40 protein-coding genes, 1 other RNA gene and 1 pseudogene (1 of these 42 running past the window's edge) are annotated in these 46,363 nt (G+C 63.3%); 26 read left to right on the top strand and 16 right to left on the bottom strand.

Going from position 1 to position 46,363, the window contains the following annotated elements; translation table 11 throughout:
* Nucleotides 1–419 precede the first annotated feature (419 nt).
* From PI87_RS04405 to PI87_RS04395, 3 genes are all read right to left on the bottom strand, one after another.
* Nucleotides 420–1,169: a slipin family protein gene (locus tag PI87_RS04405; RefSeq protein WP_039596397.1), complete on the bottom strand. Its 750-nt coding sequence runs from the start codon at nucleotides 1,167–1,169 to the stop codon at nucleotides 420–422.
* 20 nt (nucleotides 1,170–1,189) lie between these two features.
* The gene (locus PI87_RS04400; protein WP_039596396.1) at nucleotides 1,190–2,611 is read right to left on the bottom strand and encodes an NfeD family protein; all 1,422 of its coding nucleotides are present in this window, start codon (nucleotides 2,609–2,611) and stop codon (nucleotides 1,190–1,192) included.
* A gap of 61 nt (nucleotides 2,612–2,672) precedes the next feature.
* Nucleotides 2,673–3,593 carry a LysR family transcriptional regulator gene (locus PI87_RS04395; protein ID WP_039596395.1) on the bottom strand — a complete coding sequence of 307 codons (921 nt, stop codon included), beginning with the start codon at nucleotides 3,591–3,593 and terminating at the stop codon, nucleotides 2,673–2,675.
* A 102-nt stretch (nucleotides 3,594–3,695) separates the two neighbouring features.
* On the opposite strand from PI87_RS04395, the gene PI87_RS04390 reads away from it, so the two are divergent.
* From PI87_RS04390 to PI87_RS04365, 6 genes are all read left to right on the top strand, one after another.
* Nucleotides 3,696–4,931, top strand: a complete 1,236-nt coding sequence (locus tag PI87_RS04390; protein ID WP_039596394.1) for a YbfB/YjiJ family MFS transporter — start codon at nucleotides 3,696–3,698, stop codon at nucleotides 4,929–4,931.
* 87 nt (nucleotides 4,932–5,018) lie between these two features.
* Nucleotides 5,019–5,804, top strand: coding sequence for a class II aldolase/adducin family protein (locus PI87_RS04385; RefSeq protein WP_039596393.1), 786 nt, complete (start codon nucleotides 5,019–5,021; stop codon nucleotides 5,802–5,804).
* Between the two features lie 16 nt (nucleotides 5,805–5,820).
* The gene (locus PI87_RS04380) at nucleotides 5,821–6,009 is read left to right on the top strand and encodes a 4-oxalocrotonate tautomerase (RefSeq protein ID WP_039596392.1); all 189 of its coding nucleotides are present in this window, start codon (nucleotides 5,821–5,823) and stop codon (nucleotides 6,007–6,009) included.
* 31 nt (nucleotides 6,010–6,040) lie between these two features.
* Nucleotides 6,041–7,078, top strand: a complete 1,038-nt coding sequence (locus PI87_RS04375) for a threonine aldolase family protein (RefSeq protein WP_039596489.1) — start codon at nucleotides 6,041–6,043, stop codon at nucleotides 7,076–7,078.
* A gap of 29 nt (nucleotides 7,079–7,107) precedes the next feature.
* Nucleotides 7,108–7,689 carry an NUDIX hydrolase gene (locus PI87_RS04370; protein WP_039596391.1) on the top strand — a complete coding sequence of 194 codons (582 nt, stop codon included), beginning with the start codon at nucleotides 7,108–7,110 and terminating at the stop codon, nucleotides 7,687–7,689.
* Nucleotides 7,690–7,746: 57 nt separating this feature from the next.
* Entirely contained in the window at nucleotides 7,747–7,974 is a 228-nt protein-coding gene (locus PI87_RS04365; protein WP_021195565.1) for a sulfurtransferase TusA family protein, read from the top strand.
* 57 nt (nucleotides 7,975–8,031) lie between these two features.
* Here PI87_RS04365 and sorB read toward each other — a convergent pair whose 3' ends face one another.
* The 5 genes and pseudogenes from sorB to PI87_RS04340 all read right to left on the bottom strand — a co-directional run bounded on the left by sorB (nucleotide 8,032) and on the right by PI87_RS04340 (nucleotide 11,686).
* Nucleotides 8,032–8,376 carry a SorB family sulfite dehydrogenase c-type cytochrome subunit gene (gene sorB / locus PI87_RS04360; protein ID WP_039596390.1) on the bottom strand — a complete coding sequence of 115 codons (345 nt, stop codon included), beginning with the start codon at nucleotides 8,374–8,376 and terminating at the stop codon, nucleotides 8,032–8,034.
* Between the two features lie 10 nt (nucleotides 8,377–8,386).
* Nucleotides 8,387–9,637: pseudogene (gene sorA / locus PI87_RS04355) on the bottom strand (SorA family sulfite dehydrogenase catalytic subunit).
* Between the two features lie 114 nt (nucleotides 9,638–9,751).
* Nucleotides 9,752–10,384, bottom strand: coding sequence for a LysE family translocator (locus tag PI87_RS04350; protein WP_039596389.1), 633 nt, complete (start codon nucleotides 10,382–10,384; stop codon nucleotides 9,752–9,754).
* A gap of 119 nt (nucleotides 10,385–10,503) precedes the next feature.
* Complete coding sequence (locus PI87_RS04345) at nucleotides 10,504–10,929, bottom strand: universal stress protein (protein ID WP_039596388.1); 426 nt, start codon at nucleotides 10,927–10,929, stop codon at nucleotides 10,504–10,506.
* A gap of 208 nt (nucleotides 10,930–11,137) precedes the next feature.
* The gene (locus PI87_RS04340) at nucleotides 11,138–11,686 is read right to left on the bottom strand and encodes a carboxymuconolactone decarboxylase family protein (RefSeq protein ID WP_039596387.1); all 549 of its coding nucleotides are present in this window, start codon (nucleotides 11,684–11,686) and stop codon (nucleotides 11,138–11,140) included.
* Between the two features lie 132 nt (nucleotides 11,687–11,818).
* Here PI87_RS04340 and PI87_RS04335 point away from each other — a divergent pair, with 132 nt between their 5' ends.
* Nucleotides 11,819–12,688: an AraC family transcriptional regulator gene (locus PI87_RS04335; RefSeq protein ID WP_039596386.1), complete on the top strand. Its 870-nt coding sequence runs from the start codon at nucleotides 11,819–11,821 to the stop codon at nucleotides 12,686–12,688.
* A 3-nt stretch (nucleotides 12,689–12,691) separates the two neighbouring features.
* On the opposite strand, the gene PI87_RS04330 is transcribed toward PI87_RS04335, so the two are convergent.
* Nucleotides 12,692–13,864 carry an MFS transporter gene (locus tag PI87_RS04330; protein ID WP_052321386.1) on the bottom strand — a complete coding sequence of 391 codons (1,173 nt, stop codon included), beginning with the start codon at nucleotides 13,862–13,864 and terminating at the stop codon, nucleotides 12,692–12,694.
* A gap of 278 nt (nucleotides 13,865–14,142) precedes the next feature.
* On the opposite strand from PI87_RS04330, the gene PI87_RS04325 reads away from it, so the two are divergent.
* From PI87_RS04325 to rrtA, 4 genes are all read left to right on the top strand, one after another.
* A complete protein-coding gene (locus PI87_RS04325; RefSeq protein WP_039596385.1) occupies nucleotides 14,143–14,484 on the top strand; it encodes an RcnB family protein in 342 nt (113 codons plus the stop codon).
* A gap of 222 nt (nucleotides 14,485–14,706) precedes the next feature.
* Nucleotides 14,707–16,608 (top strand): bifunctional metallophosphatase/5'-nucleotidase, encoded by a 1,902-nt coding sequence (locus PI87_RS04320; protein WP_039596384.1) that lies wholly within the window; start codon nucleotides 14,707–14,709, stop codon nucleotides 16,606–16,608.
* A gap of 150 nt (nucleotides 16,609–16,758) precedes the next feature.
* Nucleotides 16,759–19,230, top strand: a complete 2,472-nt coding sequence (locus PI87_RS04315; protein WP_039596383.1) for an ExeM/NucH family extracellular endonuclease — start codon at nucleotides 16,759–16,761, stop codon at nucleotides 19,228–19,230.
* Nucleotides 19,170–19,841, top strand: a complete 672-nt coding sequence (gene rrtA, locus PI87_RS04310; protein ID WP_232313933.1) for a rhombosortase — start codon at nucleotides 19,170–19,172, stop codon at nucleotides 19,839–19,841. Before PI87_RS04315 ends, rrtA begins: the two co-directional genes overlap by 61 nt.
* 214 nt (nucleotides 19,842–20,055) lie before the next feature.
* On the opposite strand, the gene PI87_RS04305 is transcribed toward rrtA, so the two are convergent.
* The 6 genes from PI87_RS04305 to ubiG all read right to left on the bottom strand — a co-directional run bounded on the left by PI87_RS04305 (nucleotide 20,056) and on the right by ubiG (nucleotide 28,412).
* Nucleotides 20,056–21,129 (bottom strand): porin, encoded by a 1,074-nt coding sequence (locus tag PI87_RS04305; protein ID WP_039596382.1) that lies wholly within the window; start codon nucleotides 21,127–21,129, stop codon nucleotides 20,056–20,058.
* A gap of 693 nt (nucleotides 21,130–21,822) precedes the next feature.
* Nucleotides 21,823–22,365, bottom strand: coding sequence for a DapH/DapD/GlmU-related protein (locus tag PI87_RS04300; RefSeq protein WP_232313932.1), 543 nt, complete (start codon nucleotides 22,363–22,365; stop codon nucleotides 21,823–21,825).
* Nucleotides 22,366–22,736: 371 nt separating this feature from the next.
* Nucleotides 22,737–23,094, bottom strand: a transfer-messenger RNA (tmRNA) gene (ssrA, locus tag PI87_RS28420).
* Nucleotides 23,095–23,125: 31 nt separating this feature from the next.
* A complete protein-coding gene (locus PI87_RS04295; RefSeq protein ID WP_039596381.1) occupies nucleotides 23,126–26,896 on the bottom strand; it encodes a DUF748 domain-containing protein in 3,771 nt (1,256 codons plus the stop codon).
* Between the two features lie 113 nt (nucleotides 26,897–27,009).
* Entirely contained in the window at nucleotides 27,010–27,699 is a 690-nt protein-coding gene (locus tag PI87_RS04290) for an HAD-IA family hydrolase (protein WP_039596380.1), read from the bottom strand.
* Entirely contained in the window at nucleotides 27,696–28,412 is a 717-nt protein-coding gene (gene ubiG, locus PI87_RS04285; RefSeq protein ID WP_039596379.1) for a bifunctional 2-polyprenyl-6-hydroxyphenol methylase/3-demethylubiquinol 3-O-methyltransferase UbiG, read from the bottom strand. The genes PI87_RS04290 and ubiG overlap by 4 nt, the downstream gene beginning before the upstream one ends.
* Nucleotides 28,413–28,573: 161 nt before the next feature.
* On the opposite strand from ubiG, the gene PI87_RS04280 reads away from it, so the two are divergent.
* Nucleotides 28,574–29,077: a glycine zipper 2TM domain-containing protein gene (locus PI87_RS04280; protein WP_039596378.1), complete on the top strand. Its 504-nt coding sequence runs from the start codon at nucleotides 28,574–28,576 to the stop codon at nucleotides 29,075–29,077.
* A 190-nt stretch (nucleotides 29,078–29,267) separates the two neighbouring features.
* Here the strand turns inward: PI87_RS04280 and ompA are convergent, their stop codons facing one another.
* Nucleotides 29,268–29,921: an outer membrane protein OmpA gene (gene ompA / locus PI87_RS04275; RefSeq protein WP_039596377.1), complete on the bottom strand. Its 654-nt coding sequence runs from the start codon at nucleotides 29,919–29,921 to the stop codon at nucleotides 29,268–29,270.
* Nucleotides 29,922–30,354: 433 nt separating this feature from the next.
* Between ompA and gyrA the strand changes: the two genes are divergently transcribed.
* The 14 genes from gyrA to rfaE1 form a co-directional block, all read left to right on the top strand.
* Entirely contained in the window at nucleotides 30,355–33,021 is a 2,667-nt protein-coding gene (gene gyrA / locus PI87_RS04270) for a DNA gyrase subunit A (RefSeq protein WP_039596376.1), read from the top strand.
* Between the two features lie 128 nt (nucleotides 33,022–33,149).
* Nucleotides 33,150–33,710 carry a DUF2059 domain-containing protein gene (locus tag PI87_RS04265; RefSeq protein WP_039596375.1) on the top strand — a complete coding sequence of 187 codons (561 nt, stop codon included), beginning with the start codon at nucleotides 33,150–33,152 and terminating at the stop codon, nucleotides 33,708–33,710.
* Between the two features lie 113 nt (nucleotides 33,711–33,823).
* Nucleotides 33,824–34,960: a 3-phosphoserine/phosphohydroxythreonine transaminase gene (gene serC, locus PI87_RS04260; RefSeq protein ID WP_039596374.1), complete on the top strand. Its 1,137-nt coding sequence runs from the start codon at nucleotides 33,824–33,826 to the stop codon at nucleotides 34,958–34,960.
* A gap of 87 nt (nucleotides 34,961–35,047) precedes the next feature.
* On the top strand, nucleotides 35,048–36,163 hold the full coding sequence (pheA, locus tag PI87_RS04255) for a prephenate dehydratase (protein ID WP_039596373.1): 1,116 nt from the start codon (nucleotides 35,048–35,050) through the stop codon (nucleotides 36,161–36,163).
* A gap of 96 nt (nucleotides 36,164–36,259) precedes the next feature.
* Complete coding sequence (gene hisC / locus PI87_RS04250; protein ID WP_039596372.1) at nucleotides 36,260–37,384, top strand: histidinol-phosphate transaminase; 1,125 nt, start codon at nucleotides 36,260–36,262, stop codon at nucleotides 37,382–37,384.
* A gap of 98 nt (nucleotides 37,385–37,482) precedes the next feature.
* Nucleotides 37,483–38,379, top strand: a complete 897-nt coding sequence (locus PI87_RS04245; RefSeq protein WP_039596485.1) for a prephenate dehydrogenase — start codon at nucleotides 37,483–37,485, stop codon at nucleotides 38,377–38,379.
* 25 nt (nucleotides 38,380–38,404) lie between these two features.
* Nucleotides 38,405–39,709 carry a 3-phosphoshikimate 1-carboxyvinyltransferase gene (gene aroA / locus PI87_RS04240; RefSeq protein ID WP_039596371.1) on the top strand — a complete coding sequence of 435 codons (1,305 nt, stop codon included), beginning with the start codon at nucleotides 38,405–38,407 and terminating at the stop codon, nucleotides 39,707–39,709.
* 27 nt (nucleotides 39,710–39,736) lie between these two features.
* Nucleotides 39,737–40,432 (top strand): (d)CMP kinase, encoded by a 696-nt coding sequence (gene cmk / locus PI87_RS04235; RefSeq protein ID WP_039596370.1) that lies wholly within the window; start codon nucleotides 39,737–39,739, stop codon nucleotides 40,430–40,432.
* A 135-nt stretch (nucleotides 40,433–40,567) separates the two neighbouring features.
* The gene (rpsA, locus tag PI87_RS04230) at nucleotides 40,568–42,256 is read left to right on the top strand and encodes a 30S ribosomal protein S1 (RefSeq protein WP_039596369.1); all 1,689 of its coding nucleotides are present in this window, start codon (nucleotides 40,568–40,570) and stop codon (nucleotides 42,254–42,256) included.
* 36 nt (nucleotides 42,257–42,292) lie between these two features.
* Nucleotides 42,293–42,721, top strand: a complete 429-nt coding sequence (locus PI87_RS04225) for an integration host factor subunit beta (protein ID WP_039596368.1) — start codon at nucleotides 42,293–42,295, stop codon at nucleotides 42,719–42,721.
* A gap of 190 nt (nucleotides 42,722–42,911) precedes the next feature.
* On the top strand, nucleotides 42,912–43,235 hold the full coding sequence (locus tag PI87_RS04220; protein WP_039596367.1) for a LapA family protein: 324 nt from the start codon (nucleotides 42,912–42,914) through the stop codon (nucleotides 43,233–43,235).
* A gap of 3 nt (nucleotides 43,236–43,238) precedes the next feature.
* Nucleotides 43,239–44,513, top strand: a complete 1,275-nt coding sequence (gene lapB / locus PI87_RS04215) for a lipopolysaccharide assembly protein LapB (protein ID WP_039596366.1) — start codon at nucleotides 43,239–43,241, stop codon at nucleotides 44,511–44,513.
* 62 nt (nucleotides 44,514–44,575) lie between these two features.
* Nucleotides 44,576–45,940 carry a UDP-glucose dehydrogenase family protein gene (locus tag PI87_RS04210; protein WP_039596365.1) on the top strand — a complete coding sequence of 455 codons (1,365 nt, stop codon included), beginning with the start codon at nucleotides 44,576–44,578 and terminating at the stop codon, nucleotides 45,938–45,940.
* A 36-nt stretch (nucleotides 45,941–45,976) separates the two neighbouring features.
* Nucleotides 45,977–46,363, top strand: partial view of a D-glycero-beta-D-manno-heptose-7-phosphate kinase gene (gene rfaE1, locus PI87_RS04205; protein ID WP_052321385.1) — the start only. The gene runs 552 nt beyond the window's last position; 387 of the gene's 939 nt are visible here — the first part of the coding sequence; the start codon lies at nucleotides 45,977–45,979; the stop codon falls past the right edge of the window.

Raw genomic sequence — 46,363 nt, 5'->3', positions numbered from 1 at the left:
GGAGACGGGGAAAACTCGCTGCGCTCAGACAGTTCCCCGTCTTTTTTCCGCCCGCTTACAAAAATTCAAGGCGCCATCAAGGGCAGAACGTCAAAAGACAAGGGCCAACCCATCGTGAGGTTGGCCTTGTCGTTTGGGCTAACACCCAGAGGGTTTGGCTTTGGCCTTTGATTTTCCCTGCCCTATGCGGCGCCTTGAATTTCTGTTGCAAGGCGGAAAAAGAGAGGAGGCTGTCTGAGCGCAGCGAGTTTGCCTCCTCTCCCTCCTTGCAACAGAAATTCAAGGAATCTTTCGCCGCATCGGGCGCGCCTTTCTTTGCTTACTTTCTTTGGCAAGACAAAGAAAGTGAGTCAGCCCCGGCAGGGGATGAAACAAGGGATGTACCACCAGCCTCAATCAATGGAGCTGCGACTCAAGCGCTAAGCCTTCTTCACCGCCCCCAACACATCCATCGGCAACGGAAACACAATCGTAGAACTCCGATCCCCTGCAATCTGCGTAAGCGTCTGCAGATAGCGAAGCTGGATCGCCTCAGGCTGCTGCGCCAGCATGCGCGCCGCTTCCAGCAGTTTTTCCGAAGCCTGCAATTCCCCTTCCGCATGGATGACCTTGGCGCGCCGTTCACGCTCGGCCTCAGCCTGACGCGCAATTGCGCGGATCATTGATTCATTCAGGTCGACATGCTTGATCTCCACGTTCGCGATCTTGATGCCCCACGGGTCGGTCTGGATATCGAGCACCTTCTGGATGTCGAGGTTGAGCTTCTCGCGCTCCGCCAGCATTTCATCCAGTTCGTGCTTGCCGAGGATGGCCCGCAGCGTGGTCTGCGCAAGCTGGCTCGTCGCCTCGTGAAAGTTGGCCACCTGGATGATGGCGCGCTCCGGGTCCACCACCCGGAAGTACACCACCGCGTTGACCTTGACCGACACGTTGTCGTGCGAGATCACGTCCTGCGGCGGTACGTCCATCACCACCGTGCGCAAGTCCACACGCACCATCTGCTGCACCGCCGGAATGATGAGCACCAGCCCCGGCCCCTTCACACGCCAGAAGCGTCCCAGCAGGAACACCACCCCGCGTTCATACTCACGCAGCACGCGAAACGACGAAATGATCAGCAGCACGGCCAGAAAGATCAGGCCGCCTGCGCTGAAGAATCCATAGAGCATTTTTCTTCTCCTTAGGATGGCTAACCCGCAGGCACGACGTCGAGCGTGAGCCCACGTCGCGCCGTCACGCGTACGCGATCACCCCGCGCCAGACGGCCTGTGCAATGCACACGCCAGCGCTCGCCATGAACCTGTGCCCAGCCTGCTGCGGGGTCATTGGGGTCGGTCGGATCGAGTTCCAGCAATTCGCCCGTCATGCCGATGATCGTGTCGCCGCCGGCCACTGCCGGCCGCCGCCGCGCACGCACCGCCATGCTGGAGAGCAGCAGGATCACCGTCAGGCTCATGAAGGCCATCGACACGATCAACGGCAGCGGCACACCAAAGCCCGGTGTCTGCGTATCGATCAACATCACCGCGCCCAGGATGAACGCGACGATCCCGCCCACACCCAGCGCGCCGAAGGTTGGCAGGAAAGCCTCGGCCACCATGCAGCCCAGGCCCAGCGAAATCAACGCCAGCCCCGCGTAATTGATCGGCAGCATCTGCAGCCCATACAGCGCCACCAGAATGCACATCGCACCCAGGATGCCCGGCACTACCATGCCCGGTGTCGAGAACTCGAAGATCAACGCGTACACGCCCACCGTCAACAGCAACAGCGCGAGGCTTGGGTCGGTGATCACGGCGAGGAAGTGGTTGCGCCAGCCGGGCTCCAGCGTCACGGTCTGGGCGCCTGCGGTGTGCAGCGTGACGGGGCCAGTGACGGTGCGCAGTACGCGGCCATCTACCTGTTTGAGCAGGTCGGGAACATCGTTGGCGATCAGGTCAATTACGCGCTGGTTGGCGGCTTCGGCCGCATCCAGGCTCACGGCTTCGCGGACGGCGCGTTCGCCCCATTCGGCGTTGCGGCCGCGCAGTTGCGCCAGGCCCCGGATGTAGGCCGCCGCATCGTGCATCTGCTTGCGGGCGAGGGTGTCTTCGTTGCTCGACGTGGCGGCTGGGGCGGTAGGGGCTGCGGGCGCGCTGGCCGGGTTGGCTGTTGGGTTAGCCGGATTTGCGGGGTTGGGTGCGGGGCCGGACGGCGCGTGCCCACCAATGCCGATCGCCACCGGCGACGCCGCCCCCAGGTTGGTGGCCGGCGCCATTGCGGCGATGTGGCAGGCGTAGAGGATGTAGGTACCAGCACTGGCCGCACGCGCGCCACCCGGTGCAACATAGCCGGCTACAGGCACTGGAGAGGCGAGGATGGCCTGGATGATCTGCCGCATCGACGCATCCAGCCCGCCGGGCGTATCCATCTGTAGCACCACGAGCTGCGCGCCTTGTTTGTGCGCGTCTTCCAGCCCGTGTACGACATAGGCCGCGCTGGCCGGCCCAATGGCATCCGTGAGCGGCAGCACCACGACCGGCGCCGATGCCAGCGCCAGGCAGCTCCACGCGGCGGTCAGCACGCCCGCCATCCATGCCATACACTGTGCTGCACGAGACGACCGTCGCATGACAGCCTCCGTTGGTGACCGCCTTTGCTGTTAGACCGGCGGCGGGGTCTCTGTATCCAGTTTAGGCGGCGATGGCTTCACTGGAGGCGGTCGTGGTCAATGCGTCTGCCGTGGTATGCGGCTCGCTCAGCACCTGCACCAGCGCTTGCAGCGCTGGCCCCGCCATGTCGCGGTGCCATGCCAGGATCGTGTCGACGCGGCCCGGCTTGTTGAGTGCGTGGATGCTGATGTCCGGCGCGTTCGTGTACAGCTCCAGCACCGAGCGCGGCACCAGCGCCACGCCAATCCCCGCTGCCGCGCACGCGATGATGGCGTGATACGAGCCCAGCTCCAGCACGCGAGACGGCACCACGCCATCGGCCTCAAACCAGTCTTCGATCAGTTGCCGATAGGCACAGCCGGACTCGAAGGCGAGCAGGGCAGGTGTCTGCACATCGACAGCGCGGCGGATGGGCGGATGCGCGCGGTGGGCGATCAGCACCAGCTCTTCAGTAAAGGCGGGCAGCGTCGTGAGTGCGGCGCGTGTGTTGGTCAGGCAGGCGGTTTCCGCAACGAAAGCGCAATCGACTTCAAAGCTCGATAGCGCCTGGATCGACTGGCGCGTGGGCATGGTCACCAGTTCCAGCTGCACGCGCGGCCAGCGCTGGTGCAGCGTGGCGAGCAGGCTGGGCAGGCGGCTGGCGGCCGTGCTTTCCATTGAGGCGATGCGCAGGCGCCCATGCGGCTCGCGCGGCTGCACGGCCTGCCGGGCTTCGGCGGCCAGGCGGAGGATGTCGTCCGCATAGGTCAGCAGCGTCTGGCCAGCAGGCGTGAGCACCATGCGCTTGCCCTCGCGCACAAACAATTGCACGCCCAGGGAGGTTTCCAACTGGCGGATGCGCGTGGTCACGTTCGACTGCACGCGGTGCAGTTGCTGGGCTGCCCGTGTGACGCCGCCTTCACGCACAACGGTCCGGAAGATTTCAAGCGAGGCCAGATCCATGATGCATCTCAAATGCTAATCGATTCGTTCAATATAATTCATTTTTCGGAATGTACCGCGTTGCGTACGATGAGGTACCGATTTCCCCATCCGGGCATCACCATGCAATCCGTGCTGTCGTCCTCGTCTACCTCTTCACCTTCGTTGTCTGTCGCGCATGACACGCGCGGCGCGGCCTGGCGCGTGGCGATTGCCGGCATGGTCGCGCTGTCGGTGGCGATGGGCATCGGCCGCTTCGCCTTCACGCCGATCCTGCCGATGATGTTGCACGACAGCAGCGTCACCCTCACGCAGGGGAGCTGGCTGGCAACGGGCAACTACCTGGGCTATTTCCTCGGTGCGCTGGCTTGCATGGCGGTGCGCGGCGATGCAGCGCGGCTCATCCGCATCGGCCTGATCGCCACGGTGCTGCTCACAGCGGGGATGGGCGTGCTGCAAGGCCAGCCGGCGTGGCTTGGGTTGCGCTTTGCAGCAGGCATGGCGAGCGCACTGGTGTTTGTGTTCACCGCGGGCTGGTGCCTGCACAAGCTGACGGAACTGGGGCACGCGGCGCTGGGCGGCATCATCTTCTGCGGCCCGGGCCTCGGCATTGCCATTCCCGGTCTGGCGGCCAGCGGCATGGTGGCGCTGGGGTGGCATGCAACGTCCGCGTGGATTGCGTTTGGTGTGCTGTCGGCGCTGCTCACCGCGGCAGTGTGGTCGACCATTCGACCTGAGGCGCGTCCGCATGCGGCGCCCACAGCGGCTGCCGCTGGCGCCACACCGGGCCTGGATGCGCCCACCACCGCCATCACGCTCGCCTACGGCCTGGCCGGTTTCGGTTACATCATCACCGCCACCTTTCTGCCGGTGATTGCGCGCAAGGTGCTGCCGACGGGCTCGATCTGGCCGGACCTGTTCTGGCCGATGTTCGGCGCGGGTGTGGCGCTGGGCGCGTTCCTCTCCACGCGGATTAGCCTGGCGCGCGACAACCGTTCGCTGCTGGCCACGGCGTATGCCATGCAGGCGGTTGCCGTGGCGGTCAGCATCGTCTGGCCGACGGTGGCGGGGCTGGCGCTCTCCAGCACGCTGCTCGGCCTGCCATTCACTGCCATCACGCTGTTTGCCATGCGCGAGGCGCGTCGCCTGTGGCCGCATGCTGCGCCACGCCTGATGGGGCTGATGACGGCCGCCTACGGCATCGGCCAGATCGTCGGGCCGCCGTTGGCGAATCGGTTGTTTGCAGCCACGGGTGGCTTCAGTGCATCGCTGGCGGTGGCGGCGGCGTCGCTGGTGGTGGGCGTGCTGATCTTTATCGTGGTCAAGCGTGCTTCGCCCCTCTTGCCCGTACGTGCGTGATGGACAGCATGTAGCGCAGGTCGCCACGCCGCATGGTGCTCATTCGGCGCGCACGTTCTAGAATGCCTCCTCCATTGGAGGAGCCCCATGTCTTTTGCCCTGCGCCCCGGTGCTGTTGTCCCCGGCGGCGAGATCAGCGAAGCCGAGCGCGCCGTACGTGTTGACCTGGCAGCCGCCTATCGGCTGGCCGCGCTCAACGGCTGGGATGACCTGATCTACACCCACCTGTCGGCCACCGTTCCGGGCGAGCCGGATCACTTCCTCATCAACGCTTTCGGCCTGGCCTTCGACGAGATCACCGCGTCGAATCTGGTCAAGATCAACCGCGCCGGCCAGCTCGTCGGCGATTGGCCCGACGCCGCCACGCGGCCGTCTGTGAATGTCACGGGCTTTGCGCTGCACGCCGCCGTGCATGCGGCGCGCCCCGATGCGCATTGCGTGATTCACCTGCACAACACGGCTGGCATTGCCGTGTCGGCGCAGAAGCACGGGTTGCTGCCGCTGTCGCAGCATGCGTTGCGCTTTCATAAGCGCATGGCGTATCACGACTACGAAGGCCTGGCCTTCACGCCGGAAGAGGGTACGCGCCTGACTGCATCCCTCGGCCAGCAATTTGCCATGCTGCTGCGCAACCATGGCACGCTCACCATCGGCCGCACCGTGGCCGAGGCGCACGTGCTGATGGCCACGCTCATCAAGGCGTGCGAGATCCAGATCCAGGCGCTGACGGGCGGTGAAGTTGTCTCGCCCGCACCGCAGGTGGCCGACCGCGCCGCCGAGCAACTCGAAGACGGTGGCGCCATCGAGGGTGTGATGGAGTGGCCAGCCCTGCTGCGCAAACTGGATAAAATTGACGCTTCCTATCGAGACTAACGACACCGGAGACACCATGCCGACTTTCCATATCGAGATGTTTGAAGGCCGCACCGTCGAGCAAAAGAAGAAGCTCGTCGAAGAAGTGACGCGTGTCACCTGCGAAACCCTGGGCTGTGCTCCGGGTGCCGTCGACATCATCATTGCCGACATCAAGCGCGAGAACTGGGCGACCGGCGGCGTGCTCTGGTCGGAACAGAAGTAACGCCTTTTCCACCATTCCACACGTGGCCGCCATGCAGCACTTCGCCTCTGACAACTACGCGGGCTTCTGCCCCGAATCGCTGAAGTACTTCCTGGAAGCCAACGGCAGCGGCCACGAGCCCTCCTATGGCGACGATTCCTGGACGCAGCGCGTGTGCGATCGCATCCGCGACCTGTTCGAGACCGACTGCGAGGTCTTCTTCGTCTTCAACGGTACGGCGGCCAATTCGCTGGCGCTGTCATCGCTGTGCCAGTCGTACCACTCCGTCATTTGCCACGAGCTGGCGCATATCGAGACGGACGAGTGCGGCGGCCCGGAGTTCTTCTCCAACGGCTCCAAGCTGCTGACCGCCAAGGGCGAGAACGGCAAGCTCACGCCTGATGCGGTGGAAGCGCTGGTCACGCGCCGCTCCGATATCCACTACCCCAAGCCCAAAGTCGTTTCGCTCACACAGTCGACGGAAGTGGGCACGGTCTATACGGTGGAAGAAGTGCGCGCGATTGCGGCGATTGCCAAACGTCGGCAACTGCGCGTGCATATGGACGGCGCGCGCTTTGCCAACGCAGTGGCGTCGCTCGGCGTGCATCCGTCGGAAATCACCTGGCGCGCAGGCGTGGACGTGCTGTGCTTTGGCGGTACGAAGAACGGCCTGCCGGTGGGCGAGGCAGTGGTTTTCTTCGACCGACGTCTGGCTGAAGACTTTGCGTATCGCGTCAAGCAGGCAGGGCAACTGGCTTCGAAGATGCGCTTCATTTCGGCACCGTGGCTGGGCCTGCTGGAGAACGACGTCTGGCTGCGCAACGCGCGCCACGGCAATGCGATGGCGCAACTGCTGCATTCGCGCATCGTCGATGTGCCCGGCGTGCGCATCATGTTCCCGACCGAATCGAACGCCGTGTTTGCCGAGCTGCCGCTGCCTGCCATTGAAGCGCTGCGTGCACGCGGCTGGAAGTTCTACACGTTCATCGGCGCGGGCGGCTGCCGCCTGATGTGTTCGTGGGACGTGCAGCCCGAAACGGTGGAAGCCTTTGCCGCCGACATCCGCCTCGCCTGCGAGCAAGCCGCCTGATTCGTCGTCAACCCGTCCATCTCACCACCATGAGCTTCGACTACCGCTTCTGCCCGCAATGCGCCACGCCGCTCGTTGAGCAGCACAACGCCGGCCGGCTGCGCATTGCATGCCCGGCGCCGGACTGCGGCTTCGTGCACTGGAACAACCCGCTGCCGGTGCTGGCGGCGGTGGTCGAATATCGCGGGCAGATGTTCCTCGCGCGCAATGCGCTGTGGCCCGAAGGCATGTTTGCGCTCGTCACCGGATTCATGGAACGCGACGAGACGCCCGAAGAGGGCATCGCGCGTGAACTGAAGGAAGAGACGAACCTCGATGCGCAATCGATCTCGTTGATCGGCGTGTACGAGTTCATCCGCAAGAACGAGCTGATCATCGCGTATCACGTGGTGGCCGATGGTGAGATCGCACTGTCGGAAGAGCTGGTGGAATACCGTTTGAAGCCGTTCGAGAAGGTGCGCCCATGGACGGCCGGCACGGGTTACGCCGTGGCCGATTTTCTGACGGCGCGCGGCTTGCCCGTCAGCTACATCGATATCCGCACCGGCGAGCCCGCCGAGCCGCCGCCACGTCAGTGGCAACCCACGCGGCTCGTTACAATAACGGAATGACTTACGCGGGCAGTCGTCAGTCCCCATCAGCTGCCCGCTCGCAACCCAGAGGAAGACATGGAGTTCCAGAAGGAAGTTGATGCACGCGGCCTGAATTGCCCGCTGCCCATCCTGCGCACGAAGAAGGCGCTTGCCGACATGCAGAGCGGCGACGTGCTCAAGATTCTCGCCACCGACCCGGGCGCCACGCGCGACTTCCAGGCGTTCGCCAAGCAGACTGGCAACGAACTGCTGGAGCACAGCGAGCACGACAAGGTCTTCACGTTCTACATGCGCCGCCGCTGATCCGGCAGCGCGTTGAACACAAGCGGGGCGATCCGGGTTGGCTGGATCGCCCCGTTGTCATTTGGCGGGACTGGCTTGCGGGCGTTCGGCGCCGTAGGTCTTCACCAGGTAGTCGACCATCGCCGGGATGTCTTCCTCCGGAAATGGCGCGCCAAACGGCACCTTCATCTTCTTGACGGTGGCTTCCCAGTAGCTGCGCGGGAGTGTGGGCGGTTGCGTCTGCACATACTGCGCGGCGTGGCAGATCATGCAGTTCTGCAGCACGAGTCGGTAGCCCGGCAGGTCGTTCGGCTTGTACTGGGCGGTTTCGGGCGGCAGCGCGATATCCAGCGCATGCGCAGCCGTTGTGCCCATCAGCGTTGCCAGCGCGAGGCAGGTGTACAGCGTCTTGCGATCGAGCATGGTGGCCTCCTCACGCAACGGTCACGCGCGTGGTTTCCACCACGTTGCGCATGTAGCCCGGCGGGTTCCACAGTGCCGTCATCGGCTGGCTTTGACCGATGCGATTGACAGCACGCACTTTGAGCTCGTAGGCGCCGCGTCGCGTCGGTTTGAATGGCGCTCGCCATTCGCGGAACGAGTATTTGCCCAGGTCCTAGCCCAACTGCGCTTCAACCCATGTGTGCCCGCCATCGGAGGAGAGGGCCACTTCGGTGATGCCGTAGCCGCCGTCAAAGGCGATGCCGCGCACGATGTGCTCACGCCCGGCTGCCACGGTCGTGCCGTCGGCCAGGCTGGTAATGAACGAGCGCACGTTGAAGCGGCCGATGGGCACGGTCTTCGCGGGCGCGGTGCCGGGCGCAACACAGGCGCAGGTGTTGTCGGGAATGCGATAGGCCGTGCGCATCCAGAATCCGTCGAACGCCTTGTCGACGACCTGGATATTGGAGAGGTGCTTGACCCAGTACGTGCCATAGTGGCCCGGCACGATCAGGCGGATCGGGTAGCCGTTGAGCATGGGCAGGTCGGCACCGTTCATGGCCCAGGCGATCATCACCTCGCCGTCGAGCGCATGGTCGATCTCCAGCGCCTTGATGAAATCGGGGCTCTTGGCGTCGGCGAGCGGCGGATGGTCGAGCCCGTCGAATACCACCTGCACGCTGCCTGCGCGCACGCCAGCCTTGTCCAGCACCTGCTTGAGCGAAACGCCTGTCCAGCGTGCGTTGCCCATCGCCCCGTTGGAGAGCTGCCCGCCGCCCACGCGTGGCTGAAAGTAGGCCCGGCTGTTGCCCGAGCACTGGTTGACGGCGACGATTTCGCGCGCCTCGCCCAGCGCCTTCAGATCGTTCAGCGACAGGTCGAGCGGCGTGTTGACGTTGCCGCCGACCTGCAGCCGGTAGGTGGCCGGATCGATGGAGGTGGGAATGCCGGCCCAGTGGTAGCGCACGAAGAACGCATCGTTGGGCGTGATGGTGCTGTCGTTGAACACCGCGAACGGTGTTTCGAGTTGCGGCGGACGGCTGGTCAGCAGGATCAGCGGGCGCTTCTGCGGAAAGGCCACCAGTTCGCGCTCACCGTTGTCGAAGGGTAGGGTGATGTTGCCTGCGGTGGCCGCCAGCGCGGTCAGTGCCGGGTGGCTGAGTGCGGCGCCCGCACCGAGCGTGCTGAGCGCCTTGAGTACCCCGCGCCGGGTGGCGCGTTGCTGCGGATCATCGGGGTGCATGCCGTCGTCTCCTTGGAGTCACCTCACGGTATCCAAGGACATGGCGACAGGTGTGTCAATCAGGGTTGTCGGCGGTCAGGATGGTGCGCTGCAGTGACGGCGCACCGGCAAGACCTACTTGCGTGCTTCCATCGCCATGCGCAGCGCCAGGCTCGTCAGCACCGAGCCCATCAGGTAGCGCTGGATCGACAGCCAGCTCGGCTTGCGCGAGAGGAACGCGGCAATGCTGCCGGCCGTGGCGGCAATCATCGAGTTGACGGTCACGCTCACGCAGATCTGCGTGACGCCCAGGCAGATCGATTGCACCAGCACGCTGCCGTGCGCCGGCTCGATGAACTGCGGCAGCAGCGACAGATACAGCACCGCCACCTTGGGGTTGAGCATGCTGGTCAGCAAGCCCATCGTGTAGAGCTTGCGCGGGCTGTCTACCGGCAGCTCGCGAACCTGGAACGGTGCACGGCCGCCGGGGCGCACGGCCTGCCAAGCGAGATACAGCAGATAGATCGCGCCGCCAAAGCGCAGCGCATCGTAGGCAAACGGCACCGCCATCAGCAGCGCCGTGATGCCGAACGCCGCGCACAGCATGTAGAACACGAACCCCGTGGCAATGCCCATCAGCGAGATCAGCCCCGCGTTGCGCCCCTGGCAGATCGAACGCGAGATCAGGTAGATCATGTTCGGGCCGGGCGTCAGCACCATGCCGAGCGCGACCAGGGCAAAGGTGAGCAGGTTGGTGAGGGTGGGCATGGTGTGAAGTCTGCAGGCGAGGGAACGATGAGCTTGCAGGCTAGCACCCGTCGGGAATCGGCCAACAGGTACAGAAATCCAGAAATTCAACGGATTCTGTATTGGTTGGGTGGAAACGCTTACCGGACCAGCGTCACCGGAATGGCCGACAGGCGAATCAGCCGGTTGGACAGCCGGCTCGACATGAGCGAGCCGACGGCGGTACGCCCCGCCGTGCCCATCACGATCATGTCGCACTGGTTGGCGGCGGCGGTTTGCGCGATGGTTTCCGCTACGCGCCCAATCTTGACCTGGGCGACATAGTGGGCGCCTGCGTCGTCCAGGATGCAGCGTGCGGGGCGCAGCGCTTCTTCGCCGCTCTGTTCTTCAAGTTTGCGCAGCATCTCCAGCGGGTGATAGGCGCTGGCGCGGCCGCCCTCGATCGGCTCCTGCACGTTGAGCAGCACGATGTCGGACGCGCAACGGTCTCGATAGAGAAAGGCTGCATGGCGCACGGCATCCAGCGCATGCCGGGAGCCATTGACGGGGACGAGGAGTTTGAGCATCGCTTGTTCCTTACACACGTTGAGCGATCGGCGGCAGGCTGGGTCGGGTTCGCCTGAGGTTGCCGGGCGGGGCCACTGCCAGGGCATGCGGCCTGATTTCGTTATACGGATCGCCCCGCAAAGATGGTGTAAAGAGATCGCCCGCGGTGTAAAGAACGCGTAAATGGGAGGCGCGCCGCGTGGGCGGTCCTCCCGTTGCTCGGGCTGATCAGGCTGCCACCAGCAGCTTCACGCCCGGAAAATCCACCGGCACGTTGAAGGCCACGTTCACGTAGTTGGTGAACAGGTTCAACGCCACGTGCGCCAGGATCTCGACGATTTCACCGTCGTCGAAACCGGCCGTGCGCAACGCCTGCACATCGGTATCGGTGATCTGGCCACGGTGCTCGACGAGTTTGAGCGCAAAGCTGAGCGCAGCGGCTGTCTTGGCATCGGCCGCGCGGCCAGCCTGGGCCTCGGCCATGTCGTGACCTGAGGCGCCGGCCTTCTTGCCGAGTGCCGTGTGGGCGGCCAGGCAGTACTCGCAGCGGTTGCGGTCGGCCACCGCCACGGCAATCTTCTCGCCGAGCACGGCCTGGATGCGCCCGTGGCTGAGCGCGCCAAATGCGGCCCACATCGACGTGAGCGCCGCCGGCGAATTGGCCACGGCGCGGAACATGTTGGGCGTTGCGCCAAACGCACCTTGGATCTGGTCCAGCACGGCCTTGCTGTCGATCGGGGCGCTGGTGCGGTCATGCAGGGGAACGCGGGCAGTCATGGAAACACTCCTCATGGATGGGTTGGATCGGAGCGCCGGGCGTGTGGGGTACGCCATCGACGTGCAAGCAGTATGTCGTCTGGGGATGTATGATTTGGACGATTTCGTTTCAATTTCATACCAATTCGTCCAATGAATGCGATCGATCCCCTGGATCGCCTGTCTGGCCTGCTGGAGCGCTTTCGCGTGCGGGCGCGCCTGTTCCATTCGGGGCCGCTGTGCGGTGTGACGCAGTTCGCGCCAGACGCAGGGCAAGGGTTTCTGCACGTGCTGCGGCGTGGGGAGCTGGAACTCACGCACCCAGACCCTGTGGAGGGTTTGCCGACACACCTTCGCGTGCAGGCGCCGGCCGTGCTGTTCTATCCGCGCCCGGTGGCGCACTGCTTCCACAACCCGCCTGTCGACGGATCAGATTTCACCTGCGCCACGCTCGACTTCGACGGTGGCGTACTCAACCCGCTGGCGCGCGGGCTGCCTGCGTTAGTCGTTTTGCCGCTGGAGAAAGTGGAGGGCTTGGACGCGGCACTGGCCCTGCTGTTTGCCGAGACGGATCGTGTGCGCTGCGGCCAGCGCGTGCTGGCGGACCGCCTGTTCGACGTGGTCTGCATCCAGCTTCTGCGCTGGTTGCTCGATCACCCTGAGAGCGCTGGCATTCAGCCCGGTTTGATCGCTGGGCTGTCGGACCCACGCCTGGCCCGCACGATGGTGGCCGTGCACGAAGCGCCCGGCGCAGCGTGGACGCTCGACACCATGGCTGCCCGCGCCGGTATGTCGCGCAGCGCATTTGCCGCGGCCTTCAAGCAGATCGTCGGGCAGACGCCGGCGGACTATGTGGCAGATTGGCGCGTCTCGCTCGCACAGACGCGATTGCGCGAAGGCCGGCCCATCCAGTTGCTGGCCGAGGAACTGGGCTATGCCGGGCCGTCGGCGTTGTCGCGTGTGTTCAAGGAGCGCACCGGACTGTCGCCACGTGATTGGCGCAAGCGGTTCGAGATGCGCTGAGCGTCAGGCATCCGCAGGCTGCGGCGCGGTTGCCGTGCCTGTGCCGAGCCGCACAGACGCGATCGCCAGCAACAACGCAATCGCCACGACGCCTGCACCCGCCCACGGCGCGAGCAGCAGGCCGCCTGCGTCCACCAGTAGCCCACCCAGGCCCGCGCCGAGCGCCACGCCCAAGTGCATGGTTGAGACGTTGATGCCGAGGCTCGCGTCAGCCCGCTCCGGCGCACTGTGCATCAGATAGTTCTGCACGATGGGCGAGATCGACCAGCTCAGGCTTGCCCACAGCATCATCGCCGGCAGGAAGAAGGCGATGTTCTGCCCCGCCACCGGCAGCGCGGCCAACGCCATCAGGAACACGGCGGGGCAGAGCAGCAGCGCACGCACCGGCCCCGCGCGATCAGAACACCAGCCGCCCAACCAAGCCCCCGTGACGCCCGCCGCGCCGAAGGCGAAATACAGCGCCGTCAGCTTGCTGGGTGACACTCCCAGACGCGCCTGCAGATACGGCGTGAGATAGGCAAACAGAATGAAATGCCCGCCGATCATGGCAATCGACACGAGCTGCCCGGTCAGGATCTTGGGTGTCATCGCATGCCGCAGCCATGCGCTGATCGACACCGGCGCCCGCGCAGGCGACATCGGCAACCGCCGCGCCAGCAAGAACGCCAGCGGCAACACCGGCACCCCGATGGCCACGAACACTGCGCGCCAGCCAAGCCAGCCGTTGAGCGTCATGCCCACCGGCACGCCGAGCACAAGCGACCCGCTGATCCCCATGAAGATGATGCCGATAGCGCGCCCCTGTTTGCCCGGCGGCGCCAGGTCGGTGGCAAACATGGTGGCAAGCAGGATGACGGTGGCACAGCTTGCGGCCATCACCATGCGCAGCACGAAGAGGGCGGCGTAACCGGGGCTGGCTGCTGCAAGCAGGTTGCTGAGTGCGAATACGCCCAACGCCGCAATCAGCAGGCGCTTGCGGTCACGATGCGCAAGCCAGGCAGAACACGCGAGTGCAGCCAGCGCAAACGTCAGCGAAAAAATGGTGGTGAGTTGCCCGCCCACGGCAAGCGAGACATGCAGGTCTGCTGCAATGCCAGGCAGGATGCCGATGCAGATGTTCTCGTCGATGCCCGCGAGAAAGACGGTGGCGGCGAGCAGCCAGATGCGTGTGTCCATGTGACCCTTCCGAGTGGATGACCATGTTGTGCTTTGCACACACGGCCGGTTCGGTCGGGTTTCGAGGCAGGGCTTCGGTTATCCCAGACGTGGAAAACGGTTGCGTTCGCCAGCGTAGCAACGATGCCTTGAGCGGACAAGGCGCGGCCAGCCAGTGAGTGACGCCCGATAATCTTCCGTTACATCCTTAACCGTGTTCGTCACAGCCTTAAGGCCCCCTTAAGCCTAGACTGGAAACAAGGTCCGGCGCTGACCGGACGTTCCATAGGAGAAGATCGATGCAGAAGGCCAAGATTCTGACTTCCTTGATGCTTGCGGTTTCCGCGCTGGTGCCGCTTGCGAGCCACGCTCAAGACCGTGACCGCGACCATCGCGGGGATCGTGACCGCCACGAAGAGCGCGTCGACATGGACCGCCGTGCCGACCGCGAGATGCCGCATCGCTGGAATCGGGGCGAACGGATTCCGCCGGAGTACCGCGATCGCCAGTACATCATCGACAACTGGCGTGACCATCACCTGGCGCCGCCGCCGCGCGGGGCTCACTGGATTGGCGTCAACGGTGGCTACTACCTTGTGCAGCCGAGTGGCATCGTCCTCAACGTGAACATTGGCGGATAGCACGCCCATTTGTTGCGTCATAAAAAACCCCGCGACAGCGAAAGCGTCGCGGGGTTTTTGCTTGCAGGTGCGGCAGCGTGAATTGCGCGGATGCGTGTGGCCGGCGAGAAGGAAACAAAAAGGTAGCTTAGGGATCGCTGAAAAATCTGTGACAACGCGCCATGGTCACGTCATGCGCATTGTTGAAGGTTGTGGGCTGCACAACCCCACAGCAAGTCGCTCATGGCACGCCAAACCACACGCAAGGCGGGCGGGTATTCGCTCGTCCTTTTTTCCACACTGTTCGCTCTCGCCGCCTGCGGTGGCGGTGACGATACAACCGCATCTACCCAGCCACCGACAACTGCACAGCCCGCCGAGGCCAAGCCGCTGTCGGTCACGCTGCTGCATGTGAACGACCACCACTCCCATCTGGATCCGGAGTCGGTCAAGCTCAACCTGATGACGGCCGCAGGCAAGCGCGAAGCCATCGACGTGGAGTACGGCGGTTTCGCGCGTGTCACGTCGGCCATCCAATCGCTGGCCAGCGCATCGCGCAACGTGGTGAAGATCCACGCAGGTGACGCCGTCACCGGTGACCTGTACTTCAACCTCAGCAACGGCAAGGCCGATGCCGAGATGATGAACACGGTCTGCTTCGATTCGTTCACGTTGGGCAACCACGAGTTCGACAACACCGACAGCGGCCTGAAGACCTTCATCGATTACCTGCACGCCGGCAACTGCAAGACACCGGTGCTGAGCGCCAACGCAAAATTTGCCGCCACCTCTGCGCTGGCCGCTGGCCCTGTGAAGGCTTCCACGGTAGTGGAGCGCGACGGGCAGAAGATCGCCATCATCGGCCTGACCATTGCAGACAAGACCAAGAATTCTTCGCGTCCGGATGCGGGTACCACCTTTGCCAACGAAGCCGTGGCTGCGCAGGCGGAGATCAACCGTCTGCGTGCGCAGGGCATCAACAAGATCGTGATTGCCTCGCACGTGGGCTACACGGGTGAGCTTGCGCTGGCCAAGCAACTCAGCGGCGTCGACGTGATCGTGGGTGCGGACTCTCATTCGCTGCTCGGGCCCAAGGCCACCATGCAGCCGCTGGGTCTGACCCCGGAAGGCGATTACCCGACCCGCACGACCGACAAGGACGGCAAGCCTGTCTGCGTGGTGCAGGCATGGCAGTACAGCTACGTGGTCGGTGAGCTCAAGGTGGACTTCGACAAGAACGGCGATGTCGTCAACTGCCAGGGCACACCGCACGTGTTGATTGGCGACACCTTCAAGCGCGGCACAGTGGCTGTGTCCGATGCAGACGCTGCTGCCATCCGCCAGGACATCGCTGCCAGTGGTGTCCTGCGTGTGACTACACCAGACGCCGCTGCTGCTGCCAAGCTGGCCAGCTACAAGGCCGATAAGGACGCGCTCGGCAAAAAGGTGGTCGCTACCGCGCCGACCAATCTGTGCCTGCGCCGCGTGCCCGGCACCAAGCGTGATGCCACACGTTCCACGCTGGGTGACGTCTGCAACAAGGACGCCGATGTCATCGCCCACGGCGGCGACGTGCAGCAGCTCGTGGCCCAGGCGTTCCTGGAACGCGGCAAGGCCTTCTTCAATGCCGACATCTCGATCCAGAACGGTGGTGGCGTGCGTGTTGATCTGCCCGCAGGCAACGTGACGGTGGGTGGCATCTACAGCGTGCTGCCGTTCAAGAACACGCTCGTGCAGCTCAAGATGACGGGCGCTGAGGTGAAGGCCACGCTGGAAGACGCCATCGCCTCGGTGGTGGCCAACAACACCGGTTCATACCCCTACACCGGCGGCCTGCGCTGGAAGGTGGACCTGAACCAGGCCGCCGGCGCGCGCCTGAGCCAGCTCGAAGTGAAGACCACCTCGGGTTACGTACCGCTGGATCTGGCCAAGACCTACAGCGTGGTCACCATCAACTTCCTCGCGGATGGCCAGGACGGCTACACGACGATGAAGAGCGTGACCGGTGCCCGCCGTACCGAGGTGGGCCTGGACTACGCCGAGGCCTTCCTCACCTACGTGGATGGCCTGCCCGGCACCACCAAGCAGCTCAACAAGCTGCCGGTGGCCGACTACAGCACGCAGAGCTATATCGATACGCCCTGATACGCGTGCCGCGTTGGTGATCGTCCAACCGCGACGTGATCACCCCTTGCAGCCGTCAGAGCGTCACGAGCGTCTCTGCGGCTGCCATCACGACAACATCACGACAACAACGAGCGGTGCCCCGTCGCACCGCATCATCCGACCCCATCCATGCGTCTACATCATCTAATCCCAGTCGCGCTCTTCATGGCGCTGCCGGCCCATGCCGAGCTCATCTTCAGCGAATACGTTGAAGGCACCTCGAACAACAAGGCGCTCGAGATCTACAACCCCGATAGCACCGAGGTGGATCTGTCGCTTTACAAGGTCGAGCAGTACAACAACGGCGCCACCACGCCGACCACGTCGTTCGCGCTCACCGGCAAGCTCGCGCCGGGCGCGGTGTACGTGATGGCCCACAGCACGCTGGCCGGCGTGCTCGGCTCGAAGGTCAACCAGACCGTCACGTTCACTTTCAATGGCGATGACGCCATCACGCTCACGCGCTCCGGCACCGTGGTGGACCACATCGGCCAGGTCGGCTACCGGCCCGCAGCGGGCTATTGGGGCACCGCTGCCGCCGGCACCATGGACCACACGCTGCGCCGCAAGGGCACGGTGAAGCAAGGCGATACGAACATCTCCGCAGTCTTCGATCCGGCTGCGCAGTGGGATGCGTTCAACGTTGATGACTTCTCCGATCTCGGCCTGTACAACGGCCAGGGCGGTACCCCAACGCCGCCGCCGGTGCTGCCGGTGTGCGGCGCCGCTGCTACCCATATCGCAGACGTGCAAGGCGCGGGCGCAACGTCGCCGCTGGCGGGCCAGAACGTCGAGATCGAAGCTGTGGTCACCGCCGACTACAGCGGCACCAACGGCTTCAGTGGCTTCTTCGTGCAACAGCCGGACGCGCAGCGCCGCAAGCTGCCCGGTGTGTCCGAAGGCCTGTTCATCTATGCGCCCGGTGTGACCGCACGCGCGGGCGATCTGGTCCACCTGGTCGGCAAGGTCGAGGAGAAGTACGGCCAGACCCAACTGACGCTGGCCACCAACGGCCTCGCGAGCTGCTCCAGCGGCAATCGCGTGACGCCGGTGGATGTGACCCTGCCGATGGCGGATACCAAGGCGTTGTCGGCCTATGAAGGCATGCTGGTGCGCCTGCCGCAGACGCTCACCGTGAGCGAGACCTACGAGCTTGGCCGCTATGGGAGTGTGCTGCTCAGCAATGGCCGCCTGCCGCTGCCGACCAACGTGGCCCCGGCCGCGAACGGTGCAGCGGCACAAGCAGCCGCCAACGCGCTCAACCGCCTGGTGCTCGACGATGGCTCCAACCAGCAGAACCCGGGTACCGTGCCTTACCCGGCGCCGGGCCTGTCTGCGGCCAACCCGGTCCGTGCCGGCTACACCGTCAGCGGCATGCAGGGCGTGCTGGAGATGCGCTACAACGCGTGGCGCCTGCAACCGGTGCCTGGTGCTGCTGCCCCGGTCTTCAATGCTGCAGGCAACCCGCGTACTGGCGCACCTGCGCGTCACGCCCAGGCGGACGTGCGTGTGGCCTCGTTCAACGTGCTGAACTACTTCAACGGGGACGGCAAAGGTGCCGGCTTTGACGACCCGAACAACCGTGGCGCCAAGACGCAAGCCGAGTTCGAGCGCCAGGAAGCCAAGATCGTCGCGGCCATCCGTGCCATCAACGCCGATGTGGTCGGCCTGATGGAGATCGAGAACGACGGCTACGGCGACCTGAGTGCCATCCGCCGCCTGACGAGCCAGCTTGGTGCTGACTGGCGCTTCGTTGATCCGGGTGTGCCCAAGCTGGGCGGTGACGCGATCACGGTGGCTATCATCTATAACAGCCGCACGGTGGAGCCGGTCGGCACCGCCGCGACGCTGGCCATCGACGACAAGAATCGCCAGCCGCTGGCACGCAGCTTCCGCCGCATTGGTGGCACGCAAAACTTCACCGTGGTGGTCAATCACCTGAAGTCCAAAGGCTGTACCGGCGCCACCGGCAAGGATGCCGATCAGGGCGACGGCCAAAGCTGCTGGAACCCCACGCGTCTGCGTGCGGCTGGCCTGATCACCGATTGGCTCGCCACCTCGCCGACAGGCGTGGCCGATGTGGGCAAGCTGCTGATCGGTGACTTGAACAGCTACGCCAAGGAAGACCCGGTGCTGCTGTTCGCGCAGAAAGGCTATGCCGACATGGTGGCCAAGTTCGTCGGCAAGGACGCCTACAGCTACGTGTTCAGCGGCGAGTCCGGCTACATCGACCACGCGCTGGCCACATCCGGTCTGGCCGATCGCGTGCGTGCGGTGCATGAGTGGCACATCAACGCAGATGAACCGATCGCGCTGGAATACTCGTTCGCCTACAAGAGCGCCGAGCAGCAACAGACGTTCTATGCACCGGATGCCTACCGTTCTTCGGACCACGATCCGGTGCTGGTCGACCTCGCACTCAACACGCAAGCGACGGGCGGCACGCCGGGCACCGGCAACACGGCCCCGGAAGGCAGCACGGGCACGCCCGGTGGTAGCAACGCGGGTGATTCGGGCGCAGGCTCGCTGGACCCGCTGATGTGGCTGATGCTGACGGCCGGCATGGCCGCCCTGGTACGCCGCCGTTCGTGGCGCGCCTGAGCGCCTGGATACGCCGCTGGCCTGACTGGCGGTCGCGCAGCCTGGTGCATCCGGGCTTCCTGGCGGCCGCCTTGCTGATGCTCGCGCTGCAGGCCGGCGGCGTAACGGTGGTCGATGCTCTGCGTTATGACCGTGTCGCCATTACCAGTGGTGAGGTGTGGCGGCTGGTCTCCGGCCACTTCGTCCATTTCACCTGGACGCACTGCCTGCTCAATGTGGGTGGGCTGGTCGCGCTGGCGGCCATCCTGCCCGCCTCGCTGCGCGCCTGGCGCTGCTGCGTGGCGCTCGCCGCGCTGATCGGTTTGATTCTCTTCTCGGCCCTGCCTGGGCTGCAGCACTACGCCGGGTTCTCCGGCATCAACTACGGCCTTGCTGTGCTGGTGCTACTGCCGCGTGCGCGTGGAGAGCCGATTGCCGCCGCTGTGTTGGTCACGCTCGTAGGCCGCGCTGTCTGGCAGTGGTTCGGCGGCGTCAACGCGGACGCGGTGGTTTGGCTCGGTGCGCCGCCGTTAGCCGCTGCGCACCTTGCGGGGCTGGTTGTTGGTGCGTTGATGCTGTGCATTCCCATGGTCCGAAGCCGACGTGAAGTCACCGGGCGGGCAACGCGCTGAGTGCAGCGTCGGCTGCGCACGAGGCTGTTCGTGTGTACCGGATTGCGGGGGAGCGGGGCGAAACAAAAAGAGGCCGATTCAAGCCTCAAGAATCGGCCCAACGAGCCCTGCAAGGAGGCAAGGTCGATATGAACGTATGCCGTCACGCCGCAGCCTCGCGAGGAGGCGCGGGTGACGACGATCTGGTGAGGCGCCGTCGTCCGGCGCGCAATGCTTAGAAGCGGTGACGCAGGCCGATGGTGGCGCCGGTCTGATTCTCGCCAGCTGCAACGAAGGTCGAACCCGAGCCGCTCAGGCCCTGCGTCGAACCGTTCTTGTTCTTCGCGTAGCCGATGTTCAGGTACACGTCGGTGCGCTTGGAGAACGAGTAGTCCGCCGACAGCACGAACATCCACGGATCGGCGCTCGAGTTGCGATTGTCTGTGTAGTAAGCGGCGCCCGTCAGCAGCAGTGCCGGCATGACGCGGTATTGGCCGCCCAGCCAATAGACGTTGGTACGCGTGATGGTGGCCGTGGCGCTGGCCGTGCCGTCGTCACGCAGCCAGCGATAGCCGCCGAACACCTTGGCATCGCCAAAGGCGTACGAAGCACCGATCGCGGCGCGCTTGGCGCTGCGATCCTGCAGTGCCACGGTGCCGCCCTGGTACTGGTCATATGCGGTACCGATCGAGAGGTTGCCTGCGGCATAGGCGAAGCCCAGGCCGTAGTTGCGGGCCACCTTCGATGCGCCCGGCACTTCGCCGTTGTTGTCGCGGCCGAAGCTGTAGAAGCCGATGGCGGTCAGGCCACCGAACTTGCCGGTGTACTTGATGGCATTGTCAGCGCGGCCGTTGAACGCCGAGTCCACAGCAGCCAGCGAGTAGCGCGGGTTTGCGCCCATCGGGTCATAGGCACCGAACAGGTCGTACAGCGCGGTCTGCTGACGGCCCAGCGTGATGGCGCCATAGTTGTTCTGCAGGCCAACGAAAGCCTGACGGCCGAACAGGCGGCCACCCTGGGCAGACATGCCGGTGTCGAGGTCGAAGCCGCTCTCGAGCGTGAAGATCGCCTTCGTGCCGCCGCCGAGATCTTCAGTGCCGCGCAGGCCCCAACGCGAACCGCTCAGGTTGCCGGCATTCATGCGGACGGCGGTGTTGCCACCCGGGCTGTTGCCCGGCACGTGGTTGATGGCTTCGATGCCAATGTCTGCCAGACCGTACAGGGTCACGCCAGATGCGGTTTGCGCGAACGCCCCGGAAGCGCCGCACACTGCGGCAATCGCTGTCATTGCGAGGAAAGCTTTCTTCACTGTCTATCTCAACTTATGTTCGGGTGAAAGGAAGTCGCCGCCGTCGACCAGGCGCGCATGGCATGAGCGCATTCGCCCCCCCTTGGTGCAGCGGCAGGACGCAGGCTATTGATGCCGTGTGAAATTTCGTTGGCGTATTACCAGCAATTCGTAAGCGACCCGCAAGACCGGTCAGCGTTGAGTCACGAAGGCCGGTAAGCGGTGCAGGGCGGCTGGCTGCGTGTGGTTCGGGGCATGCCGGCGATGGGCTGGGCAACAAAAAACCCCGCAGAGCTAAGCCCGGCGGGGTTCATTGCCAAACATCGAAGACGTTTGAGAGCGGAATTTGGTGGGGCCGGCGGGAATCGAACCCCGGCCCATCCGCCCGCACAGTCTTGCACAGCAGCGTTTTCTGGCCGGCGAGCCACTGCGTTCTCGCTGGCTGGCAGCAGCGTTGAGGCGTACGTGTGCCGCGTCCGATACGGGTTTGGTGGCGGGGATTCAGAGGTAACTCAAGCGAGAGCGTCGAACGGCGGATCGCATGCCTACGGACTGCTGATGAGGTTTGAGGCGCGGACGCCCCGTTCGGGGGCAGTGCCCCAGTGTGTGCGGTTGGGAACTCGCCTCACCTGCGCGCTTCATCGAGTTGTTGTTGTGCAGGTGAAAAAGCGGCCCGCAGCATGGAGCGGCGGAGCGTGCGATGCCGCAGTCGACTTATGGGTTGATAGTGTTCCTTGCAAGGGCTGCCGCCTGGTTCGGATGCGGGTAGGTGCGCTTGGCAGTCGCAGGACTCCCGGCGACGACTGTTCTGGGCGCTACGTCACAAGTCACGACGCTGCCAGCGGCAACCAGTGCATCATCACCAATGGTGACCCCGGGCAACAGAATCGCGCCTGCCCCAATCCAAACGTTCTTTCCGATGGTGATTGGCTTGGCGTACGCGGAAGGGTCTGACGCGCGCAGATCGGGATCGCTGTGATGGTAGGTGGTGCAGAACTGGACTGTGGGACCAATGTGCGCCCCGTCACCTATCGTGACCATGGCGCTGTTCAGGATATTGGCGCCCGTGTTCAGGAAGGCTCCGTTGCCCATTGAGAGTTGGTCGAATCTCTCCACAAAGAGAGGCCCTTCGACCGTGCATTTTTTGTTGAGCCCTGGCATTGCCACCTTCAACACCCTGATGCGCTTGCTTCTAGAGGCGCTTGAGTAATTGAAGAAATGCAACGCTTGTGCTGGCATTCGTTTGCCAACAGCCATGAGCCAAGCATAGCGAAGAAATGTGAGCACTATTTTCCTAATGTGGATCATCTTGTAGCAACATGAGCGCGCCTTCTTCGCTTGGCGCGATTCAGTCGTCTTGGTCCGCTTGCACGGCCCGCCGGAATCCCACGGTGTCCCTGCCTAGGTACTGGGCGAACTGGTGATCCGTTCTGACGACGGTGCCCCAGTAGGATTCATCATCCTCAACATCAAGCTGATCATGCGGTCCTTGGGCATGTGTACTTGGCATGTACTGCGTACAAAATTGAAGATCACCAAAGATAATTTTCACCTATGAAAAACGGGCCAGAAGGCCCGTCAAATCAACAGCGTAGATTGTCTTTCGTAATCTTTGGTACTGCGGTGTTTGGTGGAGCCGGCGGGAATCGAACCCGCGTCCGCAAGCCCTCCACAGAGAGTTCTACATACTTAGTTCTGTCATTTGATTTAACCGCCGCATCGCGGACGAACACGCTCTACGACGGCGATTCACTAGGTTTTCGTCTCTAGGCCCGTGACTCACCTAAAGCTTATCTGACGTAAATGACCTCGCTGGTCTTGCAACCCTAGCCCGTCAGCGAGCCAGTGCGAGGACGGCGGCCCTTAGGCTGCCAGTGCGTAACGTTCGTCGTTAGCAGTTATTGCATTCCCATTGATTAACGAGGTGACGGGTCCTCGGTATGCCCTCCACTGCTTCGCAACCCACGTCGAAACCAGGTCGGCCCCAGAGAAGAAGAACGATTATCCCATAGATGGGCTACTTCAGCGCGAAATCAACCCGTGTCGTCTTGCCTTTGTCCTTGATGCCCTCGGCGTTCAGCTTGGGTGCCACCACAAAGAGACGGCCCGGATCCACACGTTCTGCCAACGCCACATGAACGGCGTTGGCGCGGCGCTGGGCGAGTTCACGCAGATCCGCATCCGTCACTTGCACGTTGGTCTCCATCAGCTTGCGCATTTCTTCCGGCGGCAATGATTTGGCCAGGCCGATCATGTTGCGCGGCTTCGGGAACTTGGCGGCCTTGTAAGCGCGTTCAAGGTACTTGTTCTCCTCTTCCGGCTTGACGGTGGTGTCGGCCTCGGCGGCGTCGCCGGCGTCCTTGAGCTTTTGCTCGCGGATCTGGCGGTTCACGGCTTCGCGGCGCAGGCCGTCACGGTCGAATTCCGGATCGACGCGGCCGACGATGTCGACCTTCAACGCAGGGCGATCCTTGAGCGCGGTGGCCAGCTTGTCCATCTTGGCGACCGATGCCTGGCTGATGGCCGACGTGCCCGGATCGAATTCGATGTAGCCGAGCTCTTCACCGCCGCTGCCACCGAAGGCGCTGGCAAGCAGCGAGAACGGCGCCGTGACGGCACGTGCGATCAGGTTGACGAGGGCGCGGATAACGATGCCGCCGACGCTGAACTGCGGATCATCCAGCGAGCCCGACACCGGCAAGTGCACGTCGATCTCGCCGCGCGAGTTCTTGAGCAGTGCCACCGCCAGCCGTACGGGCAGGTTGGTCGCGTCCTTGCTCTCCACGCGGTCGCCAAAGGTGAGTTGGTCGATGAAGATGTGGTTGTCTGCCGTCAGCTTGCCGCTGTCGAGCAGGTAGTGCAGATCCATCGTCAGCTTGCCCTTGGTGATCGGGTAGCCGGCGTACTTGGCGGAGTAGGGCGTGAGGTTGGTCAGCTCCACGCCGTCGGCTTTGGCGGTCAGGTCGATGGACGCCGTGGGTGCGAGCGGATTGATCTTGCCGTGGATGTCCACCGGCGCGGTGCCGTCCACGCTGCCGCGCAGTGTCACGTCGGCAGGTGTCTGGTTGGCGGCCGTACTGATGGTGCCCACCGAGCCGCCGATGGCTGTCAGGTTGGCGGTGTAGTTGGGTTTGACGAAGTTGTCGGTAAAGCGGATGTTGCCGTCCTGCAGCGTGATGGCGTCGATGCGCAAGTCGGCGCCGCCGGCCTTGGGCGTGGGCGTCGTGGCAGCGACTGCTGATGCAGGCGCGGCTGCCGGTTCTGAAGTGGCGGCGGCGACCGGCGCACTGGCAGGTGCGGCAGCCTGGGCGGAGCCCGGCGCTGGCTGAGCCTGCGTGAGCGAGCGGCGCTCCTCATCCGACTGCACGCGGATGTCCTGCAAGTTCAGACGGCCGTTCGGGTTGATGATGATCCGCGCATAGAACGTCGACAGCGCCACCGCGCCCACGCGCACGCGCGGCGTGTTGCCGTCGTAGTTTGCCTGGATGCGATTGAGTGCAAGCGAGCGCCAGCGCAGGAAGTCGTCGGAAGTCACGCGGTCTTGCAGGCGCACGTTGCCCAGCGTGGCGTTGCCCTGGTAGCTGACCGTCAGCGCCTTGCCCTGGTTGAGCACCAGGCGGCCATCCATCGTCAGAAGCGCGCTGGTGATGGCCGCATTCAGCGCCTTGTCGAGGTACGGATCAAAGCCCGCCAGCGACAGATTCTGCGTGTTCACGCGCAGGTCGGCCTTGAGCGGCTGCGGCACAACGTCGCCGCGCACGTCCAGCTTGCCCTTGCTGCCCAGCCCTGCGCCAATCTGTACGCTGATCGGCTTGCCGAGATCGGTCGATGCGTTCTGCACGACCACGTTCAGCGGTTCGACGCGCACCTTCACTGGGTGCGAGTTCGTCTGGTCTTCAAAGCCGACGGCGCTATTGTCCAGCTTGAACGTCTGCACGGTCACAGCCCAGGGCTTCTCGGCCGGTGCGTTCGCTTTGGATTTTGCCGTTGCTGCAGTGGGTTTGGCTGCGGTAGCCGGTGCGCCGTCGAGCAGCGTCAGCGTGGTGGTGCCGTCCTTCTTGCGCAGCGCATCGAGCTGCAGGCCATCAGCGCGCACTTCGTTCAGCGCGATCGTGCGGGCGGCCAGGTCGAAGCTCTTCACGTCGGCGTGCAGCAGCTTGGCGCGCAGCGCCGTGTCCTTGCCGGTGGACGGCGCCATCGACAGGTCCGCCAGGCTGGCCGTCAGCGGTTCGGCGCGCACGTTGAACTTGTCAGCGCCGAAGTCCAGCTCGATCTTGCCGTCCGCCGACAGTGCACCGTTCTGCAGTTGCGGCGCGCCTGCCTGGCGCAGATACGGCCCGATGCCGGCCAGCTTCACGCCGTCGAGCTTCAGCTCCAGCTCGCCGTTGCTCTTCTCCAGCGACGTGTTGCCTTTGACGTTGAGCGTACCGCCCTGAGACAGCTTGCTGCCCACATCAAACGTAATCGGGCCACCCAGCGTGCGTGCGGCCACGTCGCCGTGCAGGTCTTCCAGCGAGAGGTCTGCCGCCGGTTGCGTGGTGGCGTCGCGCCAGTGCACGGTGCTGTTGGCCAGTTGCAGTTTGCTGACGACGACGTCCAGCGGTTTCGGCTTGGCGGCGGGCTCCGGTGTGGCGGGCTTGGACTCGGCCGGTGCCGGTTTGCCGCTAAGCTGTGCGAAGTTGATCGAGCCATCGGCGGCACGCACGGCATCAACACGTACGCCGTCGAGCGTCAGTGCATCCAGGTGGAACACGTTGTCCAGCGGGCGCACATCCGCCAGCGTCGCGCGTACCTGCTTGGCCGCCACCAGCGGCGCCTTCTTGGTGTCGATCACTTCCAGATTGTCCAGGCCGGCCGTGCCGTGCACGCGCAGCACCGGGGCGCCAGTCTTGGGCTTCTGGAAGTCGATTGTCAGATCGGTCGTCAGCTTGCCCTGTGGCACGGCCACCGGCAGCGGGCCGGGCACGTAACCGAGGTAGCGGGGCAGATCCAGGCCATCGAGCTTGATGTTCAGGTTCGACTCCAGCGAATCGGCAAACGGCTTGGTCTGGCCCGAAAAATGGAGCGGGGCACCGTCAATGCTTGCCGCCAGCAGCGGCTGTACGAAGATGTTCACGTCGGCCGGCAGGCTCGCCAGGAAAGGCACGCCGATCTGCAGGTTGTCCACCTTGTGCTGCGTGCCCAGCGGCTGGTCGACGAGCTCGATCGCGCCGTTGGTCAACTGCAGGTTGGCGAACACGAAGCGCGCCGGCTCGGTCGACTTGGGCTTGGGCGGGTTCTCGGGCTGGGTCAGCCTGTCGACAATGTCGGAGAAGTTGAAGCGCTGCTCGGCAGTGCGCACGATGTGCACGCGCGGCGCGTCGATGCGCAGCTCTTCAATGACGGGGGCGCGGCGGAAGATCGAGCTCCACGCGGCATTCACGTGGAGGTGGCCGACGTCCACGAATGGCGTCTTGCCGTCGCGCTCGGCAATGTGGAGCTGGTCGACGTCGAGCCGCAGCGTGTATGGGTTGATGCGGATCTTGCCCACCGTCACAGGCCGCTCCAGCACCTTGCTCAACTGCGTCTCGGCCAGGTGGTGCAGCAGCGGCGGCCCGCCCAGTGCACCCAGCAGGCCAAACACCACCAGGAAAATCAAAACGCCCAACCCGATGCGCTTGGTGCGCCGTGATGTACCGACCTGTGCGGCGCGTTGCCAGCTGGCGGTGCCGCGGATGCGGTCAAGCCGTGCACGCCAGCCGTTGGATTTCGATTGCAGGTCAGGACGCGAGTCGGGGGAGGTGCTCATGCTGGTGTCGGTCCGGCCACGATGTGGCGTACTTCGTCAGTCGGTCGACCGCCGCGTCCCGTGTGGAAGGCGGCGGTCCTGGAAGGTGCTGGGCGTCAGCCCTGGCGCGGCGATTAAGCGCGTTGCGATTCGAGCAGCAGCGGAATCAGTTCGGCGGCGTTGGCGATCAACGCATCTGCGCGCCATTCCGAGGGCGGCGGCCCATTACCACAATAGCCGTAACTGGCAGCAATGGTAGGCATGCCGGCAGCGCGGCCGGCTTCGATGTCGCGCACGTCGTCGCCCACGTAGACGATCTGTCGCGCATCCACGCCGATGGACTCTGCCGCGTGCAGCAGCGGTGCAGGGTGGGGCTTGGCGTGCGGCGTGGTATCACCCGCAACGACGCAGGCCGGCGGCACCGGAAACGTCAGCTGGGCGACCAGCGGCACGGTCAGCCGGCCGGACTTGTTGGTGACGATGCCCCACGGAATGCCCGCGCGGCCGAGTGTGGCCAGCACGTCTGCCATGCCCGGGAACAGCGTCGTGCGCACGCAGATTTCCGCCTCGTAGTTGGCAAGGAACGCCAGCCGCAGTGATTCGAATTCCGCGTCTTCGGGGCCGATGCCGAAGGCCACGCCAAGCAGCCCACGCGCGCCATGCGAGGCAACGGGTCGGAGCGCTTCGTAGGCCAGCGGTTCCAGGCCGCGGTCGGTGCGCACCTTGTTGGCCGCCGCTGCCAAGTCTGGCGCTGTGTCAGCCAGTGTGCCGTCCAGATCGAACAGCACCGCGCCCAGCGGGGCCGGGAATGTGCTGGCCGTCATGCGTTGCCCGGACGGCGCGTAGCCATCAGATAGTTGACGCTGGTGTCCTGCGTCAGGGCGTAGCGCCCGGTGATCGGGTTGTATTCCATTCCGCGCATCTGCTCAGGCTGCAAACCTGCCGTGCGTGTGAACGAGGCAAGCTCTGACGGGCGGATGAACTTGGCGTAGTCGTGCGTGCCGCGCGGTAGCATGTTCAGTACGTATTCCGCACCGATGACCGCCAGCAAATACGCCTTGGCATTGCGATGAATGGTCGAGAAGAACACGTGGCCGCCTGGCTTCACCAAGGTCGCGCAAGCGCGCACAACCGACGCCGGATCGGGCACATGTTCGAGCATCTCCATGCAAGTCACGACGTCGTAGCTGCCGGGCTCACGTGCCGCGAGCGCTTCTGCGGCGATCTCTTCGTAATCGACAGCGACGCCCGCTTCCAGGCTGTGCAGATCGGCAACCCGCAATGCTTTGCGTGACAGATCGATGCCTTTGACGTTGGCACCGACACGCGCCATGCTCTCGGAGAGGATACCGCCGCCGCAACCAATGTCGACAACGCGCTTGCCCGCCAGCGGCGCGATGGATTGAATCCAGTCGAGGCGCAGCGGATTGATTTCGTGCAGGGGTTTGAACTCGCTGTTCGGATCCCACCAGCGGTGGGCGAGTTCACTGAATTTTTCGAGTTCGCCGGGATCGGCGTTCGCGTGAGTGGTAGTCATGTTGCGCTGCGCCTGGGCATAACGGCTAGGTGAGGAAATGTACCAAAAAGCGTCGTTCTGACCAAATCGGGCACGCCGGGAAAAAGGTTTCACATTGAAACAAAGGTGAACGAACGCGCATGCGTTTTCTCCAACCGTCACCTTCCCTCAAGGAGAGATCAATGAAATCCAAACAGATTCTGGCGGGGCTCGGTGTTGCGGGCCTGACGGTGCTGGCGGGCTGCGCCGCGCCGGGGTACGGCGGTGGATATGGCGGCGGCTACGGTGGTGGCGGGTATGCTCCGCCTCCGGCGTACGGCGGTCAGCCGCAGCAACAGCCTGGCGCGTTGTACGGTCGGGTCGAGTCGATCCAGCCGATGCAGGCGCCGGTCAACAGCCCGGGCATTCTGGGCACGATCATCGGTGGTGTGGCGGGCGGTATCTTGGGTCACCAAGTTGGTGGCGGCACCGGCAACACGGTGGCGACGATCGGTGGCGCGGCGCTTGGCGCTTATGCTGGTAACCAGGTTGAGCAACGTGCGGCTGCGGGCGGGCAAACCGTGTACCGCATCAGCGTGCGTCTGGATGATGGCCGTGTCGCGACGGTCACGCAGCAGAACCCGAATAACCTGCGCGTGGGTGACCGCGCCATGGTCGCCAACGATCAGGCGACGCCGTCTTACTAATAGAGAAGGGCAAAAGGGGTTTCGAACCCCTGAGAAACAGAAAGCGGTGACGCATGCGCGTCACCGCTTTTTTATTGCTTTGGCGATAGACGGGATGACTGATGAACTGATCAATCCGGTCTAACCGCGGGCATGGCGAGCGAAAAAAAAGCCCAGCTTTCGCTGGGCTTCTTCTTCGGTAGAAACCGAATTACTTCTTCGTGCCGACCACTTCAACGTCAACGCGACGGTTCGGTTGCTGGCAGGCGATTTGTGCCTTGCGAGCGCCCTTGCACGACTTCGGATCAACCTTCAGCTGGCGCTTGCCCTTGCCTTCCGTGTAAACACGGTTGGCTTCGATGCCCTTGCTAACCAGGTAGCCCTTGACGGCTTCAGCACGACGGACCGACAGGCGGTCGTTGTACTTGTCCGAACCGAACGAGTCGGTGTGGCCGACGGCAATCACGACTTCCAGGTTGATGCCTTGCAGCTTCGAGACCAGGTCGTCCAGCTTAGCCTTGCCTTCCGGCTTCAGCACAGCCTTGTCGAAGTCGAACAGGGTATCAGCAGCGAACGTAACCTTCTCGCTGGTCGGAGCAACAGCAGCCGGAGCGCCCGGCGTAGCAGCTGCCGGAGCAGCCGCCGGAGCCAGAGCGCCGTCGCACTGAGCGTTGGCGGTTGCCGGCGTCCAGAAGCCATTGCGCCAGCACAGTTCGTTCGTGCCGTTCTTCCAGACCCACTCGCTCGTGCCGTTACCCCAGTTGTCGTTGACGGCCTTCTTTTCGTAGGGCACGGACTGAGCGTAAGCGGATGCAGTCAGAGCTACCGCAGCTGCAGCGAACGCGAGCTTGGCAAATTTTTTCATATTTCTCCTCTCAGGATGAGATCACCGCAGAAGACTGCGAGCAGATGGGACGAAAACAAGTCATACATTCTTCGGAGTGTAGCATCCTCGATGTAGCGAATTCGCCACTTCGAACAATGTCTGCCTCTTCGCTGGGGGATTGTGCCACAAGCACTCACTCCTAAAAAGCAAATATAAGCGAATCGGACGGGGCATCATGGCCTTGTGGTGTGTACGCAACAAGGCGAAAAACTGCTCGCAAACCCTTGTGGGGACTGGGTCGCGGGTTTTGGTCGCCTTCGCAGGGAACGTGACCGGGGTTGAGGATGCGTCGCTCGCCCGCATGAGGGGGAGGGGGCTTGCGGCATGGTAAAATGTTCTGTTATTCGCGCAACCGTAGCGCCTTGCAGTGCTCACCGCAGTGAGTGCTGTCGGGCCTCCCATCGTTCGCCCAATGGATCAATTCGCCAAAGAGACACTCCCGGTATCGCTCGAAGAGGAAATGCGCAGTTCGTATCTCGCTTACGCCATGAGCGTGATCGTGGGCCGCGCCCTTCCAGATGTACGGGATGGTCTCAAGCCGGTGCATCGCCGTGCGCTGTACTCGATGCACGAGCTGAACAACGACTGGAATCGTCCCTATAAGAAGTCCGCCCGTATCGTCGGGGATGTGATCGGTAAGTATCACCCCCACGGCGACACCGCTGTATACGACACGATCGTGCGGATGGCGCAGAACTTCTCACTGCGCTACATGCTGGTGGATGGTCAGGGCAACTTCGGTTCGGTCGACGGCGACAACGCCGCGGCCATGCGGTACACCGAAATCCGCCTGTCGAAGATCGCCCACGAACTGCTGGCTGACCTCGACAAGGAAACCGTCAATTTCGAGCCGAACTACGACGGCAGCGAAAGCGAGCCCTCGGTTCTGCCGGCGCGTATCCCAAACCTGCTTGTTAACGGTTCGTCCGGGATCGCGGTCGGTATGGCGACCAACATTCCGCCGCACAACCTGAATGAGATTGTCGACGGCTGCTTGCACCTGCTGAGCAATCCGGACGCAACGGTGGATGAGCTGATCGAGCTGATCCCGGCGCCGGATTTCCCGACTGCCGGCATCATCTACGGCATCTCTGGCGTGCGCGAGGGTTATCGCACCGGCCGCGGCCGCGTGGTGATGCGCGCCAAGACGCACTTCGAGGATATCGACCGCGGTCAGCGCCAGGCGATCATCGTCGACGAGCTGCCCTATCAAGTTAACAAGCGCACGCTGCTCGAGCGCATCGCCGAGCTGGTGACGGAAAAGCGCATCGAGGGTATCTCCGATATCCGCGACGAGTCGGACAAGTCCGGCATGCGCGTGGTGATCGAGCTCAAGCGCGGCGAAGTGCCGGAGGTTGTGCTCAACAACCTCTATAAGAATACGCAGCTGCAAGACACGTTCGGCATGAACATGGTGGCGCTGGTCGACGGGCAGCCGCGCCTGCTGAACCTGCGCCAGATGCTGGAGTGCTTCCTGCTGCACCGCCGTGAAGTGGTGACGCGTCGCACTGTGTTCGATCTGCGCAAGGCGCGCGAGCGCGGCCATATCCTGGAAGGTCTGGCCGTTGCGCTGGCCAACATCGACGAATTCATCGCGATCATCAAGGCCGCACCGACCCCGCCGGTCGCCAAGGCCGAGCTGATGAACCGCAGCTGGGATTCGGGTCTGGTGCGTGACATGCTTGTGCGCGCCGAGAGCGAAACCTCGGGTGGCGGTGCTGCATACCGTCCGGAAGGTCTGTTGCCCGCATTCGGCATGCAGGGCGATGGTTTGTACAAGCTGTCGGACACGCAAGCGCAGGAAATCCTGCAGATGCGCCTGCAACGCCTCACCGGGCTGGAGCAGGACAAGATCGTTCAGGAATACCGCGAAGTGATGGCGCAGATTGCTGATCTGCTGGACATCCTGGCGCGCCCGGAACGCATTACCGCCATCATCGTCGAGGAACTCACCGCCATCCGCGCGGAATTCGGTGATGAGCGCCGCTCGCAGATCGAGCACAATGCGACCGAGTTGGATACAGAAGACCTCATTACGCCGCAAGATCTGGTGGTGACGCTGTCCCACAGCGGCTATATGAAGAGCCAACCGATCTCCGAATACCGCGCACAGAAGCGCGGTGGGCGTGGCAAGCAAGCCGCCGCCACGAAGGAAGACGATTGGATCGATACGCTATTTGTTGCCAACACGCACGATTACATTCTCTGCTTCTCGAACCGCGGCCGTCTGTATTGGTTGAAGGTGTGGGAAGTGCCGGCAGGCAGCCGTAACTCGCGCGGTCGCCCGATCGTCAATATGTTCCCGCTGTCGCCGGGCGAGAAGATCAACGTGATCCTGCCGGTCAAGCAGTTCGACGAGCAGCATTTCGTGTTCATGACCACCTCCAAGGGCACGGTCAAGAAGACGGCGCTGACCGACTTCTCGAACCCGCGCAAGGCCGGCATCATCGCGGTGGATCTGGATGAGGGTGACTTCCTGATCGGTGCGGCCATTACTGATGGTCAGCACGATGTGATGCTGTTCTCGGATGCCGGCAAGGCTGTGCGTTTTGACGAGAACGACGTGCGTCCGATGGGGCGTCAGGCGCGCGGTGTGCGCGGTATGAACCTGGAAGATGGCCAGCAGGTGATCGCCATGCTGGTTGCGCCGGCTGAGACTGAAGCTGAAGGCGAGGGCGCGCAAGCGAGCGTCGGTAGCGTGCTGACGGCCACTGAAAATGGCTATGGCAAGCGCACCCCGATTGCTGAGTACACCCGTCACGGCCGCGGTACCAAAGGCATGATCGCTATCCAGACCTCCGAGCGTAACGGTAAGGTGGTCGCCGCTGCGTTGGTGGCGCCGGAAGACGAAATCATGCTGATCACCACCGGTGGCGTGCTGATTCGCACGCGTGTGGATGAGATCCGCGAAATGGGTCGGGCCACGCAGGGCGTCACGCTCATCAATGTGGGCGAAGGCAACAAGCTGTCCGGTCTGCAACGTGTGGTGGAGTCCGACGCAGAAGGTGATGAAATTGTGGATGCGTCAGATGCCGCACCGGACGCCGATACACAGTCGGATGACAGCGCCGAGTCATAATTGGAAACAACTTTTGCTTGCCGTTGAGCACAGTTCTGGTCATGATGCCGGACCTGTGCGCGGCAGGGGCTGGAACTTTTGCGTCACTTGCCCGGCCTAAACGCAACGCTTATTTCAAGGGAGCAACAATGCACAAGAGTCTCAAACTCAAACATCTGATCGTGGTGGCTGGTTTCGCTCCGCTGTTTGCTTTCGCCCAGGCTGGCGATGCTGACAAGACCGCGGCCATCAAGGAACTGCTGACGACGATGAACGTCGACGCAGCAATCAAGGGTCAGGGTGAAGTGCTGGAAAACGGTGCCAAGCAGGAAGCCCCGCTGGTGCTGGAGCAATCGCTGGTCGAGAACAAGTCGCTGAACGACAAGCAAAAGCAGGCTGCTGTCGACAAGCTGAAGAAGAATGGCGCTGTGCAGCGCATGACCGACGGCGCCGGCAAGGCGTTCGAAACGGATGCCTTCCGCAAGGATGCCCTGCAAGCGCACTACGATTCGCTGGGCAAGTACTACTCGACCCAGGAAATCAAGGATCTGACCACGTTCCTGAAGACGCCGAGCGGCCAGAAGTTCATGGCAAACCAAGGCAAGGCCATGCAGGAAGTGTGGGGCAACGTGATGCAGAAGTACGGTCCGCAAGTCGGCAAGTCCATGCGTGACATGGCTGACAAGGAAGTTTCGGCTGCTGCAAAGTAATTGACCGGCGTACGCGGACGATCGGGGCACGGTCCCCGTCGGGCCGCCAGTTGGTAGATAATGGCTGTTTGGGTTCACGCCCAGACAGCCATTTTTCTTTTGCCCTCCCTCTCATGAGCCAAGCCGATCTCGCCATCCAAGCCAGCCAGGCACGTGTCTATAACTTTTCGGCGGGCCCAGCCGTGCTGCCGGCCGAGGTGCTGCAGCAGGCAGCGGACGAGATGCTCTCCTGGCAGGGCAGCGGCATGAGCGTGATGGAGATGAGCCATCGCGGCCGCGAGTTTGAGAGCATTCTTGCGCACGCTTTTGCGGACTTGCGCGAACTGCTGGCGGTGCCCGAAAACTACGAGATTCTGTTCCTGCAAGGCGGGGCGATTGCCGAGAACGCCATCGTGCCGCTGAACCTGATGCGCCGCCTGTCGGTGGATGCTCCCAAGGCGGATTACGTCGTCACCGGTACGTGGTCGGTCAAGTCGCAACAGGAAGCGCGCAAGTACGGCGAGGTGAACATCGCCGCCACCAGCGAGGCCGAGCGTTTCCACAAGATTCCTGACGTTTCGAGCTGGAAGCTGTCGGACGACGCGGCCTACGTGCACCTGTGCACGAACGAGACCATCGTTGGCGTGGAATACCAGGAGACGCCGGACGTCGGCCAAGCGCATGGGCGCGTGGTCGTGGCCGATGTGTCGAGCCACATTCTCTCGCGACCGATCGACTGGGATGGCTATCAAGTCTTGTACGGCGGCGCGCAGAAGAATATCGGCCCGGCCGGCCTGACCATCGCCATCGTCCGCAAGGACCTGCTGGGCCACGCACACCCGCTGTGCCCGTCGGCGTTCAACTGGCGCCTCGTAGCCGAAAACGGCTCGATGTACAACACGCCGCCCACGTACGCGATTTACATCGCCGGGCTCGTGTTCCAGTGGATCAAGCGCCAGGGCGGCGTCGAAGCGCTGGAGACGCGCAACATCGTCAAATCGAAGATGCTGTACGACTTTATCGACGCCAGTAGCTTCTACCGCAACGAAATCCATTCGACGTGCCGTTCGCGCATGAACGTGCCGTTCTTCCTCAACGATGAAACCCGCAACGATGCCTTCCTTGCGCAGGCACGTGCACGCGGGCTGGTGCAGCTCAAGGGCCACAAGTCCGTGGGCGGTATGCGAGCGAGCATCTACAACGCGATGCCGCTGGAAGGCGTGGAAGCACTGGTCGACTTTATGCGTGACTTTGAGCGGGCGTCCGCCTAAGGCATACGCCAAATCAAGGCAGAACATTGCGCGAAGCGCCTGCTTCGCGCGGCAATTTGCAATCCGTTGCCGAACCCGATTCCTACAATGACCAGTCAGTCAGACGATACGAAGCAAAACAAGGACGCCGCATTGGCGGCGGAGCTTGCGCCGTTGCGCACGCAGATCGATTCGATCGACAACCAAGTGCTCAAGCTGCTTTCCGACCGCGCCAAGGTGGCGCAGGAAGTGGGCGAGGTGAAGAAACGCTACTCGTCGCCGGCGTTCCGGCCGGATCGCGAGTTGCAGGTCATCCGCAAGATGCAGTCGAGCAACGCGGGTCCGCTGCACGACGAGAGCATCGCCGCCATCTGGCGTGAGGTGATGTCGGCGTGCCGCGGCCTGGAGCAGGCACTGCGCATCGGTTACCTTGGCCCGGCGGGCACGTTCTCGGAGCAGGCGGTGATCGCGCACTTCGGTCACGAGATCCAGCCGCTGCCATGCCCGAGCATCGACGAGGTCTTCCGCGCGGCGGAATCCGGCACGGTCGATTGCGGCGTGGTGCCGGTTGAGAATTCGACGGAAGGCGTGGTGTCGCGCACGCTCGATCTGTTCTTGACGACGTCGCTGAAGATTAGCGGCGAGATTGCGCTGCGGGTGCACCACAACCTGCTGCACAAGACGGACGATATGTCCAAGGTGAAGGTGGTGCGTGCGCATGCGCAGGCGCTGGCGCAGTGCCAGCGGTGGCTGAACACGAATTACCCGCACCTGCCGCGCGAGGCTGTGTCTAGCAATGCCGAAGCTGCGCGCATGGCCGGTGAGGACGAAACGGTTGCAGCGCTGGCGAGCGTGCAGGCGGCCAACCGCTATGGCTTGCACGTGGTGCGTGCCAACGTGGAAGACGATCCACACAACCGCACGCGTTTCGTCGTCATCGGCAACTACGAGACGGAGCCGAGCGGGCGCGATCAGACGTCGCTGATCCTGTCGGTGCCGAATGAGGCCGGCGCGGTCTACAAGCTGCTCGCGCCGCTGGCTGAGAACGGCGTGTCGATGTGCCGTTTCGAATCGCGCCCGGCGCGCAGCGGCGCGTGGGAGTACTACTTCTACGTCGATGTGGAAGGCCATCAGCGTGACCCGCAAGTGGCGCGCGCGCTGGAAAAGCTGCGCCACGACGCGGCGTATTTCAAAGTGCTGGGGTCCTATCCCACAGCACACTAGTGGGAACGAGGCAGACCGGCGCTGGTTTGCAGCGCTCCCGAGGGATTCAAAAGCGCGCCTCGCACGGGCGGGGCGCTGATACCAAAGGAGCACCCCATGTCTTTGCAGTTCGGCCCAGAGTATGTCCGCGCCATCGCCCCCTATGTAGCCGGTAAGCCGATTTCCGAAGTGGCACGCGAGTTCGGTCTGGATGCCGCACGCATCGTCAAGCTGGCATCGAACGAGAACCCGCTAGGGATGCCGCAATCGGCCAAGAGCGCCATGGCCGCCGCCATTGACGAATTGGCCCGCTACCCGGATGCCAACGGCTTCAGCCTCAAGGCCGCGCTGCATGACAAGTTTGGTGTGCCGGAAGCGTGGATCACGCTTGGCAACGGCAGCAACGACATCCTCGAACTCGCTGCCCGCGCGCTGGTGGCGCCAGAGCAGGGCGTGATCTACGCGCAGCATTCGTTTGCCGTGTATGCGCTGGCGGCACAGGAAGTCGGCGCACGCGCCATCGAAGTGCCGGCCCGCGACTACGGCCACGATCTTGATGCGATGGCCGCCGCCATCACGCCGGACACGCGCCTGATCTACATCGCCAACCCGAACAACCCGACCGGCACGTTCCTGTCGGCCGATGAGATCGCCGCATTCCTCGCCAAGGTGCCGCCGACGGTTGTCGTTGTGCTGGACGAGGCATACAATGAATTCCTTAAGCCCGAGCAGCAGTACGACTCGACGGCATGGGTGCGTCAGTATCCGAACCTGCTGGTGTCGCGCACGTTCTCCAAGGCGTATGGGCTGGCTGGCCTGCGCGTGGGCTATGGCATCGCGCAGCCGCAATTGACCGATCTGCTCAACCGCATCCGCCAGCCGTTCAACGTGAACAGCCTAGCGCAGGCCGCAGCCGTAGCGGCACTCAACGATGCGGCATTCCTGCGCCAATCGGCCGAACTGAATGCTGCGGGCTACGCGCAGTTGACTGAAGTGTTCGACCGACTCGGCCTGCAGTACGTGCCGTCCTCAGGCAATTTCGTGCTCGTGCGCGTGGGTGACGACAACAGCGCTGGCGCACGCGTGAACGTTGCGTTGCTCAAGCAAGGCGTGATCGTGCGTCCGGTTGCCAACTACGGCCTGCCGCAATGGCTGCGCATCAGCATCGGGCTGCGCGAAGAGAACGCCACCTTTATCGAGGCGCTGGAAGTGGCCCTGGCGCAGGAAAAAGCCGCCGCGTAACTTCTGTCGCAACCGTTGCAGCGCCCTGGATTGGGCATCGGGCGCTGCGCACATCGGGCTACAATGCCGCTTTGCTTTTTTTCTGGCAGGGCGGTGTTGTGGCCTCTTCTTTTTCCAGTTCCCGGTTGGTGATCGTTGGTGTCGGCTTGATCGGCGGTTCGCTGGCATTGGCGTTGCGCCGCGCGGGCGTGGTCGGGCAGATCGTGGGCGTCGGACGTTCGGCAGCGTCGCTTGAAGCGGCGATCCGCCTGGGCGTGATCGACGAAGCGCTGCCGATGGAAGAAGCCGTGCGCGGCGCCGACATGGTCGTGCTGTGCGCGCCCGTGGCGCAGACGCTGCCGTTACTGCTTGCGATGCAACCGCATCTGGGCCCCGACACGATCATCACGGACGCCGGCAGCACGAAATCCGACGTCATCATGGCCGCCAAGACGGCGCTGGGCGATCAGGTCAGCCAGTTCGTGCCGGCGCATCCGATTGCCGGCCGCGAACTGAATGGCGTGGAAGCGGCGCTGGCCGATCTCTACGTCGGTAAGAAAACCGTCATCTGTCCGCTGCAGGAAAACCGCCGTGTCGATATCGAACGCGTGCAGGCCATGTGGGAAGCAGCTGGTGCGTATTGCCACATCATGTCGGCCGTCCAGCACGACGCTGTGTTTGCCGCGGTCAGCCATCTGCCGCACCTGCTGTCATACGCACTGGTCGCGCAGATCATCAATGCAGAAGACGGCGCACTCAAGCTCGACTTTGCCGGCGGCGGCTTCCGCGATTTCACGCGCATCGCTGCATCGTCGCCCGAGATGTGGCGCGACATCTGCTTGTCGAACCGCGAAGCGCTGCTGCGTGAATTGAATACCTACGAAGCCGTGATCGGCCGCCTGAAGACAATGATTGCCGAGCGCGATGGCGCTTCGCTTGAGCGTGTGTTCCGCCGCGCCAGTGAGGCGCGTCTGGCTTGGCCGCAACGCGTGGCCCCGACCACGCAACCCGAATAACGTTTGTTTTGATCTGACTGGATTCATGGAACATCTCGACGTCGGTCCGCTGAAGACAGCGCGCGGCACCATCAAACTGCCGGGCTCGAAGAGCATCTCCAACCGCGTGCTGCTGCTGGCGGCGCTCGCGCAGGGTGAAACCGTTGTGCGCGAACTGCTCGATTCCGACGACACGCGCGTCATGCTGGATGCGCTCGGCAAGCTGGGCGTGTCGGTTGAAGGCCTGGGCGATAACGCCTACCGTGTGACCGGCACCGGCGGCCGCTTCCCGAACAAGTCTGCCGATCTGTTCATGGGTAACGCCGGCACCGCCATCCGCCCGCTGACTGCCGCACTGGCGCTGCAAGGCGGCGAGTACACGCTGCATGGCGTGCCGCGCATGCACGAACGGCCGATTGGCGATCTGGTCGACGGCCTGCGCCAAGTTGGCGCGCACATCGACTACACCGGCAACGAAGGCTATCCACCGCTGGCGATCCACGCCGCGTCGGTCAAGATTGATGCGCCGATCCGCGTGCGTGGCGATGTGTCGAGCCAGTTCCTGACTGCGCTGCTGATGACGCTGCCGCTGGTTGAGTCGGCCGGCGATGTCACGATCGAAGTGGTTGGCGAGTTGATCTCCAAGCCCTACATCGAGATCACGCTGAACCTGATGGCGCGCTTCGGCGTGCAGGTCGAGCGTGATGGTTGGGCGTCATTCACTGTGCCGACCGGCATCACCTACAAAGCCCCGGGCGAGATCTTCGTGGAAGGCGACGCCTCGTCGGCGTCGTACTTCCTGGCAGCCGGCGCACTCGGCGGCGGGCCGGTGCGCGTGGAGGGTGTGGGCATGTCCAGCATCCAGGGTGACGTCCGCTTTGCCGACGCGCTCAACCGCATGGGCGCCAACGTCATGGCCGGCGACAACTGGATCGAAGTGCGCGGCGTTGAGCGCGATGACGGCAAGCTGCACGCGGTCGAGTTGGATTGCAACCACATCCCGGACGCCGCGATGACGCTGGCCGTGGCGGCCCTCTTCGCTGACGGCACCACTACGCTCACCAACATCGCAAGCTGGCGCGTCAAGGAAACCGACCGCCTGTCCGCCATGGCCACCGAACTGCGCAAGCTCGGCGCCGAAGTGGAAGAGGGCACCGACTACATCCGCGTGACGCCCCCGTCGCAATGGACCCCGCCCGCCGGCGGCATCGACACCTACGACGACCACCGCATGGCGATGGCCTTCTCGCTGGCCGCCTTCGGCCCGGTGCCGGTGCGCATCAACGACCCGCGCTGCGTTGCCAAGACGTTCCCGGAATACTTCACGGCGTTCGGCGGTATCACCGCTTGAAACGCAATTAACCACCAGTATTTCATCATGTCCGACACCGCTGCTTCCATGCCGTACCCGGTCATCACCATCGACGGCCCGACTGCGTCTGGCAAGGGCACCGTCGCCCATCAGGTCGCCGACTTGCTTGGATTTCACCTCCTGGATAGCGGTTCGCTGTACCGCTTGGTGGCGCTCACCAGCATGCGCGAGAACGTCGACGATCATGATGTGGATAGCCTCGTGGGCATCGCCAGCACCCTGGATGTGCGCTTCAAGGCTGATCACATCTGGCTTAAGGGCGAAGATGTGAGCGTAGCGCTACGTCACGAGTCGGTCGGTAACCAAGCCTCGGCGATTGCCGTGCACGGGGCCGTGCGTGAGGCGCTGCATGCGCGTCAGCGCGCGTTCCTGGAGGCGCCTGGCCTCGTGGCAGATGGCCGCGATATGGGGACAGTGGTTTTCCCCGAAGCCGTGCTCAAGGTGTTCCTCACGGCAAGCGTGCAGGCGCGCGCTGAGCGGCGCTATAAACAATTGATTGCAAAGGGTTTTTCTGCTACAGTGGAAAGTCTTTCGCAGGACTTGGAAGCGCGTGATTTGCGGGATCGCACCCGCAGCGTCGCGCCGCTGCGTCCGGCGCAAGATGCGCGGCAGTTGGATTCGTCCGATATGACGGTCGATGAAGTGGTCGCGCAGGTACTGGACTGGTACCGGCAGGTGCAGGGCGCCAACAAGGCGAACTGAATCGGCTGAACTGGTCTGATCGGTGCTGGCGGCATGTTGCCGTCGGCGGTTGTTCAACTCATAACCCCGCATACCTGTCTTCGCCCATCCTGAGCGAAAGCCATGCGAGGCATGTTCTGCGGATGCCTATTTTTTATGTCCCAAATTAACGAATCTTTTGCCGCCCTGTTCGAAGAGTCGATCGCCAAGTCCAATATGAAGGCTGGCGAAGTGATCTCTGCGGAAGTTGTGCGTATCGACCACAACTTCGTCGTTGTGAACGCGGGCCTGAAGTCTGAAGCATTTGTTCCGGTCGAAGAATTCCTGAACGACCAGGGCGAGCTGGAAGTGCAAGTCGGCGACTACGTTTCGGTCGCGATCGACGCACTGGAAAACGGCTACGGCGACACCATCCTGTCGCGCGACAAGGCCAAGCGCCTGGCTTCGTGGCTGAACCTTGAGAAGGCACTGGAATCCGGCGAGATCATCTCCGGTACCGTGACTGGCAAGGTGAAGGGCGGCCTGACCGTTATGGTCAACGGTATTCGTGCATTCCTCCCGGGTTCGCTCGTCGACGTGCGTCCGATCAAGGACACCACGCCGTACGAAGGCAAGACCCTCGAATTCAAGGTCATCAAGCTGGACCGCAAGCGCAACAACGTTGTGCTGTCGCGCCGTGCCGTGGTTGAAGCCACGCTGGGCGAAGAGCGTCAGAAGCTGATGGAAACGCTCAAGGAAGGCGCGATCGTCAACGGTATCGTCAAGAACATCACCGACTACGGCGCGTTCGTGGATCTGGGTGGTATCGACGGTCTGCTGCACATCACCGACCTAGCATGGCGTCGTGTGCGTCACCCGAGCGAAGTGCTGTCGGTTGGCCAAGAAATCACCGCCAAGATCCTCAAGTTCGACCAAGAGAAGAACCGCGTCTCGCTGGGCGTGAAGCAACTGGGCGAAGATCCGTGGGTCGGCATTTCGCGCCGCTACCCGCAAGGCACCCGCCTGTTCGGCAAGGTGACCAACCTGACCGACTACGGCGCGTTCGTTGAGATCGAAGCCGGTATCGAAGGCCTGGTGCACGTGTCGGAAATGGACTGGACCAACAAGAACGTTGCTCCGTCCAAGGTTGTCCAGCTGGGCGACGAAGTGGAAGTCATGGTCCTGGATATCGACGAAGACAAGCGTCGTATCAGCCTGGGCATGAAGCAGTGCAAGGCCAACCCGTGGGACGATTTCGGTCGCAACCACAAGAAGGGCGACAAGCTGTCGGGCCAGATCAAGTCGATCACCGACTTCGGCGTGTTCATCGGTCTGCCGGGCGGCATCGACGGCCTGGTGCACCTGTCGGACCTGTCGTGGCAAGAAACCGGCGAAGAAGCCGTTCGCAAGTACAAGAAGGGCGACGAGGTGGAAGCCGTTGTGCTGGCCATCGACATCGACAAGGAACGCATCTCGCTGGGTATCAAGCAACTGTCGGGCGACCCGTTCAACAACTTCGTGTCGACCAACGACAAGGGTTCGATCGTGCAAGTCACGATCAAGACCGTTGATCCGAAGGGCGCCGTGGTGCAACTGGCTGACGACGTGGAAGGCTACCTGCGTGCCTCGGAAATCTCGAGCGACCGCGTGGAAGATGCCCGCAACGTGCTGAAGGAAGGCGAAACGATGACCGCGATGATCGTCAACATCGATCGCAAGTCGCGCAACATCAACGTTTCGATCAAGGCCAAGGACAGCGCCGACCAACAAGAAGCGATGCAGAAGTTCTCGGCTGATACCGGCGCTGCTGGTACGACGAACCTCGGCGCGCTGCTGAAGGCGAAGCTGAACGAAACCAACCAGTAAGCATCCACCGGGTCGACCTACAAGGACGCGCGCACGATGCCCATGACCAAGTCCGAACTCGTGGAGAAGCTGGCCGCCCGCTTTCCGCAGCTGTTGCTGCGGGATGCGGACATCGCGGTCAAGACGATCCTGGATGCGATGTCCGACGCCCTGGCGGACGGCCACCGTATCGAGATCCGCGGATTCGGCAGCTTTGGTCTGAATCGCCGTCCGCCGCGCGTTGGTCGCAACCCCAAGTCTGGAGAGAAGGTGCTGGTCCCCGAGAAGCGGGTGCCGCACTTCAAGGCGGGCAAGGAGTTGCGCGAGCGGGTCGACCGCAGCCTGGAGCGACAGGGCGAACCTTCTTCGGAGGGCGAGCCAGCTGTGTCGCTGATGGCTGTCAAGGTGGCGCGACAGGCTGAGAGCAACCGCCAGGCTGCCGGTTTCCCGGCGGAGGCAGCGGTGCCGCTGGCCATGTCACGCTAAGCCTTGGTTGCAGATGGCAGTTTCAGAAGCGCCCCGGTTTTACCGGGGCGTTTTCTATTGTGGCGATGGCTTTTCGCGCGGTCCCGCTTGGTCCCTACCGTGGTTGGCCGTCATGTGAATCCGCTACAATGCGGCACAACCCGGCAATCGTGTGCCGCATTGCTGCACCGCCGTTCGTTTCCGAATCCGCATGAAATTTCTCGTCTGGGTCATCCGCATCCTGTTGTTCGTGCTGCTCTTTGCACTGGCATTGCACAACACGGCGGAAGTCTCGCTGGTGCTGCCGTTTGGCGTGGCGTGGCATGCGCCACTGATTCTGATCGCGCTGGCATTCTTCGTGGCCGGGATTCTGCTCGCCATGCTGGCGATGACGCCGCGTGTGGTGCGGCACCGCTTTACCGCAAGCCGCCTGCGTCGCCAGATCGGCCGTATGAAGAAGGCGGAAGAAGTGGTCGAGCCGCCTGCGCCCGTCGTTGCCGACTCCCCTTATCGCGTTCCCGGCCCCAAGGTCTGACGTATGGACTTCGATCTCTGGTGGCTGTTGGCCATCCCGTTGGTGTTTGGCTTGGGTTGGGTCGCTGCGCGGCTCGATGCCCGCCAGTTGCGCACCGAACAGTCGTCGCTGCCGCGCTCCTATTTCAAGGGGCTGAACTTCCTGCTCAATGAGCAGCCGGACAAGGCCATCGACGCCTTTATCGAGGTTGCCCGCCTCGACCCGGAGACCACCGAGCTGCACTTTGCGCTCGGCAGCCTGTTCCGCCGCCGCGGAGAAACCGAGCGCGCCATTCGCGTGCACCAGAATCTCGTCAATCGACCCGATCTGCCGGCCAACGAGCGCGATCACGCGATGTATGAACTCGGCCAGGACTTTCTGCGCGCGGGCCTGTTGGATCGCGCAGAAGAATCGCTGCGCCGGCTCATGGAAGGCACGTTTGCCGAGCCCGCCAAGCACGTGCTGCTGGAGCTGTACGAAGTCGAAAAGGAATGGCGCAAGGCCATCGATGCCGCGCGCGAGTTGCAGACGCTACAAGGCAAGGATTACTCAGTCCAGATCGCACAGTTCTGTTGCGAACTCGCCCAGGAATCGCTGCAACGCAAGGACGTTCCGACCGCCGTTGAGTGGCTGGAGCGCGCGCTGCAGGAGAACCCGAAGAACGTGCGCGCCACCATCCAGTTGGGCGACGTGGCCCAGGGTCAGGGTGATACCGAAGGCGCGATCAAGCGTTGGCGCAGCATCGAACAGCAGAACCCGGCATTTCTGCCGCTGGTGGCCGAACGCTTGATGAAGCTGTACACCCAGCTTGGCCGCGCGGCAGAAGGACTGGCGTGGCTGCGCTCCAAGATGGATGCGCGCTTGGGGCCGGAACTGCTCGACACGGTCTACAAGTATGAATTGGACGTGCACGGTATCGACGATGCCGTGGCGTTGATGCGCGATCAGATCCGTCGCCAGCCGTCGCTGATGGCGCTTACGCGTCTGGTGGAAGCAGAAGCGACGCGTGCTTCTGAAGCGGTTGGTCATGAAGCTGCCACAACAGCTGATGTTGCCGAGAGCGCGCTGGCCGATCCGGTGGAAGCTGGCAGCAATGCAGACATCCAGCGCGCACAGGATCTGGGCGCCATCCGCGATCTTCTGCAAAGCCGCACACGCAATCTGGCGCGCTATACGTGCCAGGAGTGCGGTTTCCGCGCGCGTCTGTTCTATTGGCAGTGCCCGGGCTGCAACCGTTGGGAAACCTACTCTCCACGCCGCACCGAGACGCTCGGTGGCAGCGGTGGGGCCAGCATGTAATTCAGTCCGGCGCGGTTGATCTTCCACCGCGCTGGCGCTTTTCTAATCTTTGAAGTGTTCGTATGAAAATCACCATCATCGGTAGCGGTTATGTCGGTCTGGTCACCGGCGCGTGTCTGGCGGAGCTGGGCAACGACGTGTTCTGCCTCGACGTCGATCAGAAGAAGATCGACCTGCTCAACGCTGGCGGCGTGCCCATCTACGAACCGGGCCTGAAAGAGTTGATCGAGCGCAACCGCGCTGCCGGCCGCATCCAGTTTTCGACCGACGTGGCGGCCAGCGTGGCGCATGGCGACGTGCAGTTCATTGCCGTCGGCACGCCGCCCGATGAAGACGGCTCGGCTGACCTGAAGTACGTGCTGGCAGCTGCGCGCAACATCGCGCAGCACATGAACGGCTTTAAGGTGATCGTCGACAAGTCGACCGTGCCCGTCGGTACTGGCGACAAGGTGCGTGGTGCCGTGGCTGATGTGCTGGCCACGCGCGGCAAGTCCGAGATCGGCTTCTCGGTGGTGTCGAACCCCGAGTTCCTGAAGGAAGGCGCCGCCGTGGACGACTTCATGCGCCCGGACCGCATCGTGCTCGGCACCTATGCCGACAACGACGGCCAGCGTGCCAAGGCGATCATGCGCACGCTCTACGCGCCGTTCAACCGTAACCACGAACGCACCTTCTACATGGACGTGCGCTCGGCTGAATTCACCAAGTACGCCGCCAACTCGATGCTGGCCACGCGCATCTCGTTCATGAACGAGATGGCCAACCTGGCCGACAAGGTGGGCGCCGATATCGAGCTCGTGCGCCTGGGCATCGGCTCCGACCCGCGCATCGGCTACAGCTTCCTCTACGCCGGCACCGGCTACGGCGGTTCGTGCTTCCCGAAGGACGTGCAGGCGCTGGTGCGCACTGCGCAGGAGTATGGCCAGACGCTGCATGTGCTGGAGGCCGTCGAGGCTGTCAACGACAAGCAGAAGGAAGTGCTCGTCAGCAAGATTGAAGACCGCATGGGTGCAGACCTGACCGGTCGCACGTTCGCCATCTGGGGGCTGGCCTTCAAGCCGAATACCGATGACATGCGCGAAGCGCCGAGCCGCATCCTGATCGCCTCGCTGCTGTCGCGTGGCGCACGTGTGCAGGTGTATGACCCGGTCGCCATGGAAGAGGCACGCCATGCGCTGGCGCTCGATCTTTCTGCCGAACAGCTGGAACGCGTGACGTTCTGCGCCGGTCAGATGGACGCGCTCAAGAACGCCGATGCGCTGGTCATCGTGACCGAGTGGAAGGCGTTCCGCAGCCCGGACTTCAACGCGGTGAAGGCCCTGTTGAAGACGCCGATGGTGTTCGACGGCCGCAACCTGTTCGAGCCGCAAGCCATGCGCGATGCGGGCTTTGAATACCAGGCCATCGGGCGCTCCACCCAATCGTAATTACGTTGCCGTGACCCTCGGCCGCCGCCGCCGCCCATGACCAAAAACGCTCTCGCTTCTGAACAGATCCAGGCTGCCCGCATCCTCGTGGTGGGCGACATGATGCTCGACCGCTACTGGTTTGGCGACGTTGAACGGATTTCGCCCGAAGCACCCGTGCCTGTTGTGCAGATCAAGCGCTCGGATGAGCGCTTGGGCGGTGCCGCCAACGTGGCGCGCAACGCCGCAGCACTTGGCGCGCAGGTGGGCATGCTGGGTGTGATCGGCGACGACGAACCTGGGCGCAGTATCGAAAAGCTGCTCGGCGAGAGCCAGGTCGCCGGCCACTTGCATCGCGATCCCGCCGTCAACACGACGATCAAGCTGCGCGTGCTGGCGCGTCAGCAGCAGTTGATCCGCGTTGATTTCGAGAACCCGCCCACG

This window comes from Ralstonia sp. A12, from assembly GCF_000801955.1.
Taxonomy (GTDB): domain Bacteria; phylum Pseudomonadota; class Gammaproteobacteria; order Burkholderiales; family Burkholderiaceae; genus Ralstonia.
This window is presented reverse-complemented; position numbering and strand designations above follow the sequence as displayed.

Bases quoted from the DNA above. Each gene is read 5' to 3' on its own strand.
- PI87_RS04265 (WP_039596375.1), top strand. From the start codon at position 33,150: ATGCACAAGAGTCTCAAACTCAAACATCTGATCGTGGTGGCTGGTTTC.
- aroA (WP_039596371.1), top strand. From the start codon at position 38,405: ATGGAACATCTCGACGTCGGTCCGCTGAAGACAGCGCGCGGCACCATC.
- gyrA (WP_039596376.1), top strand. From the start codon at position 30,355: ATGGATCAATTCGCCAAAGAGACACTCCCGGTATCGCTCGAAGAGGAA.
- hisC (WP_039596372.1), top strand. From the start codon at position 36,260: ATGTCTTTGCAGTTCGGCCCAGAGTATGTCCGCGCCATCGCCCCCTAT.
- PI87_RS04395 (WP_039596395.1), bottom strand. From the start codon at position 3,593: ATGGATCTGGCCTCGCTTGAAATCTTCCGGACCGTTGTGCGTGAAGGC.
- sorB (WP_039596390.1), bottom strand. From the start codon at position 8,376: ATGCTCGATCGCAAGACGCTGTACACCTGCCTCGCGCTGGCAACGCTG.
- ompA (WP_039596377.1), bottom strand. From the start codon at position 29,921: ATGAAAAAATTTGCCAAGCTCGCGTTCGCTGCAGCTGCGGTAGCTCTG.
- PI87_RS04405 (WP_039596397.1), bottom strand. From the start codon at position 1,169: ATGCTCTATGGATTCTTCAGCGCAGGCGGCCTGATCTTTCTGGCCGTG.
- PI87_RS04320 (WP_039596384.1), top strand. From the start codon at position 14,707: ATGGCACGCCAAACCACACGCAAGGCGGGCGGGTATTCGCTCGTCCTT.
- PI87_RS04300 (WP_232313932.1), bottom strand. From the start codon at position 22,365: ATGGCTGTTGGCAAACGAATGCCAGCACAAGCGTTGCATTTCTTCAAT.
- serC (WP_039596374.1), top strand. From the start codon at position 33,824: ATGAGCCAAGCCGATCTCGCCATCCAAGCCAGCCAGGCACGTGTCTAT.
- PI87_RS04210 (WP_039596365.1), top strand. From the start codon at position 44,576: ATGAAAATCACCATCATCGGTAGCGGTTATGTCGGTCTGGTCACCGGC.
- pheA (WP_039596373.1), top strand. From the start codon at position 35,048: ATGACCAGTCAGTCAGACGATACGAAGCAAAACAAGGACGCCGCATTG.
- PI87_RS04400 (WP_039596396.1), bottom strand. From the start codon at position 2,611: ATGCGACGGTCGTCTCGTGCAGCACAGTGTATGGCATGGATGGCGGGC.
- rpsA (WP_039596369.1), top strand. From the start codon at position 40,568: ATGTCCCAAATTAACGAATCTTTTGCCGCCCTGTTCGAAGAGTCGATC.
- PI87_RS04290 (WP_039596380.1), bottom strand. From the start codon at position 27,699: ATGACGGCCAGCACATTCCCGGCCCCGCTGGGCGCGGTGCTGTTCGAT.
- PI87_RS04375 (WP_039596489.1), top strand. From the start codon at position 6,041: ATGCAGCACTTCGCCTCTGACAACTACGCGGGCTTCTGCCCCGAATCG.
- PI87_RS04325 (WP_039596385.1), top strand. From the start codon at position 14,143: ATGCAGAAGGCCAAGATTCTGACTTCCTTGATGCTTGCGGTTTCCGCG.
- PI87_RS04335 (WP_039596386.1), top strand. From the start codon at position 11,819: ATGAATGCGATCGATCCCCTGGATCGCCTGTCTGGCCTGCTGGAGCGC.
- PI87_RS04380 (WP_039596392.1), top strand. From the start codon at position 5,821: ATGCCGACTTTCCATATCGAGATGTTTGAAGGCCGCACCGTCGAGCAA.
- PI87_RS04295 (WP_039596381.1), bottom strand. From the start codon at position 26,896: ATGAGCACCTCCCCCGACTCGCGTCCTGACCTGCAATCGAAATCCAAC.
- PI87_RS04390 (WP_039596394.1), top strand. From the start codon at position 3,696: ATGCAATCCGTGCTGTCGTCCTCGTCTACCTCTTCACCTTCGTTGTCT.
- PI87_RS04385 (WP_039596393.1), top strand. From the start codon at position 5,019: ATGTCTTTTGCCCTGCGCCCCGGTGCTGTTGTCCCCGGCGGCGAGATC.
- PI87_RS04280 (WP_039596378.1), top strand. From the start codon at position 28,574: ATGAAATCCAAACAGATTCTGGCGGGGCTCGGTGTTGCGGGCCTGACG.
- cmk (WP_039596370.1), top strand. From the start codon at position 39,737: ATGTCCGACACCGCTGCTTCCATGCCGTACCCGGTCATCACCATCGAC.
- PI87_RS04330 (WP_052321386.1), bottom strand. From the start codon at position 13,864: ATGGACACACGCATCTGGCTGCTCGCCGCCACCGTCTTTCTCGCGGGC.
- PI87_RS04365 (WP_021195565.1), top strand. From the start codon at position 7,747: ATGGAGTTCCAGAAGGAAGTTGATGCACGCGGCCTGAATTGCCCGCTG.
- PI87_RS04345 (WP_039596388.1), bottom strand. From the start codon at position 10,929: ATGCTCAAACTCCTCGTCCCCGTCAATGGCTCCCGGCATGCGCTGGAT.
- PI87_RS04350 (WP_039596389.1), bottom strand. From the start codon at position 10,384: ATGCCCACCCTCACCAACCTGCTCACCTTTGCCCTGGTCGCGCTCGGC.
- PI87_RS04220 (WP_039596367.1), top strand. From the start codon at position 42,912: ATGAAATTTCTCGTCTGGGTCATCCGCATCCTGTTGTTCGTGCTGCTC.
- ubiG (WP_039596379.1), bottom strand. From the start codon at position 28,412: ATGACTACCACTCACGCGAACGCCGATCCCGGCGAACTCGAAAAATTC.
- PI87_RS04315 (WP_039596383.1), top strand. From the start codon at position 16,759: ATGCGTCTACATCATCTAATCCCAGTCGCGCTCTTCATGGCGCTGCCG.
- lapB (WP_039596366.1), top strand. From the start codon at position 43,239: ATGGACTTCGATCTCTGGTGGCTGTTGGCCATCCCGTTGGTGTTTGGC.
- PI87_RS04225 (WP_039596368.1), top strand. From the start codon at position 42,293: ATGCCCATGACCAAGTCCGAACTCGTGGAGAAGCTGGCCGCCCGCTTT.
- PI87_RS04340 (WP_039596387.1), bottom strand. From the start codon at position 11,686: ATGACTGCCCGCGTTCCCCTGCATGACCGCACCAGCGCCCCGATCGAC.
- PI87_RS04370 (WP_039596391.1), top strand. From the start codon at position 7,108: ATGAGCTTCGACTACCGCTTCTGCCCGCAATGCGCCACGCCGCTCGTT.